Consider the following 53,399-nt stretch of genomic DNA (forward strand, 5'->3'; position numbering starts at 1 on the left):
CTGCAGATTGACGATTCGCACCATCAATCTTGGCGCCTCGGCGCCGGGGCCAGAAGGTGGGAAGTCCCTTCGTATTCCATCGAGAGGACGTCTTACGGCTGGCTTCGCCATCCGCAAGCCGCCTCTCATGTCAAACGTTATGGCTCAAGGATGAATCGCGTCGCAGCTGTCTTTGCTATTTCCATTTTTGTTGCGTCGTCAAGTAAGGCGCTTGAGATCGTCTGCCCCGAAAAGATTCTGACCACGCAGAGGCTGGATAAGCAGGAGGCAGGATGGCAGGATTTCGTGAGACCGGATGGCGACGGGCGGATCGCTACGTATTCGTATGCGTCTGGCATCTCCATCTATTCCGACGATCCAAAGAAGATCATTGAGTTGAAGCCTGACAGCGAATCGGCACGCGATCCAAGTTGGAGCTTTACAAAGGCGCCTCCCGGAACTCCGCCGCTATACATGGCGTGCCACTATTTCGAAACTCGATTCCAGTTCACCAGAGCGCTTCCAGCGAACGTCAAGAAATGCACCGCCAAGCGTGGCGGAATTCTTCAATGCGATGAATACAAGCCATAACCATTTGGTCAAGCGGACCTGCGCCAGCTACGCTGGCTGGTCCGCTTACCGCGAACGTTAGACAGCACTAAATGACCACCGAGTTGCAATCCCTTTTCTCCGAGATCGAACGTGTCCGGGCTGACGGGGCGCTTGTATTGCTCAAATGGGATAGCGAGCGCAATGTCAGGCGCTGCACTGTTGTCGTCACGCGTGGCGACACTGACTATGTGTGGCGCAAAGACTCTGATGACATCGCAGGCACTGCTGTCGAAGCACTCTCAGCGTATTGGGCAGCCCATGCGGCAAGTGCTGTCTAACCCGTCATTGCAGCCGACCCTGGCCGGCTGCGCCGTCCGGTCGGCTGAACTCCAACGTTGAACAGCAGCAATGCGGCTAGGCACAGTTGCCATCGGTACAGGAATTCTGGTTGCGCTCGGCGGCTGTGATGCCGGCTGCGGCAACGACGTCGCATCAACCATTGAATCGCCTCGCGGCGGTCACGTTGCCGTGATCTTCAATCGCAATTGCGGCGCGACGACTGGCTTTAACACGCAACTCTCGGTTCTGGCGAAAGGTGACGCAGTGCCCAAAGAAGCGGGGAACACTTTCATTGCCGACGGCTCGCTGGCGCTAAAAGTTCGATGGGTTTCTGAGTCCCAGCTTGTAGTCGCCGGCGTGCAAGGCGCAAAGATCTTCAAGCAAGAGAAACTCGCAAACGGGGTTGTGGTCTCGTATGAATGAAGCGCTGCTGTTCAACCCTACGCTGCAGCGGACGGCTTCGCCGTCCGCTGAGCTTGCACGTTAGACCTCAATGAACGTTACGCTGCGCCCGGCCACTGCTGCAGATGCACCACGGGTGGCGAGCCTGCTGATCGATACGCGCTCCGCCTTCATGCCCTATGCCCCGTCCGCCCATACGGACTCAGAAGTACGCGATTGGGTCGGAGCACACTTGGTCCCATCGGGTGGTGTCACAGTAGCTGAAATCGGGGGCAAGGTAGTGGCCGCAATGGCCGCCGAGAAAGCTGAAGCGCTGTCGTGGATCACGCAAATGGCAGTCGAACCAACACTTGTTGGTCAAGGCATCGGCTCCGTGCTCTTGGCGCATGCCATGTGCACATTGCCGCTTCCAATTCGTTTGTACACATTTCAGGCCAATAGCGGCGCACGCCGGTTCTACGAGCGGCACGGATTCAAGGTAGTCGAGCTCACCGATGGGAAAGCCAATGAGGAGCGTTGTCCGGATGTGCTGCTGGAGTTCAAAGGGCCAAACTTCACTTACCGAGGTCGGCATTGAGGACGAGCTCTGACAAGTCGGTTGAAACCGACACCCAACGGCAAGGTTCGGCGACGGGTGTGGTCAATCGTGGGCCCCAGGGTGCCTCGCCGTTGTACGCCCCTCACCTCCAATGTCAGCTTGCATGGGGGGCCAAGTGAGCGAATCGCTGCTGATCTGGGGCATCGTCTTTGGGTCGGTGGGCCTGGGCTACTTCGTCTACGGAAAGAAGCAACGTGCCGTGGTCCCGCTTCTCTGCGGCATGGCGCTCATGGTGGTGCCGTACTTCGTGTCGAGCTCATGGCTGCTGGTGGGCCTGGGCGTCGCCATTGCAGCGATTCCCTACTTTTTGAGAGCCTGAGCCCCCTGCATCGGTCTCCGAGGCGCGCCCGATGTCAAACGTCAATCGCCGCGAGGCCAGTCCAGCAGCCCGCCAACCCGGAGTCGATTCTTTGCCATGGGACTTCTGACCTTCAGCCTCAACCTCACCCTGGACGGCTGCGTCGATCACCAGGAAGGCATCGCCGACGACGAGACGCATGCCTTCTTCACCCGCCTCATGGACGAGAGCGGCGCGATGCTGTGGGGCCGCGTCACTTACGAGATGATGGAGAGCTACTGGCCGGCCGTCGCGCGCGGCGAGGTGGAGGCGCCACCGGCGATGCACGAGTGGGCGGCCAAGCTGGAGGCCAAGCCGAAATATGTGGTGTCCTCGACGCGCAAGGACTTCCCGTGGACGAACAGCCACTCCATCGCCGGCGACCTGCGCTCGGGCGTCCAGAGGCTCAAGGATGCGACCCCCGACGGCGTGCTCCTGGGCAGCGGCAGGCTGGCGACCGAACTGGACCGGTTGGATCTGATCGACGAGTACCGGTTCCTCGTCCACCCTCGTATCGCCGGTCACGGCCCGACGCTGTACGAGAGTGGCTTGCCCGTCACGCGGCGCCTTGAGTTGATTTCGGCGAAGTCGCTGGGCAACGGCGCGGTCGCCATGCACTACCGGCGCGCACGCTAGCATTCCACTGCCCCTCTGCCACGCCGCCGACATGCCCATGTCCAGGATGCCGCCGCTCGCCGTCGCGCGCTCAGAAATGCAGGCCGGCGGCGTCGGCCCCCATGGCATCGGCAATCAGCCGCATGTCGTGGTCGCCGATGGCAAACAGCCCGAAGCGGAAGGAATAACCCCAGCGAGCGCGGTCCTGGATGAACTCGAAGTGGTCGAGTAGCGGCACGATCGGGGCTTCGTGGGCGGGAAGGTAGTCCACGTCCTTGCGGAAGGGCACGAAGCCGTCGCCCATGTCGAAGGCGTAGGGATCGCCGGGCCTGACCAGGCCGATCGACACGAAGGACTGCAGCTTGTCGCTACCGCCCATGGTGAGGGTGGGCGAGTAGTAGGCAACGCGGTCGCCGGGCTTGACGCGGCGCAGCGGGGCGACCTTGCCGTGGCAGACCTGCATATAGCCGGCGTCGGCCTGCGCACAGCCGCGGCGCGCATGGGTGGCGCTGGCCACGGCAATCCAGTTGCCGCGCCGCGGCGCGGTCGTGATGGGGAGTGCCGGTTCTGCCCACAGGCTGGCCTGCGCCAGGGCGTTTGCTGCTGCCATGCTCATGCTCCTCGGGTGAGGTCGCCATGATGGCCGGGCGGACAGCAACGGTTTGTCAGCAGGACTGCGGGGTCTCGGCGCGGCGCATGCGCTTTGTGCCGGCGGCCAGACCCAGGCCTAGCAGCGTCAGCGTGACGCTTGCCGGCTCGGGCAGCGCCCCGATGCCAAACGTCAGAGTGCCGCTGACCCATTGCCCTTCGGCCACGCCGGCGGCGAAGTCCTTGAAGGCCTCGCTGAACTCGATGCGCAGCAGGCCATCGGCGCCGACGGCGACGCCATAGGCCGACAGGTCCAGGGAGCCGCTGTAGCTGCCGTCACCGCTGAAGAAGTCGGTGCCGCCGGGTGTGAAGGTCAGCAGATTGCTGCCGCTGGAGTCGCCGAAGCTGACCTGCATCTCGGCCAGCGCGCTGGGCGAGAAGGCATCCAGTTCCAGGGCCCAGTCCAGCGAAGTCAACAGCGCGTTGGCGCCGACGTCGATGAGCCAGACGACATTGCCCGCCTCGCCCTGCAGATTGATGCTCTGGGCGCCGCTGACGTCGACGGCGACCGGGTTGGCGATGGCCGTGAGGCTGGCGAAGGCGAGGGCGGCCGCTGCGGCCAGTTGGTGGAACTTCTTCATCTTCATGGCTGTTGCTTTCATTGGGCGGCGGCGGGGCGGGCGACGAAGACGACGGCGGTGCGGGCCGGCACATTGAAGCTGCCGGTCGTGCTGTCGAAGCTGGCCTGCCTGGCGCGCGAGTCGACAGCGCCGGCGGCCTGGTGCACCGGGTGCAGTTCCAGCGCGTGGCCGGCCAGGGTGGGCAGGGTCAGCTGCTTGGCGTTCTTGTCGACGTTGATCAGGTAGACGAGTTCATCGAAGTTGGCGCCCGGGTAGCCGACGCCGTTCAGGCGGCCGACCAGCACCGTGGCTTCCTGGTTGGAGCCGGTGTTCAGGAAGCTCAGGCGCGCCTTGATGTCCTCGGCCGTGCGCAGGCGCAGCAGGGTGCTGCTCTTGCGGATGCGCAGCAGGTCACGGAAGGCGTCGCGCGTCCAGGCGATGTCGTTGGGGTGGGGCTTGATCAGCGGGTTGGTCAACAGCGGGCGGGCGTAGTTCCAGTTGTCGCCGTTGTCGCGCGAGGGCGGCAGGCCGACGCCGAAGTTGTTGTCCTGGTAGCTCCAGTCCAGGCGGTTGAACCAGTCGCCGCTGTCGTAGCTGTTCTTGTCGAGCGATTTGCTGCGCAGCGTGTCCACGCCGGCGTGGAAGTAGGCCACGCCCTGGCTGAAGGCATTGATGGCGCTGGCCAGGATCTGCACGCGGGCGCGGTCTTCCTTGCTGGTGCCGGTGGGCAGGCGGAAGGCGTTGTTGTCGAACAGGGTCAGGTTGTCGTGGTTCTCCACGTAGTTGACGACCTCGCCCGGCTCCAGTACCCAGCCGGCCGGGATGCCGCCGACGTCGATCTGGTCCAGGCGCAGGTTGGCGTCCCAGCTGGTCTGCATCTGGAAGCTGCGGATGGAGCCCGCCAGCGAAGCCTTGATGCGGTCGGCCTGCCACATCAGCTCGCCGCGGCTCTGGCCGTTGGCGTTGGCATTGGGGTCGTAGAAGAAGCCGTTCACATAGCCCTGGTTGGCGACGACGGCATTCCCGGAATCGCAGCAGCCACCGCCGCGCACGGCGTCGCGGATGATGGGGTTGAAGCTGCCGATGCCGGAGCCGTTCAGCGACAGCATCTCGGCCTGCACGAAGCGCGCGCCATTGGCCACTTCGCCGAAGTTCCAGCCCTCGCCGAGGATCTGCACCTTGCGGCCGGCGGCGGCCTCGACGCGGGCCTTCAGCGCCTCGATGACCGAGCGCGGATGGTGGCCCATGATGTCGAAGCGCAGCGAGCTGATGCGGTAGTCGCGCGTCCAGGTGACGGCCGAGTCGATCATCAGCTTGCCCATCATCAGGTTCTCGGCCGCGGTGTTCTCGCAGCAGGTCGAGCGCTCGATGCCGCCGGTGGCGTTGAGGCGGTAGTAGTAGCCGGGCACGACCTTGTCGAGCACCGAGTTGGTGTTCTGTCCCGACGAGGTGGTGTGGTTGAACACCACGTCCATGCCGACGCGCAGGCCCGCCGCATTCAGCGACTGCACCATGCGGCGGAACTCGAGGACGCGGGCCAGCGGGTCGTTGGCATTGCTGGAGTAGCTGCCTTCGGGCGTGCTGAACTGCAGCGGGTCGTAGCCCCAGTTGAAGCAGTCGGTGCCGGCGGTGGCGGCCACCGTCGCTTGCTGGGAGTCGCTGTCCGGCGCGCCGCTGGGCGACGGCGTCGTGCAGCTCTTCTCGTTGACGCTGGCGATGTCGAAGACCGGCAGCAGATGCACGTCGGTCAGGCCGGCGGCGGCCAGGCCGGCGAGGTGCTTCATGCCGTTGGACTGGCGCTCGGTGAAGGCCAGGTATTTGCCACGCTCGGCGGCGGGCACCGTCATGTCGTTGATGGAGAAATCGCGGACGTGCAGCTCGTAGATGCTGAGGTCCGACGGTGCGTTCACCGTGGCGGGCGGCGCGCTCTGGTCCCAGCCATTGGGCTTGGTGGCCTGGGCCTGCAGGTCCATGACGACGCTCTGCTGGCTGCCCAGGGTGAGGCCCAGGGAATAGGGGTCGGTGACGAGGTTCTTGACCAGGCCCGTGCCCTTGACGAAGACCTGCACCTGGTAGCGGTAGCTGGCGCCCTGCAGATGGCCCTGCTTGCTCAGGCTCCAGACGCCGGTGGCGGCGTCGCGGGTCATCGCGTCGGTCGTCGTGCGGGTCAGGCCCGAGTTGCCCAGGGACTGGGTCAGCACCAGGGACACGGCCTGGGCGGTCGGCGCCCACAGCTTGAAGCTGGTGTTGCCGTTGCTGGCGACGGCGCCGAGGTCGGGCACGTTGGTGGCGGCGGCGTAGAGGTCGTCCAGCGCGCCGGCGATCTGGGCCGTCGTCGCGTTCTGCACCTTGCCGTTGGCGTCTTCCTGCACGAGCACGAGCTGCTGCTGGTGCAGGGTGGGCAGGCGGGCGATGTCGGCGGTGCGCACATTGAAGACGGTGCCGCTGGCCACGTACTTGAAGCGCAGCGCATCGGCGGGCGGCACATTGCCCGTGAAGGCGTCGAGCGTGATGTAGCCGTCGGCGCCCTGCACGGAGGCGTCCAGGCCGACGCTGATCTGGCCGGTGGCCGAGTAGTAGAGGCGCACCGGGCTGCTCGTCGCGATGCGCGGCCACTTGACCAGGCTCTTGTTCAGCCACACGGCGCGGGCGTCGGTGCTGGAGACCGAGCGCAGGTCGGGCGGCGCGTTGTAGACGGTGGCATCGCGCTCCACCAGCCAGATCTGGCCGACCTGGTTCTGGATGTTCAGCGCGGCGTATTCGACATGGATGTTGTCGTTGCGGCCGTCCTTGTCGTTCTCGTTGGGCGGCATGCCGTGGATGATGAATTCCAGGCTCTTGCGATTGACGTCGCCCTGCGGGTTCAGCACGGGGATGTCGAACACCACCTCGCCGTCACCGACCGTGTAGCCGGCCATGGCACTCAGCGGCACGGGCTGGCCCCAGTTCTCGATGTTCACGCCGGCGGGCAGGGCCGGGGCGTTCAGGCCGCTGCCGTTCCACAGGTGCAGGCCCCAGGCGCTGTAGCCGCCGTCGAAGCGCTTGTAGTGCACGCGCAGGGTCTTGATGTCCGGCGCCGGCAGCAGTGTGGGGTTGCTGGCGTAGTTGGTGCTGTCGCCCTGCAGGCGCCAGATCTCGTTGGCGCCGGACTGCAAGGCGTAGCTTTGGTCGGCGCCGCCGTTGTCCTTGTTGTCGCCGTTGTGGAACAGGAAGCCGACCGTGCCGGTGCCCGAGGCCAGCGGCACGTCGTAGTAGGCGCCGAAGTCATCGCTGCCGCCGCTGTTCCAGCCGCCGTTCCAGTTCGGGCTCTGGGCGGCATTCCAGGTGTGGATCTGCCAACCGGCGTAGTCGCCGGCCGAGCGGCGGTAGTGCACGCGCAGCGAGGTGGCCGGCGTCCCCGGAGTGGCCGCCGCGGCAATCTTGGCGCGCAGTGTCGGGGCCGCACCCGGCACGGCGGCCAGCAGTTCGGTGCCGCTGTCGTCCACCGCGGCGCTGCTGACGCTGCTCATGGCGGCGGGGGCTGCGGCGCTGCCGCCTCCGCAGCCGCCGAGCAGCGCCATCGCGCCGATTGCCAAGCCCGTGATCGCCCGACGCATCTGCCGCGTCCAGCCTGCCCATGCCTTCATGTCCGTGCACTCCTTTGAAGTGTGTGGATGCTATTGAAGTAAAACTACATCAGGAAGCTGGTGGAATCCCGAGGAGAAGTTCACGAATTGTCTCTCGCCGTTCGCGATCTCTCTGGGATATTTGGCTGCGGATTTGACTGGTTCGTAGTTTTATTTCATTCTTGATTTAGACACTGCCTGGATCGACGGGCGTTGTGACTGCTGCCAATTTCGTGAGGATGACTCACGACATCAGTGCAGCGCAGGACTAAGCTTCAGACAGGAGACCGCAACCAGAGCAGGAGACACTGCCATGAACAAGATCCGCGTCCTGTGCGCCGCCATGGCCGTGGCGGCCGGCCTGAGCGGCTGCGCCGTCGAGACCAAGGCGCCGCCGAGCACCGACGTCTTCGTCGACACGGCCTTCAAGCCGCCCAGCGTGAAGATCGATCCGCAGGAGGCCCTGGCCCTGAGCCCGGCGATGAAGCGATTCGCCGAGACCGAGATGGCCAGCGAGATCCGCAACAAGGGCCTGCGCGACGGCCTCATCGACGCCCTCTACACCAAGGGCCGGCTGCAGCTCGACTACGACGCCGAGGTGACGCGGACCGCTGCCGAGGCCTTCGAGGCCCGGCGCGGCAACTGCATGTCGCTGGTGCTGATGACGGCCGCCTTTGCCCGGCACCTGAACATGCCGGTGCGCTTCAACAGCGTCTTTCTCGAGGAAAGCTGGACCCGCTCCCACAACATCTTCTTCGTCGCCGGCCACGTCAACATCAGCCTGGCCCGACCGCTGGCCGTCGGGCGGGCCACCGTCTTCGGTGATCCCGAGTTGCTGACCATCGACTTCCTGCCGCCCGACGAGGTGCGCGGCCACCGCGGCCGCGTCATCGACGAGTCCACCATCCTCGCGATGTTCCTGAACAACCGCGCCGCCGAGGCGCTGACGGTGGGCCAGGTGGACGATGCCTACTGGTGGGCGCGCGCCGCCATCCAGACCGATGCGCGCTGGCTGTCGGCCTACAACACCCTGGCCGTGCTCTACCGCCGCAAGGGGCTGATGGACCGCGCCGAAGCCACGTTGCGCCTGGTGCTGGAGCGCGAGCCGCTCAATACCCAGGCCATGTCCAACCTGATCCTGGTGCTCAGCGACACCGGTCGCCGCCAGGAGGCCGAGGTCTACGCCAACCAGCTCGCCCAGATCCAGCCGGTGCCGCCGTACAAGTTCTTCGACGAGGGGCTGGCGGCCATGCGGGTGGGCGAGTACGCCGTCGCCAAGCAGCTCTTCCGCAAGGAGGTGGCGCGTGCGGCCTATGTGCCCGAGTTCCACTTCTGGCTGGGCCTGGCCAACTACGGCATGGGCGATGTGTCGGGGGCGCGCGGCGAGATCGCGAAGGCGCTGGAGAACAGCGCCACCGTCAGGGACCGCGAGATGTATGGCGCCAAGCTGGCCTGGCTCAACGAGATGCGCGAGCAGCAGCGCCAGCAGCGGATTCCGCTGCGCGGAGCAGCGGGGTCCTAGGCCCGGCCCCTGCCGGGTCAGATCGGCCCGGCCCGTGCCGGGTCAGATCGGCGGGAGCCCGTGCCGGGCTCGGGCCCGCGCGCAGGCCTCGTCGCCAATGCCCATGGGCGCGCGTTCGCCGAACTCGCGGCAGGGCGAGGGCCGCCATTCGTGGATGCCGCAGCTGGCCTTCACGCCCACCTGGCCGGTGAAGGCGGCGCAGCGCGGCTGGGCGTGGTCGGTGCCGCGCATGCGCACCAGGCGGCCGGTCAGTTCCACCGCCAGTCCGTCGGGCACGCGGCCGCCTTCACTGTCCAGCTCGCTGCGGTCGAAATCGACTCGGAAACTTGCACAGCAGGCGCCGCAGCTCAAACAGGGGTTGTCACTCATCCAGCCAGTGTAGGCAGCGGTGAGACACTGGGCCGATCCCGGCTCATCCCTGCCCACCATGCGCGCATTTCTAGGCACTCTCCTGATGCTGGCTGCGGCCGCGGCCCACGCTGGCGATCTGACCGTCACCGTGCTGGACCGCAACGGCAAGCCGCTGGCCGATGCCGTCGTGCTGGTCGACAGCGCCGTGCAGGGGCCGCGGCCCGCCATGGTCATGGAGGCGACGATCACGCAGGAGAAGCTGCGCTTCGTACCCACGGTCAGCGTCGTCGGCCTGGGCGCCAAGGTGAGCTTCAGCAATCTCGACACCTGGGACCATCACGTCATCCTCGGCCTGATGGGCGCGGGCGGTGTCTACGTCGATCCGGGCCAGAACACCCAGTTCCGCCTCGCCGGCCGTGTCGGCACCAAGCCGCCGGCCAGCGACAGCAAGGTGCTGAACCAGCCCGGCGCCTATCTGCTGGGCTGCCATATCCACGGCTCGATGCGTGGCCACATCTACGTGGCCGACACGCCCTGGGCCAAGCTCGGTGGCGAGGATGGCAAAACCGTCATGCAGGGCCTGCCGGAAGGTCCGGCCAAGGTGCGCATCTGGCACCCGGACCAGCTCGTCGACGGTGCGCCGACGGAGGTGAAGATCGCGGCCACCGGCAATGCCGTCACGATCACCACGCAGATCGCCCCGGCGCGCAAGAAGCGGCCGGCGGGTGATCCTTACTTTGGGGGCTAGTGGGCGAAGGGGTTCGCGGTCGCGAACCACAGCCCGACACCGGTGGCGATGATGAAGGCGCCGTCGGTGACGCCCACCGCCAGGAAGAACTTGGTCTGCAGCGCGGGCGCCAGCTCGGGCTGGCGCGCCATGCCTTCGAGCAGCTTCATGCTGGCCAGGCCGATGCCCAGGCAGGAGCCGAAAGCGGGAATGCCGATCAGCAGGGCGACGGCGAGGGGCAGGACGTCGAAGGCAGGCATCTTGAGTACTCCTTGTGTGTTGGCAACAGGGAGTCTGGCCGCGTCATGGCGGCGCGTCGATGACCTCGGACGTCATTGAGTTCAGCGACCGTTTCAGGTCAACTGGAGGCTTCTTTCCGCGCTAACTCGCAGCCGGTTCTCGCACCACGGTGACGGTGCAATCCGACTCGGCCACCACCTGGCCCGACACGCTGCCCAGATAGCGCCGCAGGGCCGATGCGCCCCGCGCGCCCATGACGATGTGGTCCACGCCGTTGCGGTGGGCGAAGTCGATGATGGCGCCGGCCGGATCGGGCGCCTCCAGCACGTGGAAGGTGAGCCGGCCGTCGTCCAGGTCCAGCGCCTTGCTGATGGGGCGCGCCCAGTGCTTGAGCGCGATGAGCTGCTTCACATGCAGGCTCTGGCCATGCTGGTCGGTCAGCTCGTCGATGCCGATGCGGTTCACGCGCATGACGGACACGCAGGCCAGGCGCGCGCCGGCCTCGGTCTGCACGATGCGGCGCACGGTCTCGCAGAGCTGAGCCAGCAGTTCCGGGGTCGCGTTGTCGACGTCGACGGCCGCCATGACGATGGGGCTGCGCGCCAGCTGCTGGCCGGCCGGCGCAGCGGGCGCGGGTTCGGCGCCGAGCGCAAAGAACCAGCGCTTGAGCCGCCGCATGCCGCCGCTGACCTGCAGCTTTTCGGCGCGCGCTGTCAGCGCCACGCCGCCCGGCTCGCGCAGGTCCAGGGCCAGCTGGGCAGCGCTCTGGTAGCGGCGTTCGGGCTTGACTTCCAGGCAGTGCAGGATGATTTCCTGCAGCCAGGCCGGCAGCTCCGGCCGGATGGCGCGTGGCGGCATGGGCTCGACGAAGAGGCGGCGGCGCAGGCCGCGCACCGAGTTCGGCTGACCGAAGGGGCGCTCGCCGGTGGCCAGGTGGTAGAGCATGACGCCCAGCGCGAACAGGTCGCTGCGCGGATCGTTGCGAACGAACTGCACCTGCTCCGGGCTCATGTAAGGGCCCGTGCCCATGGGCAGGGTGAACTCCTCTTCCAGCAGGTCGGGCAGCAGTTCGTGGCGGCTCAGGCCGAAGTCGACGAGCACGGCCGTGCCGTCGGGGCGGAACATGATGTTGCTGGGCTTGATGTCCAGGTGCACCACATGCTGGCGGTGCAAGGCCGCCAAGGCCGTGGCGACGCGGGCGCCGATGTCGGCCACCTGCTCGACCGCCAGCGGGGCTTCGTCCAGCAGCGGCCGCAGCGTGTCGCCGGGAATGCGCTCCATGACGATGAAGGCCTGGCGCGTCCAGTCACCACGGGCGATATAGCGCGGCACATGGGGGCCGCTCAGTTGCGGCATCAGCATCTGCTCGACCTCGAAGCCGACGATGGTCGCGGGGTCCTCGCCACCCTTGATGCGCGGCACCTTCATCAGCAGCTCGAAGCCGTCGTCACTGCCATCGGCCCGGCTGACCTGCCAGAGATTGGCCATGCCACCCTGGTGCAGCCGCGCTTCCAGCCGGAAGCCGTCCAGCACCTGGCCGGCCTCGAGGGGGGCGGGCGGAGCGGCGGGCGAGGGGGTCGTCATCACTCGCCGCGGGTGAGGCGCTTGGCCAGGCGCTCGGCGATCAGCGGCGGCAACTCGGTCGCGCGCAGCGCCGCGACGGCCGCGTCGACGTCATAGGCCACGCGCTGGAAGGTGATGCGGGAATCGTCCAGGTCGGACTTGCCCGGGTCCAGCAGCGCGTAGCAGGCCGCCGGGTTGCCATCGCGCGGCTGCCCGCAGGAGCCGGGGATGACCAGCCACTGGCGGTGGGCCGGCAGCGGCATGGGCACGCCGGCCACCGGCCGGAAGTCGCCCGCCTTGCCGGTGCCCGACAGGTGGAAGAGCATGGGCTCGTGCATATGGCCGCAGACCTGGACGCGCGCCGGGCTGGCATGCAGGCTCTTCACCGCTTCGGCGCGGCCCTGGACGTACTCCCAACCCTTGGGATCGAAGGCATTGGCATGCACGAACAGGCAATGTCCCGGCTCGCCATGGGCCTGCAGCGGCAGACGGGCCAGGAAGCGCAACTGGTCCTCGTTCAGCTGGGCGCGTGTCCAGTCGATGACGGCGCGGGCGTCGGGGTGCATGCCCGGGTTGCTGCCGTTGGCCACCGCCTCGTCGTGGTTGCCCTGCACGGCGATGGCGCCGTCGGCGGCCAGGGCCATGACCTGGTCGATCACCCAGGCCGGGTCGGGGCCGTAGCCGACGAAGTCGCCCAGCAGTGCGTAGCGCGTGGCGCCTTGGGCGCGGGCGTCCGCCAGGACGGCCTCGAAGGCCTGCCGGTTGGCGTGAATGTCGGTGATGAAAGCCCAGCGCATGGGGCGCAGCTTGCCACGAAGCGCTGACGCCGGGCCGACACGCGTTCAGAGGCTTGCCAGGTCGGGCCGGATGCGCGCAAGCGCGTCGAGCAGTTGGCGGGCCGCGGCCGGGTCGCGCTGTGCCAGGGCTTGCGCAATGCGGCGCAGGGGTTCCGCGGCGGGCTGGAAGTCGGGGCTCAGGCGCAGCACGGCCAGCAGCGGCGGGCCGACGCGGGCCAGCATGACGGCGGGGTCGGCGCTGGGCGTCGTGCGCCGGCCCAGGTCCAGATAGGCGTTGCGGGCGTGGGCGTAGGCGGTCAGGCGTGAGGCGACGGCAGCGTCGGGCTGGGCGAGCAGGGTGCTGGCGTCGACATTCAGCTGGCCCAGCAGATCCAGCAGCCGGTCGCGCGGCGCCGAGTCGGGCGCGTAGGTGATGCGCGGTGCGCGGTAGGCCACCCAGGGGCGGTCGTCGGTGTTGAGCGGCGCGTCGGCGGCGAAATGCCTGAGGGCGGTGGCGTCGGCGATGAAGCTGCCGAGCACGGAGAAGTCGTCCGCCAGGCCGAACTGCGCCGCCAGTCCGGGCAGGGTGTGGGGCTGGAAGCGTGTGGCGCCGGCACGGCCGACGAGACCGAGGGTCGGCGTGTCCAGGCTGTTGCTGGCAAGGATGGCGGTGCCATCGGGAAAGGCCTGCAGAAAGGCAGCGGTGATGCTGCGCAGCGTGTCGAGGTCGAGCTGGTGCAGCGGCAGCCACTGGCAGAACAGGCCGTCGGCCGCGAGGCGCTCGCGCACGGCGCGGAAATGCTCGACCGTGTAGAGGGCGCCCGAGCCGCTGCGCGCGGGATGGAAGTTGTCGGAGACGATGACGTCGTAGCGCTGCGAGGTCGTGCGTACATAGCGGCGTGCGTCCGCGGCCAGCAGATGGGGGCGTGGGCCCTCGCCGAGCGCGGAGCGGAACAGGGCCGAGGCCTCGATGACCTCGGGCAGCAGTTCGACGGCATGCACCGTCACGCCCGGCAGGCGCGCGGCCACGCCCGAAGTGATGCCGGAGCCGACGCCGAGGAAGAGAGCGCGCCGGGGCGCCGGGTGCAGCAGCAGCGGCAGCAGGGCCTGGCGGCCATCGACGAGAACCGTGGCGCTGCTGCCTTCCTGCTGGCGGTTGTTGATGCGCAGGCGCGCGACGCCGGCCTCGTCCTCGACGACGCTGACGGCGGCCATGGTGCCGTCGCGGTAGCTCAGCAGGCGGGCGCCCTCGGGCAGGTCGACGAAGGCCAGGGGCGGGGCGAACAGGGCGAGCGCGGCCGTTGTCCCCGCGGGCAGCCACCAGGTCGCGCGGCGCCAGGCCGGCATCAGCAACAGGTACCCGGCGGCGACGAGCAGCAGCGCCAGCTTGGGGCCGAGAGCCGAGGCCAGCATGACGCCGAAGACCGGCGCGGCTGCCATCGCGCCCAGGGTGTTGACGCCCAGGGCAAGGCTGAAGGGAAGGCCGGCTTCGGCCGCGTCGGCGCTGAGCTGACAGAAGAGGGCGCCCATCAGCAGCGTCGGCAGCGCGAAGACCGCGACCGCCAGCAAGGCTTCGGTGGCCAGGGCGGTGGTGAAGGTCTCGGGTTGCAGGGCTTGCTTGATGGCATCGGCGCCCCACAGCGCGGCCATGCCCAACAGGCAGCTGAAGGCCAGCGCCTGCAGCAGGCGCGGCGTGTTGCGCAGCCAGGCCCAGCGCGCAAAGGCCGTGGCGCCCAGGGCACTGCCGGCGAGGTAGACGGCCAGCAGCAGGGCGAAGGTGTAGACCGTGTCCTCGGCGACCTGGCTGAGCACGCGTACGGCCAGCACTTCATAGGCGATGCCGAGCAGGCCGGTGGCCGCGAGCATCCACAGCGGGCGATTCGACCGCCAGGGACCGAGAGCCGGCATGGCGCGGGCCTGCAGCGCGATGCCGGCCAGCAACGCACAGCCGAGGTTGAGCACGACGCAAAGACCGGCGCTCGCCGTCAGCCCCCAGGCCGGGATCAGCCAGAAGGCCGTGGCCAGCACACCGACGACGGCGCCCAGGGTGTTGGCGGCATAGAGCGGCGCGACGCTGGCCGTGCTCAGGCGCGCCATGGCCGGCAGCGTTGCACCCATGGCGACCGTGGCCGGCAGCAGCAGCAGGAAGCTCGCACTGAAGGCGATGTACCAATGCCAGAGCGGCGTGGCGTCGGGTCCGATCAACTGCAGGGCTGCGTTGCCGGCGATCGGCATCGCCAGCATGAGCACAGCGCCCCACAGGCCGATCAGCGTTTCACAGCCGGCGTACCAGCGCAGCGGCTTGGCGCTCGCCTCGATGCGCTTGCCAAGCAGCAGGGCGCCCAGCGACAACCCGCCGAAGAAGGCCGCGACGACGGCCAGCACGGCCGCGGATTCATGGCCGAGGACGAGGCCGAACTGTTGGGTCCAGACGATCTGATAGCCCAGACCGGCAAAGCCGGACGCGGCCATCAACAGCAGGGCAAGGGCTTTCAACCGGAGAAGCTCAGCGTGTAGCCCCAGCTTTCCAACTTCGTCGGAATGGCGTTGAAGGCCAGGCTGATGCGCCGCCCGCCGGCATTGGGCGGTACGGCGTGCATCAGGTAGCTGGGGAACAACACCATGTCGCCCGGCGCCGGCGACGGGCTGATCCATTTCTCGGCGTTGTAGGGGCCGGTGACGACGCCGGCGTGGTCGTTCTTCAGCGCGAAGTCATGGCCGCCCGGCGACTTCATGAAGACGGTGCGCGCGGAGTCGTGCGTCTCGGTCAGGTAGACCACGCCGGAGGCAAAGCTGTTGGCATGGTTGTGCATGGCCTGGCGGCCGCCGGTGTCCAGCACATTGACCCACATCTCCTTGATGGCCCAGCCCAGGTTCTCACCGAAGAGATGACGGCCGAACTCGGCGATCCTGGGCGTGATGAGGGCGGCGGCCTGCACCAGCAGTGGGCTGTCCGAAGGCTGCAGCATGCGCGTGTGGGACAGCGCGTCGGAGCTGTTGTTGGCCTCGAGGGCGCGGGTCAGGAAGTGGTCGATCAGGGCGCTGACCAAAGGTAGCGGCAGCACACCGGTCGAGCGCTGCACCGGTGTCGGGAACAGGCCGATGACTTCGTCTGTCATGCGATGAGCGCGGCCACGCGCAGCCAGGACCAGTAGGCCGCGACGGCGCCGATCATGTAGAGCAGCACGGCACGGGCGCGCTGCAGGGCCGGCCAGCGGCTGGTGAGCTGCCACAGGCACCAGCAGGCCGCCACCGTCATCAGCTGGCCGAGTTCGACGCCGACGTTGAAGGTCAGCAGGGCGACCAGCAGGTGGTTCTCGGGCAGGCCGATTTCCTTCAGCGCGCCGGCAAAGCCCAGGCCGTGCACCAGGCCGAACAGGAAGGCAACGAGAGCGGGCCAGCGGCGCGCCAGGGTTTCGCGCTTGTGCAGGGCCTCGCCGGCCACCAGCACGATGGACAGGGCGATGCTGGCCTCCACCGGCGCCGAGCGCAGCGTCAGCCAGCCCAGCGCGCTGCAGGCCAGCGTCAGGCTGTGGGCGGCCGTGAAGGCAGTGATGGTCCACACCAGGCGACGCTGGAAGCCGACCAGAAAGAGCAGGCTGATGACGAAGAGCAGGTGGTCGATGCCGCCGAGAATGTGCTCGACGCCCAGCAGCGTGTAGGCGCTGGCGATCTCGCCCATGCCGCGCGGGTCGTTGGCGGCGCCGTAGAGCTGCACCGTCGGCTGGGCCTTGGTGAGCGTGTAGACGCGGCTCTCGCCGTCCAGCCAGAAGACCTTGACCAGGGCCGCCGAATAGCGCTCGCCCACGCCCTGCACCGTCAGGCTGCCCGACAAGCCCTGGGCACCGCAACGCAGCACGGTGGCGTCGGCGATGCAGCCCTCGGGCCAGACGGGCGTCAGGTCCTGGGCGATGGGGCGCTTCTCGCCGGCCATCCACTGCCACAGGAATTCGCCGCGCCGGGTCTCGCGCAACTGCATCTCGGCCATGCTCATCTCGTGGGCCATGGCAGGCAAGCTTGCGGCCACCGCAAGCAGCCAGATCAGCAGGCGCTTCATTTCGAGGAAGCCTCGACCTTGATCGAGTACTTCTTGGCCAACGCCGCAACAGCGGCGCTGCGCTGCTCGGACAGGGTCGCGTCGGTCCAGTCCTGCTGCACGACATTGCGCAACGCTTCGAAGCCGGCGGGCTTGGCGCCATTGGCGGCATCCAGGCGCACGGCACGCCAACCCTCGCGGCTTTGCAGGGCCAGCCATTGGCCGGGTGTCGCGGCCTCCAGCGCCTTGGCGAAGCCTTCGCCATAGCTCTGCAGCAGATTGCCGTGCGGCCGACCCTTGAAGACGCGCAGGCCGGCCTTGGCATCGCCGGGGGCGCCGTTGTTCAGCGTGTCGACGAAGGCGCGCACGGTGGCCTCGCTGGCCTCTCCGGGCAGCACGGCTTCCTGGAAGTCGAAGCGGGCCGGCTCGTCGTATTTGGCGCGGTGGGCCTCGAACCAGTTGCGCAGGGTCTTCTCTTCGGCCGGCGGCAGTTGGGTGCCGCTGTCGACGACCGACAGGGCCTTGAAGATGACGCGTTCGCGGATGGCGGTGTCACCCTTGTCGAGCTGCAGGGCGAGGCCCTCGCGATAGAGCACCTCGTTGTCCAGCCAGACCTTGCGCAGGGCGGCCATTTCCTCGGCGTTGGGCTCGCGGTTGCGCGTGGCCTTGAAGAGCTGGCGGGCTTCCTCGTCGACTTCGGCGCCGACGACGATCTCGTTGGCATCGCCGGCGCGGCGGTTGATCAGATGGTCGACGCCGAAGAGCAGGGCGCCCATCAGCAGGAAGTGCAGCAGCGGCTCACGGGTCCAGGCCGGCAGAGGCTGGCGTGAGGTCGACTTGAGGGCTAGGGGGGGCAGGACGCTGGACATAGCCTGCCATGCTAGGCAGCGAACAAGACAGAACGACGACAGCGGCTCGGGCCGCGAGGCCCACGCCGCTGTCTTGGGGAGCGCTGCTGCGCTTACTTGACGCCGGCGACCAGGGTCGAGCCGGTCACTTCGACGTAGATCGGGTTGCTGTAGAACCAGAGGTCGGACCAGGCCGCGATGTCATAGGACACCGCCTTCTGGCCGGCGATCGGGTTCGTGGCGCCGGTGGCCGTGGCCAGGTGGGCCGGGCAGCCGTCGATGGTGCCGTTGGCCTGAGTCCAGTTGGCGCCGTTGGCGGGGACATTGCTGCCCACCGTCGTGCAGGGGATGCGCAGCATCGTCGTGTCGTTGGCGTTGGTGTAGACGTCCGACAGCGGGTTGCCGCTGGCATCGGTCTCGTAGGGCACCGAGGCCGGCAGGTTGCTGCCGCGCAGACGCACGTATTGCGAAGCCTGCACCGCGGGGATGCGGAAGCTCATCTTCAGGAAGGTCGTGTTGTCCACGCCCGACTGCACCGTCGTCCACGCCGTGCCGCCGTTGCCGCTGAAGGTCTTCAGGATGGCGGCCGAGGTGTTCTTGGCGGCGGCCGGCACCGAGGCCAGGCCCGTCGTCGTGCCGTCGGTCTTCAGCCAGTTGGTGTTGCGCGGCCATTCACCGGCGTAGTCGGCGGCGCCCGGCGTCTTGTAGCCCGTCACCATGCCGCGGATCACGTCGACATGGTCCAGCACCGGCTGGTTGATCGGCTGGTTGATGCCGACCTGGGCCAGTGACGGGTTGGGGAAGCTGTAGGGCGCGAAGTTGGTGCCGTCCGGGTCGCGCAGCACGACGGCGACGACGATCTCGGCGCCCGGGCGGACGACGAGCTTTTCGCCCATGGTGGCGCAGCCGGCGGTGTCGATGTCGGTGGCCTTGGTGGCGGCGGCCACGGCCAGGGCTTCGACGGCCGCGTTGGAGCGGGCGCCCGGGCCGGCGTAGGAGGCGCAGGCGACGAAGGCCAGGCGGTCGATCAACTGGCCGGTGGACGACCAGACGTTGCCCGTGCGCAGGCCGTCGACGATGGTCTGCGGGCGCAGCTTGTCGGCGCCGTTGCGCACCATCACATGGGTGCGCTGGTATTCGCCGGGGTAGAAGTCCTGGCTGGAGCGGCGGTCGTCCGGACCGAAGCTGCCGCGGTTGTGCCAGTCGGAACTGGCGAAGAACCACCAGTTGCGGCCTTCGCCGAGCAGGGCGTCCCAGACACCGCCGACCTGGCCGGCATAGACGCCGGTGCCGCCGAAGGTGGTGCCGCCGACGGAGTCCGTCAGCACGCCGGCGATGTTGTTGCGCTTGACCTGGTATTCGCCGCGGTTGTTGGCCGCGCCGTGGCCCGGCTGCGACTCGAAGCCGAAGGCGACGTTGGGCGCGGCGTTGTTGAAGTTGCGCAGATGCTCGATGTTGTAGCCGTTGTTGCCATCGGCATTGAAGGGGCCGGCGCGCTCCAGGTGGGCGGGCACGTAGTAGCTGCCGGTGGGATGGAACTTGGCCATCCACTTCAGCGCCTCGACGGTCTTCAGATGGCCCTTGGTGCCGGTGCCGGCGCCGCCGGGTTGCAGCAGTTTCTGGCCCGTGGCGTTCCAGCCCAGCGTGGCGGAGGTGGAGTCGGCGCTGTCGGGGTTGCTGCAATCCCAGTTGTTGCCGACGTTGGAGCCGGTCACGTTGCCGCGGCTCAGATCGGTGTCGCCGCGGTCGAAGCAGTAGGACCACTTGGCCAGTGCCGTGGCATTGCCGGTGGCGGTGTAGCCGGGCGTGTTGGGCAGCGTGATGGTGTCGATGGCCGTGGGCATCTGGCCGGTGATGACGGACATGGACGAGTGCTCGTGGCCGGCGACGACGGACTCCAGGCCGATGAAGAGCGGCAGGTTCTTCTGCACCGACAGGTATTCGAGCACCGGGTACTGGTACTCCTGGATGGACTGCCAGCGCCACATATTGCCGTTGCCGCCGACGCCACCGCCGTTGCCCTTCAGGTTGGCGGCGCCGATGCTGTTGGACCAGGTCGTCGTCGGGCCCTGGCCGGCCACATAGGGGTAGGCCGGCGTGGACAGCGTGGCGTCCTCGACCAGCGTGCAATTGCGGTTGCCGTTGCCGCCGTGGCCGGCCTGCACGAACCAGTCCAGACCCCAGGGCGTGTCGGTCTTGTCGGTGACCTTCTTCACCAGCTTCTGCATGGAGATCGAGCCGTCCGAGCAGGTGGTGTGGTTGTGGAAGTCGCCGGACACGTATTTGCCGGCGGCCTTGCCGGCGGCCGAGGCCACGGTCGGGGCGATGACGACGGCGCTGCCGAGGGCCGCGAGGGCGGCCAAGGCGATCTGGCTCTTGGTGAAGAAGTGGGTCATGGAAGCGGCTCCAGGAGGAAATGGGGGAGGGCTAAAACGGGGCGGATGCTAGGAAGTGGTCGTGACCCTGCCGTGACGGCATCGCGACGTTTTCCAGCCCTTCAGCGCAGGCCGGAGAAGTCGACGTTGAGCGTGGCGTTGACCGGCTCGGCGAACTCGAACAGCAGGCGCAGCGGGTAGCTGCGGCCGATCTGCAGGGGTTGCTGCAGGTCGAGCAGCTCCAGGTGCAGGCCGTCCTCTGTCAGCGTCAGCGTCTCGCCTTCGCGGATGGGCAGGGACAGGCCTTGCGCCGTCGCGGGCGCACCGGGGCCGGCCAGTCGAACGCCCGCGGCCACCGGGGTCTCGACGCCGATCAGCCGGTCAGCACGCTGCACCTCGTCGAAGCGCATGCACAGCTTCGCCGTGTCGGCATCGACCCGGGTGGAGCGGGTCCAGGGGTGCCAGATGCGCAGATGGCTGCTGAAGAACTCGCAGGCCCGGGCCGGGCGGGCGAGTCCGAAATAGGCGGCGCTGGCGGAGAGCAGCAGATGGCGGCGGGGCAGGGCGACGGCAGACATGGGCCGGGACCATCGCAGCGGTCGATGAAGCGGCCGTGAAACCCCCGCGAATGAAGGGTGTGTCTTCAGGCGGGCAAATCTTCACGCGGCTGTCGTGAACGACAACCACACTGCGCCCCGACGTTTTCAGCCAACCCCTGCTGCCTGGAGTGCCTTCATGAAACTTTCCGCCTTCGTCTCTGCCCTGGGCCTGTCCCTGTCGCTGTCGGCGCCCGCTTTTGCAGCGACGCAGTTCCTCGTCGACTTCGAGAAGACCTGGAGCTACGGCGAGGCCGTGGACAACGCCTACGCCGCCTCCGGCGTCGTGTTCAGCAACATGGTGGGTCTGTCCAACGACCCCAGCTTCAGCTACTACGGCAACGCGCCGTCGCCGCTGGGCGTGGGCTTTGCGCAGCTGGACGGTGTGGTCAACACCGCGGCCTACATGAACGTCGCTGCCGGCGTGGGCGGCGAGCTCGACTTCTTCTATGCCAGCCCGAGCGCCATCACCGGCGCCATCAAGGCCTACTCCGGCCTGAACGGCACCGGCACGCTGCTGGGCGTCTTCGACCTGGCCGCCAACACCGGCGACGCCTATGACAGCTGGACCGCCGCGAGCTTCCAGTTCAGCGGCCGTGCGCTGTCCTTCGACTTCACCGGTGCAGCCAACGTGGCGGCCTTCGACAACATCTCGGCCGTGCCGGAACCCGGCCAGCTGGCGCTGCTGCTGGCCGCCGGCGGCGGCATGCTGGTCGCGAGCCGCCGCAACCGTCGCGGCTGAGTTCCTTCAGCCAAAGGAAAAGCCGGCTGTGCGAACAGCCGGCTTTTTGCTTCCTGGCGAGCTTCAGCCGATGCGGCCGAGCAGCAGGTACTCCATGAGTGCCTTCTGCACGTGCATGCTGTTCTGGTGTGCACCCGCCGCTTTCGCGGCTTCACTTGGCTGCGCAAAGTGAGTGCCCCCCGAATCGCATGCCGGCCCTGGGAGGGCCGCCACCTCGGCTTTCAGCCGATGCGGCCGAGCAAAAGGTACTCCATGAGTGCCTTTTGCACGTGCATGCGATTCTCAGCCTCATCCCAGACGACTGACTGCGGCCCGTCGATCACCTCTGCCGCCACTTCCTCACCGCGATGCGCCGGCAGGCAGTGCATGAAGAGGGCATCCGGCTTGGCGCGGGCCATCATGCCGGCATCCACGCACCAGTCCGCGAACGCCGCCTTGCGGGCCTCGTTCTCGGCCTCGTAGCCCATGCTGGTCCAGACGTCGGTCGTCACCAGGTCGGCGCCTTCGCAGGCTTCGCGCGGGTCCTTGAAGACACGGTAGCAGCTGTCGTCCTTGATGCCGGCCACGGCGGGGTCGACGCCATAGCCGCTGGGCGTGCTGACATGCACCTTGAAGCCGAGGATCTCGGCCGCCTGCAGCCAGGTGTTGGCCATGTTGTTGCCGTCACCCACCCAGGCCACGACACGGCCCTTCAGGCAGTCCATGTCGATGGCGCCACGGCGGTCCATGCCGCGGTTCTCGATGAAGGTGAACAGGTCGGCCAGGATCTGGCAGGGGTGGTACTCGTTGGTCAGGCCGTTGATGACCGGCACGCGCGAGTGCGCCGCGAAACGCTCGATCTTGTCCTGCTCGAAGGTGCGGATCATGACGATGTCGACCATGCGGCTGATGACGCGCGCCGAGTCTTCCACCGGCTCGGCGCGGCCCAGCTGGCTGTCGCCCGTCGTCAGGTGCACGACCGAGCCGCCCATCTGGTACATGCCGGCCTCGAAGCTGACGCGGGTGCGGGTGGACGCCTTCTCGAAGATCATGGCCAGCGTGCGGTCCTGCAGCGGCTGGTATTTCTCGTAGTTCTTGAAGCGGCGCTTGATGATGGCGGCGCGGTCGAACAGGTGGGCGTATTCCTCGGCGCGGAAGTCCTTGAACTGCAGGTAATGGCGCATCAGTGCGTCCCCCGGCTTCATGGCTTGGGCTGCGCGAGCAGCGTCTTGATCAGTGGCACCAGGCGGGCGGCGATCTCGCGCGCCTCGTCGTGGGTCAGGATCAGCGGCGGCAGCAGGCGCACGACGCGGTCGGCCGTGACGCTGATGAGCAGGCCGGCGTCCAGGGCCTGGGTCAGCAGCGCGCCGGCCGGTCGGTCGAGTTCGATGCCCAGCATCAGGCCCTGGCCGCGGATCTCGACCAAGCCGGGCTCGCCGGCCAGGCCTTCGGCCAATGCGCCGCGCAGCGTGGTGCCGACCGCTTCGGCGTTGGCCAGCAGGCCGTCCTCTTCCATGATGGTCAGCGTCTCGACGCCGGCGCGCATGGCCAGCGGATTGCCGCCGAAGGTGGTGCCATGGTTGCCGGCCTTCAGCACGCCGGCGGCGCGCGGGCCGCAGACGACGGCGCCGATGGGCACGCCCGAACCCAGGCCCTTGGCCAGGGGCATCACGTCCGGCTTGATGCCGGCCCACTGATGGGCGAACCACTTGCCGGTGCGGCCGATGCCGCATTGCACCTCGTCCAGCATCAGCAGCAGGTCGTGCTGGTCGCAGATGCGGCGCAGGGCCTGCAGGAACTCGATGCGGGCCGGGTTGATGCCGCCTTCGCCCTGGATGGTCTCCAGGAAGATGGCCGTGATGTTGGGATTGGCGGCGATCGCGGCCTCGACGGCGGCGGTGTCGTTGAGCTTGACGCGCACGAAGCCCGGCACCAGCGGCGCGAAGCCGGCCTGGATCTTGGGATTGGCCGTGGCCGACAGGGTGGCGATCGAGCGACCATGGAAGGCACCTTCGAAGACCAGCACTTCGGGCGAGTCGTTGCCGCGGTCGTGGCCGAACTTGCGGGCGATCTTCAAAGCCGCCTCGTTGGCCTCCAGTCCGCTATTGCAGAAGAAGACATTGGCCAGACCCGAAAGCTCGCAGAGCTTGGCGGCGAGCTTTTCCTGCAGCGGCACCACGTAGTAGTTGCTGGTGTGGATCAGTTTGGCGACCTGATCCTGCAGGGCGGGCACGAGGCGGGGATGGTTGTGCCCCAGCGTGTTGACCGCGATGCCGCCCAATGCGTCCAGCAGTCGTCGGCCCTGCGTGTCCCAGACCCAGCAGCCCTGGCCGTGCGAAAGCGCAACGGGCAGGCGGCCGTAGGTCGGCATCACATGGGGCTCGGACGAGGCAGGGACAGCGTTCATCGGGTCTCCGATTGAGTTGAGAAAAAAGTGGACTTTTGATTCTAGAGTCGATGTTCCGGCTTTTGCTGCGCCGCAGCAGATGAGGCCGCGCCGAGGCACAATAGCGGTCTTTGGCAGCGGCCCCTCCGCTGTAGCCGCGAAGCCCCCGTTTCATGACCGTTGCCCCCCCGCCGCGCGAAGTCTTCATCCAAGGTGTCACTCTGGATGGACGCACCTTCCGCCCGAGCGATTGGGCCGAGCGGCTGGCCGGGGCGATGTCCTGTTTTCGCCCCGGCGGCGCGCGTGGTGGCATCGGCGCCTACATCGGCTATTCCCCCTTGTGCGTGCCCACCGTCATCAATGGCGTGAAATGCGTCATCGTCAACGAGGAGCTCAAGCGACTCGAGCCCATGGCCTGGGATTTCGTCATGAACTTCGCCCGCGACAACAACCTGCAAGTCGCCGATGCCTGCCTGCTGCCCGACGGGCCGGGCGGCAAACCGGGCACCTGAACGACTGTCTCCTAGCGAGACTCCCGAGGCGCGCGCCGGCGTGGCGCCGTTATCCTCGCTGGCAATGCCTGGACACCCGTCGATGAACCCCAGCGCCGTCGGCGCCGCCACCCAGCCCATGGGCATCGAACCCGTCGTGGCCGAGGCGACGGCGCCCGTCTGGGTGCTGCTGCGCGGGCTGTCTCGTGAAAGCGGGCATTGGGGCGTCTTTCCCGAGCACCTGCTGCGGGAACTGCGCGTGCTGCAACCGACCTCGAAGCTGGTGATGCTGGATCTGCCCGGTACGGGCGCGCTGCGCCGCCAGGCCAGTCCCACCCAGGTCCCTGTCATCGTCGATGCCTGCCGGGCGCAACTGGAGCGCCAGGGCGTGAGTGGGCCGGTATCCCTGGTCGGCATGTCGCTGGGCGCGGCCGTGCTGAGTGAATGGGCAAGCCGCTACCCCAAGGAGATCGAGGCCGGCGTGCTGATCAATCCCAGCCTGCGGCCTTTCAGCGAACTCTTCCGCAAGCCGCGGCCCCTGAACTATCTGGGCCTGCTGCTGCTGTCCCTGAGTCGATTCAGCGCCCGCATGCGCGAGGAAAGGGTGCTCAGCCTGACGACGCGCCTGACGCCGCCGCAGGCCGTCATCGACCGCTGGGTGGAACTGCAGCGCCAGCATCCGCTGGGTGTGCGCAACACGGCGCGCCAGTTGCTGGCCAGCATGCGCTACCGCGCCAGCCGGACCCGCCCCGGCGCGCCCATGCTGCTGCTGTGCAGCAAGGCCGACAACCTGGTCGACTGGCGCTGCTCACAAGCCATCAGCCGGGCGTGGGGCGCGCCGCTGCGCCTGCACACCAAGGCCGGCCATGACCTGCCGCTGGACGATCCGCAATGGGTCGCCCGTGCCGTGGCCGAGTGGCTGCGGGACCGCAGCATCCAGGGCGTCGTGGCGGGGGAGTGGCACTAGATTGTTGACCCCTCGCCTGGCCTCGCGTCGCTGAACGCGAGCGAGTTCAGTCGGTCCCCCCGCGGGGACGGCGATGCAAGCGGCGTTGAGCCGCTTGCACATCGCCCTGGCGGGCCGGCTAGGCGAACTGGAGTCGGACACAAGCAGTCCCTGCGGACTGCTTGTGCCTACGCAAGGCCATGGGCCTCTGGCCCAAGGCAGGCCCGGCGCTCGGCCCGCAATGCAAATGCAGGGGTGAGAACTGGAGCTATGGACGCTGAAATGCAGAAGGCCCGCTTTCGCGGGCCTTCTGCTTGCACCAGAGCTGGATTTGGTTATCAGGCGGCGAGCGCCTTGATCTTGGCGGACAGGCGGCTCTTGTGGCGAGCAGCCTTGTTCTTGTGGAAGATGCCCTTGTCGGCGACGGAGTCGATGACGGCCTGGGCGGCCTTGAACAGGTCGGCGGCCTTGGGCTTGTCGCCGGCCGTCACGGCCTTTTGCACGTTCTTGATGACAGTGCGGAATTTGGAGCGCAGCGCGGTGTTCGCGGCGTTGAGCTTGACGTCCTGGCGGGCGCGCTTGCGGCCCGATGCCAGGCGAACCGTCTTCTTCTTGGCTTTGGAGCTGGTTGCCATGCTGTATCTATACCCAGTTGGTGCAAAGACAGCGAGTATAGCCTGGAATCAGGGTTAAAGCCAAGTGCCTGGCCGCAGTATCGCAAAGGACGTCATGGGCGACACAGATAATCCGCCGCCATGAATCTGCTGCGCGCTGCGTCGACCATCTCCCTTCTGACCCTGACCTCGCGCATCACCGGCCTTGTTCGCGAGCAGATGACGGCTGGCCTGTTTGGCGCCTCGGCGATGACCGACGCCTTCCTGGTGGCCTTCCGGATCCCCAATCTGCTGCGCCGGCTGTTCGCCGAGGGCGCATTTTCCCAGGCCTTCGTGCCGCTGCTGGCCGCTTCCCGCGCCACGCAGGGGGACGAGGCCACGCACGACCTGATCGACGCCGTGGCAACGGTGCTGCTGTGGGCATTGGCAGCGACGTCATTGCTGGGCATCGTGGCCGCGCCCCTGCTCGTATGGCTGCTCGGCGGCGGGCTGGCGGCGCCGGCGTTTGACGCTTCGGTGGTCATGACGCGCTTCATGTTCCCCTACATCGGCTGCATGTCCCTGGTCGCACTGTCGGCCGGCATCCTGAACACCTGGCGGCGTTTCGTCGTGCCGGCGGCGTCGCCGGTGCTGCTGAACCTGAGCATGATCGCCTGCGGCTGGGCCCTGGTGGGGCCGCTGGAGCGTGCCGGCTATCCCGGCATCTATGGCATGGCGGCCGGCGTCATGCTGGGCGGGTTGCTGCAGCTGGCGGTGCAGTGGCCGGCGTTGAGCCGCATCGGCATGCGGCCGCGCATGCGGTGGAGCTGGCGCGGATTTCGCCAGTCGCAGGCCCATCCGGGCGTCAAGCGCATGTTGATCAACATGGGCCCGGCGCTGTTGGGCGTAGGCGTGTCCCAGTTGTCGCTGATGATCAATACGCAGATCTCCAGCCGGCTGGCCGAGGGCGCGACCTCCTGGTTGAACTATGCCGACCGCCTGATGGAATTCCCCATCGGCCTGCTCGGCGTGGCCCTCAGCGCCGTGCTGACTCCCCAGCTCTCGGCCGCTCAGGCTTCGGGCGAAACCGAGCGCTACAGCCGCCTGCTCGACTGGGGCCTGCGCATGGTGATGCTGTTCGCCTTGCCCTGTGCCGTCGCGCTGCTGGTGTTTGCGCAGCCGCTGACGGCCGTGCTCTACCACCGTGGCGCCTTCACGGCGACCGATGTGGCCCACACGGCCCAGTCGGTGATGGGCTGGGGCATCGGCCTGATGGGCCTGATTGCCGTCAAGGTGCTGGCGCCGGGCTTCTATGCCCGCCAGGACACCGGTACGCCGGCCAAGATCGCCGTCGGCGTGCTGGTTCTGACCCAGTGCTTCAACCTCGTCTTCGTGCCCTGGGTCGGCGTCGCCGGCCTGGCCCTGTCCATCGGCCTGGGCGCCCTCGTCAACGCGAGCTGGCTGCTGTGGGGGTTGAAGAAGCTGGGCAGCTACCGCCCCGAACCGGGCTGGATGGGCTTCTCGCTGCGCGTGGCGACAGGCTGTGCCGCCATGGGACTGCTGCAGTGGGGCTTGTCGTCGCGGCTGGACTGGATTGCGCTGGGCGCCCATGAGCTCCATCGTGCCTTGGCCATGGCCGCCAGTCTGGCGGGCAGTGCGGTCGTCTATTTCGTGGTGCTGCTGCTGGTCGGCATGCGGCCCAAGGCCCTGGGCCGTCCGAGCTGACGATGAAATACGCGGCGCCGACCCCGCTGGACTACTTCGCCGCGCTGGTGGCGGAGGACCAGGGGCTGAACCTGCTCGAAGCCGCCGTCAGCCTGGCCCAGGACGAGCATCCCAGGCTCGACGTCCAGGCCGTCCTGGCCGACGTGGACGGCCTGGCGCGCCGCCTGCGCGAGCGCATCCCCCGTGACGCCGCACCCGCCCAGCGCCTGCGCCAGCTGACCCACTTCTTCCATCGCGATCTGGGTTTTGCCGGCAATCTGAACAACTACTACGCCGCGGACAACAGCTACGTCCATCGCGTGCTGGACACCCGCCGCGGCCTGCCCATCACGCTCGCCGTGCTGCTGCTGGAGCTGGCCGAGCAGGCCGGCTTGCGTGCATCCGGCGTCGCCTTTCCCGGCCACTTCCTCGTCAAGTGCAAGATCGGCCTGGGCGAGGCCATCATCGACCCCTTCACCGGCGAATCCCTGTCGCCCTCGCGCCTGGACGAGCGCCTGGCCCTCTACCGCCAGGGCAGCGGGCTGCCGGACGACCTGGAACTGCCGCTCGAATTCTTCCTGCGTGCTGCGGCGCCGCGCCAGATCCTGGCCCGCATGCTGCGCAACCTGAAGGAAGTGCACCGCGCCGCCGAAGACTGGCCGCGTCTGCTGGCCGTGCAGCAGCGCCTCGTCATCCTGCTGCCCGGCGACCCGTCGGAGCGCCGCGATCGTGGCCTGGTGCTGGCATCGCTGGGCGCCTTTGCCGCTGCGGCCGAGGACCTGAGCTTCTATCTTGCCGAGAGGGCCGATGCGCCCGATGCCCCCGATCTGCGTGCCCGCCTGGCCGTGCTGCTCGATCAGGCCCGGCCGCCGCTTCAGTGACAATCCGCGCCCGCCCGCTCAACCCCATGATGAAGCTCAGCAAGTACCAACGCACCGCCCTGGTCTGGGGTGGAGTCGCGCTCGCCCTCATCCTGCTGCTGTGGCTGCTGTCGCCCGTGCTGGCCCCCTTCATCGCTGCCCTGGTGCTGGCCTATGCGCTGGCACCGGCGGTGCAGGCCCTGGTGAACAAGCGCATGCCGCGTTCGCTCGCGGTGCTGATGGTCGAGATGCTGTTCGCCATGGCATTGCTGGCTCTGCTGCTGCTGGTGCTGCCCATCCTCAGCAAGGAGATCCCGGCGCTGCGCGAGCAGATCCCGGCCCTGGCCAAGGTCGCCAACGAGAAGGTGGCGCCCTGGCTGGCCCAGTATGGCTTCCAGCTGCAGCTCGACCCGGCCAGCATCAAGGCGTTCGTGCTGAAGTATCTGGACGCCAATTTCGAGGAGTGGCTGGCCACGGCGCTGAGCTCGGCCCGCATCGGTGGCAGCTTCCTGCTCGCCTTCATCGGCAATGCGGTGCTGCTGCCCGTCGTGCTGTTCTATCTGCTGGACGACTGGCCAGGCCTGGTCGAGCGCGTCCGCGCCCTGGTGCCGCCGGCGGCGCGCGATTCGGTCGGCAGCTTCCTGGACGAATGCGACGAGACCCTGGGCCAGTACCTGCGCGGGCAGTTGCTCGTCATGGGCGCCCTGGCCATCTTCTACAGCGTCGGGCTGGCGGTGGCGCGCTTCGACCTGGCCCTGCCCATCGGCGTCTTCACCGGCTTGGCGGTCTTCATTCCCTATCTGGGCTTCGGCCTGGGCCTGGTGCTGGCGCTGCTGGCCGGCCTGCTGCAGTTCGCCAGCTTCTACGGCGTCGTCTCCGTCGCCATCGTCTTCGGCGTCGGCCAGCTGTTGGAAAGCTTCGTGCTGACGCCGCGCTTCGTCGGCGAGCGCATCGGCATGAGCCCGCTGATGGTCATCTTCGCACTGCTGGCTTTCGGCCATCTGCTGGGTTTTGTCGGCGTGCTGATCGCGCTGCCGCTGTCCGCCGTGGCCGCCGTGGCGGTCAAGCGCCTGCACAAGGCCTATCTCGCGAGTTCCTTGTTCCGCTGATCAAAGAATGCCCCCACGCTCACTCCGTTCACTGCCCCCCGAGGGGGCGTGTCAGTGCCTTCGGGCGGCCGCGCGGCACTGACGATGAGGCAGATTCCCCTTGCGCTGCTGGCACCGCCCGCGCACAGCTTCGACAACTTCCTGCCCGGCGCCAATGCCGAGGCCCTGGCCTATCTTGCCGGCCTGATGCCGGGCGACCCGCCCGTGCTGCTCTGGGGCCCAACCGGCGCCGGCAAGACCCACCTGCTGCAGGCCCTGGCCGAGCGCTGGCAGGCGGCCGGCCAGCGCGTCGCCTGGTATGACGCCGACACCACCTTGCCCTGGGAACTGCCGGCTCACGAGAGCCTGCTGCTGCTGGACGACTGCCAACGCTTCGACGCCGGCCAGCAACATGCGGCCTTCGCCCTCTTCGTCGAATCGGCAGGGCAGGGCTACACCGTCGTCGCCACGGCCGATGCGCCCGCCGTCGACCTGGCCGTGCGCGAGGATCTGCGCACACGCCTGGGCTGGGGCCCGAGCTTTGCGCTCGAGCCCCTGCGCGAGGCCGAGATGCGCGCCGTGCTGCGCCGCGAGGCCGACCGCCGCGGCCTGCTGCTCGGCGACGATGTGCTGAGCTATCTGCTGACACGCTTCGAGCGCAATCTCAAGGGCCTGATGGCCTTGCTCGAGCGCCTGGACGAATTCGCCATGGCCAGCAAACGCGCGCTGACGCTGCCGCTGCTGAAGGCCATGTTGGCCGATCAAGAGAAAATTGACTCCGACCCCAATTTATGAATCTGACGCTGTTTGACCTCGACGGGACGCTGATCCCGGTGGATTCCGATCATTCCTTCGGCGCCTTCATGGTCGAGGTGGGTTGGGTCGATGGCGCGGCCTGGGGAGCCAGGAACGACGAGTTCTTCGCGCAGTACAACGCCGGCACGCTGGATCTGCCGGCCTATGTGGACTTCGCCACGTCGGCTTTTCGCAGCCGGCCCCTGCAAGAGGCGCTGGCGATCCGCGAGCGCTTCATGGCCCAGATCGGCAAGCCGGCGCTGCGGCCCGAGGCCATGGCCCTGGTCGAGAAACACCGTGCGGCGGGCGACCTGATGGCCCTGGTGACGGCCACCAATGAATTCGTCACCAGGCCGTTTGCCGAAGCCTTCGGCATCGAGCACCTGATCGCCGTCCAGCTGGAGCGCGACGCCGAGCAGCGCTACACCGGCGCCATTCGCGGCATTCCGAGCTTCCGGGAAGGCAAGATCGCGCGTGTTGAAGGCTGGTTGCAGGGGCTGGGGGCACAATGGCGCGATTTCGAGCGCGTGACCTTCTACAGCGACTCGACCAACGACCTCCCGCTGCTCGAACGCGTCAGCCACCCGGTGGCGACCAATCCCAGCCCGACGCTCGCCGCCATCGCCGCCGAGCGGGGCTGGCCCCAGTTGCACCTCTTCGCATGATCAAAAAGTTCATCGACAAGCTGCTCGGCAAGCCTGCCGCGGCGCCCAAGAAGACCAGCCCGCTGGGCAAGCGGGTCGAGGTTCCCGCCGACGTCCACGGCATCAACCCGGACCTGCTCGACGAGCGCGCCGTCAAGGTCGTCAAGACGCTGACCGACGCCGGCTTCGAGGCCTATATCGTCGGCGGCGCCGTGCGCGATCTGCTGCTGGGCATGCGCCCCAAGGACTTCGACGTCGCCACCAACGCCACGCCGGAGCAGGTCAAGGGCCTGTTCCGCCGCGCCTTCATCATTGGCCGGCGCTTCCGCATCGTCCACGTCGTCTACGGCCGCGGCCGCGAGCATGAGGTCATCGAGGTCTCGACCTTCCGCGCCCTGCCGACCGAATCTGAAGCCGTGGCTGGCAACGAGAAGACGGCCAAGGCCGAGCTCGACGGCAAGCACCACGCTGTCGACGCCAGCGGCCGCGTGCTGCGCGACAACGTCTGGGGCCCGCAGATCGAGGATGCCGCCCGCCGCGACTTCACGGTCAACGCGATGTATTACGACCCGCAGCGCCGCCTCGTCGTCGACTACCACGGCGGCCTGGCTGACGCCAAGGCCAAGCTGCTGCGCATGATCGGCGATCCCGAGACCCGCTACCGCGAGGACCCGGTCCGCATCATCCGCGCCGTGCGCTTCGCGGCCAAGCTGGGCTTCGAGCTGGAGAAGAAGACGCTGGCCCCGGTCAAGGCCTCGTCGGCCCTGCTGGCCAATGTGCCGGCTTCGCGCCTCTTCGACGAGATGATCAAGCTGCTGCAGACCGGCCATTCCCTGGCCAGCATCGCGCAGCTGAAGAAGCTGGGCCTCGGGCGCGGCGTGTTCGCCGTGCTGGACGCCATGCTGACCGAGACCGGTGACCTGCATGAAGGCATCCGCGGCAACTTCGTGCGCCAGGCCTTCGAGGATACCGACCGTCGGGTCAACGAAGGCCGCGGCGTCAGCCCGAGTTTCATGCTGGCTTGCATGCTCTGGCACGAGGTGCTGGACCGCTGGACCAGGACCCGCGACGGCGGCGAGCCGCCCGTGCCGGCCCTGGCCCAGGCCATCGACGCCGTCTTCGATGCCCGCATCGGCGACATCTCCGGTCGCGGCAAGCTGGCCGCCGACATGCGCGAGATCTGGATGATGCAGACGCGCTTCGAGCGCCGCAGCGGTTCCGGCGTCTTCAGCCTCATCGAGCAGCCGCGCTACCGTGCCGGCTTCGACTTCCTGCGCCTGCGCGCCGACGTCGGCGAAATCGATCCGGCGCTGGCCGACTGGTGGGAGGACTTCGCCCTGGGCAGCGACGATGACCGCCAGGCCCTGCTGGCTGACGCTCGCACCACCCAGCAAAAGCAGCCGCGCGTCATCCGCGCGCCTCGGCCCGAAGCACCGGCGGGCGAGAGCGGCGAGCCGGCCGCCTTTGACGCTCCTGCCAAGAAGCGCCGCCGTCGTCGCCGCAAGCCCGGGGGCGGGGAGGGCGCCGCGGCGCCCGCATCTGCTGCCGAGTGAGCTCGCGTGCCTATGTCGGCCTCGGCGCCAACCTGGGCGCCGACCTGCTGGACAGCTTGACCCGGGCCGCCCGCGCGCTGGCGACGCTTCCCGACACTCGTCTCGTTGCACTGTCCAGCGCCTGGCGCAGCGCGCCGGTGGACGCCGGGGGGCCGGACTTCCTGAATGCCGTTGCGGCGCTGGACACCGAACTGCCGCCCCTCGAGCTGCTGGACGCCCTGCAGGCCATCGAGCTGGCCCATGGGCGCGAGCGGCCCTACCGCAATGCGCCGCGCACCCTTGACCTGGATCTGCTGCTGCATGGCGATCAGGTCCTCGACACGCCGCGACTGACGCTGCCCCACCCCCGCCTGGGTGAGCGCGCCTTCGTGCTGCGCCCCTTGCTGGAGATCGCCCCCGAGCTGTCAGGCCTTGCCGCCGGTGACGCCTGGCAATCCCAGCGCATCGAGCGTTTTTCGCCGTTGTCGCCTTGAAACCGAGATCCAGCCGATGAACCCGCTTGTCAGGGTGTTGCAGGGCCTGCGCAAGGACCGGTTCTTCCTTGTTCTGCTGGCCGGGTTGCTGCTGCTCAGCCTCTACGCACCCGGGCGCATCACGGCGTATGGCTCGCTGGTCGACTGGCCGACCCTCGCCGCGCTGGCCGGGCTGCTGGCCCTCACCAAGGGACTGGAGCTCAGCGGTGCGCTGAATCGTCTGGGCCATGCACTGGTTGACGCCATGGCCACCGAGCGTGCCGCGGCCCTCGCGCTGGTGTCGGCGGCCGCGCTGCTGTCCACGGTGCTGACCAACGACGTGGCCTTGTTCGTCGTCGTGCCGCTGACCCTGGACGTGTGCCGCCTCACGCGGATGCCGGCGACCCAGCTCATCGTGTTCGAGGCCCTGGCCGTCAATGTTGGTTCAGCGCTGACGCCCATCGGCAACCCGCAGAATCTTTTCCTCTGGCAGCTGGCGAAGGTGTCCTTCGGCGCGTTTGTCTGGCATCTGCTGCCGCTGGTCGCGGCGCTGATGGTGGCCCTGCTCGCGTTGACGGCCTTCACCTTCAGCGGCAGGGCCATCCACGCCCACGACGAGGTCGGCCCCGCGCCATTGGATCGGCGGCTTCTCGCCGTGTCGCTGGCCTTGTACCTGCCCTTCCTGGTCGCGACGGACATGCATCACGCCGGCTGGGCGGTCGCGGCGGTGCTCGCTGTGTTCCTGCTCACCCGTCCGGCCGTGCTCGCGCAGCTCGACTGGGGCTTGTTGCTGGTCTTCGTGTTGATGTTCATCGACCTGCGCCTGCTGGCCGGGCTGCTGGTGGTGCACGAGGCGATGCTGGGCCTCCAGCTGGATCGGGCGACGAACTTGTATGCGGTTTCCATCGGCGCGAGCCAGCTCATCAGCAACGTGCCGGCGGCCATCGCGCTGGCTGAGTTTTCGCAGGACTGGCGTGTGCTGGCCTACGGCGTGAACGTCGGCGGCTTCGGGTGGATGGTCGGGTCGCTCGCCAACCTGATCGCGCTGAGGCTGTCGGGCGACCGCAGGGCCTGGCTGAGCTTTCACGCCTATGCGGTCCCGGCGCTGCTGGCTGCGGCGGCCCTGGGCTACGGCTTGCTCTTCTTGGGCGGGCTGCGCTGACGCGGGCGTTGGACCCGCTCGAAAGCGCGGCTGCCGCAGCCTCGTGTCATTCCGATGACGATTCCGTGACGGCGCCCGGTAAACTCCGCGCCTTCCAGAAATCCAAGGATGGCCATGTTGTTTGGCAAGCTGCTGCCCCGCGAGGGCAATTTTTTTGAGCTGTTCAACGAGCATGGCGGCTTCATCCTGGAAGGTGCGCGCGCTTTCCAGAAAATGATCGAGAACTATGCCGACCCGGCGCTGCGCCAGCAGTACGCGGACGAGGTCGACAAAGCCGAGCATGCCGCCGACCGCGTCACGGCCGAAGTGAACCGGCTGCTGCACCGCACCTTCATCACGCCCATCGACCGTGAGCAGATCCACGGCCTGATCAATGCGATGGATGACATCCTCGACCTGCTGCAGGACTCGTCCGAGACGCTGTCGCTGTACGACGTGCGTGCTGTGCCCGAGCAGGTGCTGCAGTTGTGCACGCTGTCGGTGCGCTGTTGCGAGCGCGTGCAGCATGCCGTGACGCTGCTGCCCCACCTCAGCAAGCCGGCCACGACCGAGGCCGCGCTGAAGACCTGCGAAGAGATCGACCGCCTGGAGTCCGATGCCGACCGCGTCATGCGCGCCGCCATGTCGCGCCTGTTCCGTGAGCAGGAGGATGTGCGCGAGCTGATCAAGCTCAAAGCCATCTACGAACAGCTCGAATCCATTTCCGACCGCTGCGAGGATGTGGCCAATCTGATCGAGGGCATCGTCCTCGAGAACTCCTGATCGGCGCCATGATTCAACCCCCACGCTCACTTCGTTCGCTGCCCCCCGCGGGGGCGCGTCAGCGCCTTCGGGCGGCCGGGCGGCACTGACATGGCATCCGCTGAGATCGCCTTCTGGGTGGTGGCCCTGCTGGTCGTGCTGGCCCTGCTGTTCGATTTCATGAACGGCTTTCACGACGCGGCCAACTCCATCGCCACCGTCGTTTCCACCGGCGTGCTGAAGCCCCAGCAGGCCGTGCTGTTCGCCGCCTTCTTCAACGTCGTCGCCATTGCCATCTTCCAGCTCAAGGTGGCCGCCACTGTCGGCAAGGGCATCGTCGAGCCCGGCGTGGTGGACCATCACGTCGTCTTCGGTGCGCTGATCGGCGCCATCGCCTGGAACTTCGTCACCTGGTGGTGGGGCATTCCGTCGAGCTCATCGCATGCGCTGATCGGTGGCATTGCGGGCGCTGTCGTTGCCAAGGCCGGTCCGTCGGCCCTGGTCGCCGGCGGCATCTGGAAGACGGTGGCCTTCATCATCGTGTCGCCGCTGCTGGGCTATCTGCTGGGCTCGCTGATGATGGTTCTGGTCGCCTGGATCTGCCGGCACAAATCACCCATCCGCATCGACCGTTGGTTCCGGCGGCTGCAGCTGGTCTCGGCCGGCCTGTACAGCCTGGGCCACGGCGGCAACGATGCGCAGAAGACCATCGGCCTGATCTGGATGCTGCTGATCGCGGCCGGCATGGTCAGCGTCGGCGACAAGGCACCGCCGACCTGGGTCATCGTGGCTTGCTACATCGCCATCGGCCTGGGCACGATGTTCGGTGGCTGGCGCATCGTGCAGACCATGGGTCAGCGCATCACCAAGCTCAAGCCGGTGGGCGGCTTCTGCGCCGAAACCGGCGGCGCCATCACGCTGTTCCTGGCCACGGCCCTGGGCGTGCCGGTGTCGACCACGCACACCATCACCGGCGCCATCGTCGGCGTGGGCTCGGTGCAGCGTCCGTCGGCCGTGCGCTGGGGGGTGGCCGGCAGCATCGTCTGGGCGTGGATCTTCACGATCCCGGCCGCGGCGCTGATGGCCGGCGTCTGCTACTGGATCAGCTTCGCACTCTACTGATTCACCTGGGATTCGAAATAGCGCTGGGCGCTGAAGGCGATGGTCGCCATCAGCGTGGTGCCGCCGATGAGGAGGCAGAGCACCACGCCGATGACGGCAGCCCAGCCGCCCGTGGCGGCCGCTTGGCCCCGGTTGAACCGCTCGTTCCAGCGCTCGTCGGGCATCAGGCCGTAGATGATGCCGCCCAACAGCGCGGCGACCAGGCTGACGCCCAGGAAGGGAATCAGCAGCCAGGCCAGGCGGTCGTCCTGGCCCAGATGATCCATGCGCTGCAGGCCCATCAGGCCCACCAGGGTCGGCAACGGGAAAGCCCAGGCCCAGCGGTCCTTGAAGCCGTGCAGATAGAAGCGATGCAGGCCGAACACGCCGACGGTCAGGGCCAGCCAGGTCGCCACGGCCTTGTGCTTGGTGCCGTTCATTCGGCGGCCACGCTGTCGCCCAGGCCCAGTGGGCGCTGCATCAGCACCACGTCCAGCCAGCGGCCGAACTTCCAGCCGGCGCTCTTCAGCACACCGGTGTGCTGGAAGCCCAATGCGGTGTGCACGCCAACCGAGCCGGCGTTGTTCGCATCGCCGATGACGGCCAGCATCTGGCGCGCACCGGCAGCCTCGCAGCGGGCCATCAGCTCGGCCAGCAGCAGCCGGCCGACGCCCTGGCCCTGGGCCGCGGGAGACAGATAGATGGAGTCCTCGACGCAGAAGCGGTAGGCGAGGCGAGGGCGGAAATAGTTGGCATAGGCGTAGCCCAGCACTTCGCCAGCGCGCTCGGCCACCAGCCAGGGCAGGTGGCGGCCCAGCACCTCGGCGCGGCGTCGGCCCATCTCCTCGACGCCAGGCACTTCGGTCTCGAAGGTGCCGGTGCCCTCGAGTACGGCCTGGGCGTAGATGGCCTGGATGGCGGGCAGATCGGCGTCGGTGCTGGGGCGCAGGGTCAGGGGCGAATTGGCGGCGGCTGGCTGTGACATCTGTCGGATTCGAGAACTACTCAACACGGGTGCAGTCGAGTTTATAATGCTCGGTTTTCGGCGCTGGTCGCTGTCCTGTCTGTACCGTTCAGAAGGGCTGCGGCGTATCTACAGTGGCTGGCCCTGCAGGGGGTTCCTGCTTTTCGACTTGCTCGCCCTGAGTGTCTCCTCGTGCGGTAGTCACCCAAATTTTAGGAAACATCATGGTTGTGATTCGTCTGGCTCGCGGCGGCTCCAAGAAGCGCCCCTTCTACAACATCGTCGTGGCCAACAGCCGCCAGCGTCGTGACGGCCGCTTCATCGAGCGCGTCGGCTTCTACAACCCCGTCGCTTCCGGCGCTGCCGAGAAGCTGCGCGTCGAGCAGGACCGCGTGAGCTACTGGCTCGGCGTCGGCGCCCAGCTGTCGCCCACCGTGGCCCGCCTGGTTGGCGAAGCCAAGACGGCTGCTGTCGCCGCCGCCTAAAGCGCGTGGCAGGCAACAAGCCTCAGCAAGACGGCGCCTCGGCGCCGTCTTTTGCTTCCTGGCCCGACGATCTCGTGCCGGTGGGCCGCATCCTCGATGCCTGGGGCATCAAGGGCGGCCTCAAGGTGCAGGCCTATTCGGCTGATGCGGACGCGTTGTTCAGTGCCAAGTGCTGGTACCTGAAGTCCACCGGCCCCAAGCCCGGTCAGCTGGTGCTGGCGGTGCGTTCGGTGCGCGAGCAGGGCGAGGGCATCGTTGCCACGGCCGAAGGCGTGGACGACCGCAATGCGGCCGAGGCCCTGCGCGGCCACGAGATCCACATCCCCCGCAGCGCCTTCCCGCGCACGCCGGACGGTGAGTACTACTGGATCGACCTGATCGGCCTGGACGTCGTCAACCGCGAGTCGCAGGCCCTGGGGCGCGTCATCGGCCTCATCGACACCGGCCCGCATGCCGTGCTGCGCATCCTGCCGCCCGGCGTGGAAGAGCCCGCCAAGCCCGACCAGGAGCGCCTGATCCCCTTCGTCGGCAACTTCATCGACGACGTGAATCTCGAAGCGAAGCGGATCACGGTCGACTGGGGCCTCGACTTCTGAGCTGAAGCCATGCGCTTCGACGTCCTGACGATCTTCCCGGAGCTGTTCGCGCCGCATCTGACGCATGGCGTCACGCGGCGCGCCTTCGAGAGCCGCCAGGTCGACGTGCGCCTCTGGCCGCTGCGGGATTTCGCCGAGGACAACTACCGCCGCGTCGACGACCGCACCTATGGCGGTGGTCCCGGCATGGTCATGCTGGCCGAACCGCTGGAAAAGGCCCTGGCAGCCGTCAAAGCCGATCGCGGCGAGGCGGCTCCGGCTGTCATCCACTTCACGCCGACCGGTGCCCGCATCGATCAGGCCCGCGTGCAAGAACTGGCCGCCGGCCCCGGCGCCGTCCTGCTCTGCGGTCGCTACGAGGGCATAGACCAGCGCGTGCTGGACCGCCATGTGACGCTGGAGCTCAGCCTGGGCGACTTCGTGCTGTCGGGTGGCGAACTGCCGGCCATCACGCTGCTGGACGCCGTCGCGCGCCTGCAGGACGGCGTGCTGGGCGATGCGAAATCCCACCAGCAGGACAGCTTCTCGGACGGCCTGCTGGACTGCCCGCACTACAGCCGTCCCGAAGTGTTGCCCGATGGCCGCGAGGTTCCGCCCGTGCTGCTGTCCGGCCATCATGCCGACATCCGCCGCTGGCGCCGCCAGCAATCCCTGGCGCTGACGGCGGCGCGTCGCCCCGACCTGATCGCCGCCGCCCGCGCCGCCGGCCGCCTGAGCAAGGCCGACGAGGTCTTCCTGGCCAAGCTCTAGGCAAAACCCGCATCTACGGGCTATACTTGCGGGCTGTCCGATCCTCTGGCGGGTCGAGTGGTTCTGATTTCAGAGCTGCAAACATCCCGATAAATAGCGAGCCGCCAAGATCCCTAGGAGTACAGATGGACCTGATCCAAACCCTCGAGCAAGAAGAAATTGCTCGCCTGAACAAGACCATCCCGGCCTTCGCCCCCGGCGACACCGTGATCGTCAGCGTCAACGTCGTTGAAGGCACCCGCAAGCGCGTGCAGGCTTACGAAGGCGTCGTCATTGCCAAGCGCAATCGCGGCCTGAACAGCAGCTTCATCGTCCGCAAGATCTCCAGCGGCGAAGGCGTCGAGCGTACTTTCCAGCTCTACAGCCCGCTGATCGCGACCATCGAAGTCAAGCGCCGCGGCGACGTCCGCCGTGCCAAGCTGTACTACCTCCGCCAGCGTTCGGGCAAGTCGGCTCGAATCAAGGAGAAGCTGGCTTAATCAGCCGGTTCCCCACCGCCAAAGCCGCCAGAGCTACGCTCTCGGCGGCTTTTGTCTTTTCTGCGCATGAAACGTCCTGCCATCACCCAGCCCCAGCTCGTGCCGGTCACGAGCGTCGACGATCATCTTCCCGCGGTGCCCGACCTGGCGCTGACGGCCTCGGCCATCCGCGCCCGCCTGGCTGCGGTGGCGGCCTGGACGCCCGAGTTCGCCGGTGACGGCGGCCTGTTCGCCGACCGCGAGCCGGCCGGTGCGGCCGTGCTGGTGCCCCTGGTGCAGCGGGAAACGGGTTTGAACCTGCTGTTGACGCGCCGCACCGACCATCTGCGCGACCACGCGGGTCAGATCAGCTTCCCCGGTGGCCGCGTCGAGCCCGAGGATGACGGCCCCGTCGCCACGGCACTGCGCGAGACCGAGGAAGAAATCGGCCTGTCCCGCCAGCACATCGAAATCATCGGCCAGCTGCCCGTCTATTCGACGGTGACGGCCTTCCAGGTGACGCCCGTCGTCGGCCTGGTCGAGGCGGAGTTCACGCTCCAGCTCGACGACTTCGAGGTCGCCGAGGCTTTCGAGGTGCCGCTGGCCTTCCTGATGAATCCGGCCCACCACCGCCACCACCGTTTCGAGTTCGCCGGATCTGAGCGACGCTTCCTCTCCATGCCCTGGCAGGGCGGGGAACGCGAGTACTTCATCTGGGGGGCAACCGCGGCGATGTTGCGCAACCTCTACCGACTGCTCAGCGGCGCCTGAGCGCGCCACTATCATCCCGGCCCATGAATTTCTTCGCGGTGCTGTTGGCCCTGCTCTGTGAGCAACTCAAGCCCTTGAGGCACGGCAACCGCGTGCACCAGTCCGTCATCGGCTGGGTGCGCTGGACGGGCCGCAATTTCGACGCCGGTGACGAGCACCACGCCGCCATCGTCTGGGCCATCACGGTCCTCGTCCCGGGCCTGGCCGTCGCCGTCATCTACTGGGCGCTGCGCCATTTCAGCGTGCTGCTGGCGCTGGCGCTGAACGTCCTCATCCTCTATCTGACGCTGGGCTTCCGGCAGTTCAGCCACTACTACACCGACATCCGCGATGCCTTGGAGCGCGGCGACGACGCCACGGCGCGCCAGCTGCTGGCCGAATGGCGCCACCTGGACGCCAGCGAGCTGCCGCGCACCGAGCTGATCCGTCACGTCATCGAGCACTCCCTGCTCGCGGCGCATCGCCATGTCTTCGGCGTGTTCTTCTGGTTCATCGTCTGCTCGACCATCGGCCTGGGCCCGGCCGGCGCCGTGCTCTACCGCATGGCCGAATTCGCCGGCCGCTACTGGGCCTTCAAGAGCCGCACGCTGGACGCACCGACCAACCCGCGCCTGCTGGCCCTGTCGCGCCAGGCCTTCGTCCTCATCGACCACGTGCCGGCCCGGCTGACGGCGACAGGCTTCGCCATCGTCGGCAATTTCGAGGAAGCCGTGAACGGCTGGCGTCGTGATGCCAGTCTCTGGCTGCATCCCAACGAGGGCATCATCCTCGCGTCGGCGGCGGGAGCCGTCGGCCTGCAACTGGGCGGCGCCGCTGCGCCGGGCGTCACACCCGACCGCAGCAAGACCTTCGATGCCGGCTCCGAGCCCGAGTCCACCGGTGCTGCCGGCTCCACGGCCGGTGAACCGCCCCAGCTCGGCCATCTGCAAAGCGTCGTCGGCCTCGTCTGGCGCTCGGTCGTACTGTGGATGCTTCTTCTCGCGCTGTTGACCCTGGCGAACCTCGTCGGCTGACCCCATGAACTTCTCCGAACTGCCGGCGCTTGCCGAGCCCAGCTTGGCCGCGCGCGTCCAGCACGCCCTCGACCACAAGACCAAGCCTCTCGGCGCCCTCGGCCGTATCGAGGCCCTGGCCCTGCAACTTGCGTTGATCCAGGGCGTCGAGAAGCCTGCATTGAGCCGGCCCCAACTTGTCGTCTACGCGGCCGACCATGGCCTGTCGCGGCGCGGCGTGTCGGCCTATCCGCGCGAAGTCACGCCGCAGATGGTGGCGAACATGCTGGCCGGCGGTGCGGCGGTGTCCGTGCTGGCGCGCCAGCAGGGCCTGGCCTTGACCATCGCCGATTGCGGCGTCGATGCACCGCTCGCCGATGGCGCCGTCGACCTGCGCCTTGGCGCCGGCACGGCCGACGCCAGTGTGGGTCCGGCCATGACGATGGAGCAGGCCGAGCGCGCGCTGTGCAACGGCATGGCCTTGGTCGAGCGCCTGCCGGGCAACGCGCTGCTGCTGGGTGAAATGGGCATAGGCAACACCTCGTCGGCCAGCCTGCTGATGCAGCGTCTGACGGTCCTGCCGCTGGCCGATTGCGTCGGCCGTGGTACCGGGCTGGATGACGCGGGTGTGGCCCGCAAGCTGAGCGTCCTGGGCGAGGCCCTGGCCGCCAATGCCGGCGCGCAGACGCCACTGCAGCTTGCGGCGGCCCTCGGTGGCTTCGAGATCGTCACCATGGCCGGCAGCGTCATTGCCGCCGCGGCCCAGCGCCGCGTTGTCGTTGTCGACGGCTTCATCACGACGGCCGCTGTCGCTCTGGCGGAGGCGCTGCACCCCGGCGTGCTGGCCGCCTGCGTGTTCGCGCACCGCTCGGCCGAAGGCCCGCACGCGCGCTGGCTGCAGCATCTGGGCGTGCGCCCGCTGCTCGACCTTGACCTGCGCCTGGGCGAGGGCAGTGGTGCCGCCCTGGCCTGGCCGCTGCTGACGGCGGCCTGCGCGCTGCTGGCCGACATGGCGAGCTTCGAGAGCGCCGGGGTCAGCAACAAGGACTAGCCATGCGGCTCTTCCTCGTCGCCCTGCAATTCCTGACCCGGCTGCCGGTGCGGCTGAGCCGCTTCGAGCCGGCCTGGCTGAACGATTGCGTGCGGCACTTCCCGCTGGTGGGCGCGCTGATCGGCGCGGTGGGTGCGGCCGTGCTGGTCGGCGCGGCGCAGGTCTGGCCGGCCTGGATTGCGGCCTTGCTGGCCTTGGCCGCGACGGTGGCCCTGACCGGTGGCTTCCACGAGGACGGCCTGGCCGACAGCTTCGACGCGCTGGGCGGTGTCGTCAGTCGCGACAAGGCGTTGACCATCATGAAGGACTCGCGCATCGGCAGCTACGGCGCGCTGGCCCTGGGCCTGTCGCTGCTGCTGCGCGCGGCCTTGCTGGCGGTGCTCGCCCAGCGACCGCTGCTGGGCGCCGTCGCGGCGCTGCTGGCCAGCCACAGCCTGGCGCGTGCCGCGGCCGTGGGCGTCATGGTCAGCCTGCCCTACGGCGGCGATATCGAGCATGCCAAGGCCAAGCCACTGGCCCTGGCGGTCGCGCCACGCAATTTCGCCGTCGCCCTCGGCTGGTGCTTGCTGCTGGGCCTCGCGCTGGCGGCCGCGGGCATTGCCGCGCTGCGGCTGCTTGCTGCGCTTGTGGCGGCCATCGCCGTGGCGCTGCTGATGCGCGACTGGCTGCGCCGCCGCCTCGGTGGCTACACGGGGGACGGCCTCGGCGCCACGGAGCAACTGGCCGAGATTGCCGTGTTGCTGGCCTTCACTGCGTCGGTTTGATGCCTGGGTTCACGGTCTGGCGCCACCCCAAGCCGCTTGGCGCCGAGGGACGCTGTATCGGCGGGCGCACCGATCTGCCGGTCGACCCCCGCAAGGCCAAGCGCCTGGCGCATCGCATCCGCGCCCACGCGCGCCGCCATGGGTTGCCGCGCGAAGTCGTCACGTCGCCGCTGGCCCGAGCGGCAGACGTGGGCCGTTGGCTGCAGCGTTGGGGCTTTCGCTGGCGAGTCGATGCGGCGCTGTTGGAGGCGGACTTCGGCCGCTGGGATGGCAAGCCCTGGAGCGAGATTCCGCAAACCGAGTTCGAGCGCTGGATGGCCGACTTCTGCGGCTTCGATTTCGACGGCGGCGAGTCGCTGAACGCGCTGCTGGCGCGTGCCGCTGCCTGGCAGCCAGCCTGCGCGCTGGTGGTGGGGCACGGCGGTTGGATCAATGCCCGCCGTTGGCGCGGCGACCCGCCGACGCCGGCCAGTTGGCCTCAACCCCTGGCCTACGCCGGCTGCCTTTTCGTCGATCGCTGAAGCCGGCGGCGCAGGGCGGCGGTCAGCGCGGGGGTGGCCTGCATGGCGGGGGCCTCGATGCAGCGGAAACTGACGTGGCTGACGACCACGAGGCAGGGGGCCAGCGCCAGCACCCAGGCCCAGTGGGCACCGGCGTCCAGGGCTGCGCCGGGCCGGTCGGCGCCCAGCACGAAATGGAAGAGGCTGAACAGCAGCAAGCCATGCAGCAGATAGATGCTGTAAGCCATCTCGCCCAGCAGCCGTGAGGCGGGATGCAGCAGCAGCCCGAACAGCGTGTTGCCGCAGGCGACCAGGACGAAGGCGCAAGCCAGCAGGGCCAGCACGCCGTAGTCGGTGGCCAGGGGGAACAGGCCCACCGCCGCGGCGCCACAGGCGAGGACGAGCAGGCTGGCAAGGCGGCCGCGGGCAAAGCCGCACAGGGCGGGCCAGCGCACCGCCCAGGCGGCCACGATGCCACCGGCAAACGCCCACAGGTGTACGGGCAGGGCATGCCAGTCCAGCAGTGCCAGCAGCGAGATGACCCCCAGCAGCAGATAGGGCCAACGAGGCCTCAGGCCGACGGCCAGCGCCAACAGCGGCAGCACGCCGTAGAAGAACCATTCATAGGGCAGGGACCAGGTCACGCCCGCGACGACGATCTTGGTCGCCTCCACCTGGTTGATGGGCGGGTTGCCATACATCGTGAAGCCCAGCCAGCGCAGGGCCTGCTTGGTGACGGTGCGGACCGGTTCGTGCAGTTCGCCACCGGACAGCACGGCAACCGCGGTGAACAGCAACGCCATGACGACGAGGTAGAGCGGCACCAGCCGCAGCAGCCGCGACACGAACAACTTCAGCCAGTCCAGCGGACGCTGCCGCGCGCCGATCAGCTTCGAGAAGAACAGCAAGCCGGTGATCATGAAGAACACCGCCACGCTGCTGTGGCCCAGATGGGTGTAGAGCTGTGAGGGCGGCAGCTTCCACTCGCCGGTGTGCTGATAGAAGTACCAGATGCTGGCGTGGTGCAGGAAGACGCCGAAGGCCAGGTAGCCGCGCAGGCCGTCGATGCCGGCGTAGCGGCCGGCAGGCGGCGGCGCGCCGTGGCGGCGCAGCAGCACCGCCGTGGCGAACGCGAGCAGCAGGCCCGCGAGCGCGAACAGCGGGCTGACCGGGTCGAGCAGGTCCAAGCGCGGCCTACTTCAGCACCGTCTGCTGCATGAACAGCACGGTGGCGTAGAACTGGTAGTCCTGGTTGTCCTTCTTCTGGAAGCCATGGCCTTCGTTCTCGGCGCGCAGATACCAGACCGGCGTGCCGCCCTGGCGCACCGTCGCGACGATCTGCTCGGCCTCGGTGTAGGGCACGCGCGGGTCGTTCTTGCCCTGGATGACGAAGAGGCGCTTCTTGATCCTGGCCGCATTGGTCAGCGGCGAGATCTTCTCCAGGTGGGCGCGCATGCTGGGATCGCGTTCGTCGCCGTACTCGACGCGGCGCAGGTCGCGGCGGTAGCTCTCGGTGTTGTTCAGAAAGGTCACGAAGTGCGAGATGCCGACGACGTCGATGGAGCCGGCGATGCGGTCGGCGTAGTGGGTCGACACGGCCAGCGTCATGTAGCCGCCATAGCTGCCGCCGGTGACGAGGACGCGCGACGCGTCCAGGTCGGGCTGGGTGGCGATCCAGTCGAGCAGGGCGCCGATGTCCTTGACCGAGTCCTCGCGCTTGAAACCGTTGTCCATCGCCAGGAAGCTCTTGCCGTAGCCGCTGGAGCCGCGCACATTGGGCTGGATCAGGGCCATGCCCAGTTCCTGCACGTAGTAGGCGTTGCGGCCCAGGAAGCCGAAGCTGGCCTGCGACTCCGGCCCGCCGTGGATGGAGATCAGCACCGGGCGCTTGCCGGCGAACTTCCTGGGCGGCTGGGTCAGCAGGCCCGAGATGGTCGTGCCGTCAAAGCTCTTCCAGCGCACGATCTTCTGCTCGCTGAAGCCCGAGGTATCGACGGCGCCCGAGGCGCGCGTCCACTGTTGCACCTTGCCGTCAGCGCCCAGCGAGTAGATCTGGCTGGGACCCTGGGCGTTGCTGATCGAGAAGGCCAGGTCGCCGCTGCCGTGGTGATAGGACGCCGTGCCGATGTTGCCGTTGGGCAATGCGGTGGGGGCGGGCACTTCCTTGGCGGTCTCGGCGTCGAAGAAATGCAGCTCGTCGCGGCCGTCGACATTGAACTGGGCGGCCAGCCGGCTGCGGTCCTCGGTCAGCGTGACGCCGCTGACGTCCCAGGGGATGTGGCCGCTGACGCGGGCGATGCGGCCCGCGGCCAGGTCCAGCTTCATCAGTTCGCGGAACTCGCCGGCGCGGTCGCTGGCGATCCACAGCGAGCGGCCGTCGGGCGACCAGCCGGCCGGCAAATAAGTCGCCTTGGCTTCCTGGCTGCCGACGGCGGGGGCGACCTGCTTGGCCACGCCGCTGTCCAGGTCCAGCATCCAGATCTGCGATTCATTGGCCGACAGATAGTGCGTCAGGGAGATCAGCTTCTCGTCGGGCGAGGGGCGGCTGGCGGCCCAGCCGCCACCGTCGAGCTCAGCCAGCTTGCGGCGGCCTTCGGGCTTCTCGGGATCCATCAGCCACAGCGTCGTCGTGATCTTGCTGCGCTTGCCGCCCTCGGCCGTGCGGTCGATGGGCACGGAGGAATAGACAAGGCGGCCGCTCTTGCGCAGCCAGGTGTTGATGGCGTGGCGCTCATCGGGGTTGGTCAGCAGCACGGGCTGGGCGGCGGGCTGGTTCAGCGCCAGGCGATAGAGCTGGGCGACCTCGTTGCCGCCGGTGGCGCGCTCGAAGACGATGTACTGGCCGGTGCGCGGCTCGTAGGTGGCGCGGGTGACGGGATCGATGCCGTCGGTGAGCTGCTGGCCTTCGGTCAGCGGTGTCGTCACGCGGAAGATCTGCGCGGTGTTGGCGCCGGCCTTGCGGTGGCTGACCAGCATCTCGCGCTGGGTCGGATGCCAGTCGGCGAAGGCGTGGCCGCGGAAGTCGTTGTAGCGGCCGATGGCGTCGGCCAGGCTCTGCGGCACGGGCGGAATGCCCTGGGCCAGCAGATTGGCGTTGGGCGCCACGACAGCCGTCGTCGGGGCCGGTGAAGAGGCGCAGGCCGCCAGCAGTGCCGGCACCAGCGCGCAAAGGGAAAGACGCAGACGAATCATGGGGGGGCTCAAAGGGAAATGGGCGCTCGAAGCGCCCATTCTCGGTCCGGTCGGACTCGGGTCTAACCCGCTATGACGACGGTCATGCGGTCTGCTGGATGCCGGCGATCAGCCAGCCTTCACCGGCCTTCACCAGGTGCCAGATCTCGTCGAAATCCTCGCCAGCCTGCTCACTCTTCTCGCGCACCAGGCCCGAGAAGCGCACCGAGACGATCTGCTGGCCGGCCTCGAGCGCGACGTCGACGACGCGGGCATCGAGCCGCAGCACTTCGGTGCGTTGCGGCTGGCTGCCGCGCTCCAGCAGTTCCTGCTGGATGCTGGCGTACATCTGCGGCGTCGTGAAGCGGCGCAGGTCGTCCTGGTCGCCGGCATCGTTGGCGGCCTGCAGGCGGATGAAGACCTGCTTGGCGAGCTTCTCGAAGCCTTCGGTGTCGAAGTCGGCGGGCGCCACGCTGGCCGCGTTGGCCGTCGCCATGGGAGTGGGGTTCCACGCCGGTTCGGCGTCGCGAAAGCTGGCGCCGTTTGCACCGGCCAGTTGCGGCTTGGGGGCCGCGAAGCGGCGCACCAGGAATCGGATCACGACGACGGCCACGATGCCGAGCAGCGCCAGGGTCATCAGGCTGGCAAGTTCACCGCCGAAGCCGAAGTGGCTGGCCAAGGCCGCCAGGCCCAGGCCTGCGGCGAGGCCGGCAATGGGGCCGAGCCAGGAGCGCTTGGGCGCGGCGGCGGCAGCGGGTGTCGCGGTGGCCTGCTTGTTGGGCGCGGCCTGCTGGGGCGCCGGCTGCTGGGCCGGCGGCGTCTGCGGCGCGGTCTGGGTGGGCACGCTGCGCTTGATGCCCCCGCCGCCCAGGCGCTTGGCTTCAGCGTCATGGGTAGGCAGTGCAAGGGCCAGCAGAGCGGCCAGGGTCACGGCGAGGATGCGGTTCAAGCGGATCTCCTGAAGAACGAGCCTGAAACTGCAGGCTCGGCTCAGGATTTTCAAGCGTCACGGATGTCGGCAACGACGGTTTTTCCGAAGTCTGGCCGCATGAAAAAGCTGACGATGGAGGCGGCCGTGGCCGCTGCCGTCTGCAACTGGCCGCCGTCCTTCAGGCCCTGGAAGCGCGTCTGCTCGGGGAAGCGCGCCGGGTCGGCGCCGCGCAGCTGGATCTGCATGTCGGTGTCGATGACGCCAGGCGCCAGGGACACGATGGCGACTTCGGGCTCCTCCAGCGCGAGGGCGCGGCTCAAATGATCCAGCCCGGCCTTGACGGCGCAATAGGACGCGCTGCCGGCCATGGCGCGACGGCCCAGGCCCGAGGAGATGTTGAGGATGCGGCGCTGGGCCACTCCCGACGTTTCAGCAAGGAAGACGCGGCTCAGCAGCGCCGGCGCTTCCAAGCCGACGCGCAGGGCGGCGGACAGCTGTGCGAGATCGCTGTCCGCCAGCGGGCCGGGTTCGCTCAGCAGCGCCGCGTTGTTGATCAAGGTCGCGCTATTCCAGCCGGTGTTGGCACGCAGCCAGGCCTGCAGGCGTTCCGCGGCGGGCAGCGGGTCGGCGAGATCCAGCGTCCATTGCTCCGCCTTCAGGGCGGGGTTGCGCTTGCGGGCCACGCCGATGACGGTGTTGCCCGGCTGGGCCAGCTGCTGCACGAGAGCGGCGCCCAGGCCGCGGGAGCTGCCGGTGACGATGTAGAGATGCATGGTTCAGAACTCCGGAGGGCAGATGAAGTGATGGCCGGCGATGCGCAGCTCGCTGGCGTGCAGCAGCAGGCGTGGGCTCGCCGCGGCAATGTCGGGCGTGGCGTAGACCGCGTCGCCCAGGATGGCATGGCCAAGGTGGGCGAGGTGCACGCGCAGCTGATGGCTGCGTCCCGTCAGTGGCTCGAGAGCGACGCGGGTATGGGCGCCTTCATGGCCCAGCACATGCCAGCGCGTCTGGGAGGGCTTGCCACCTTTCAGGTCGACCTGCTGGCGCGGCCGGTTGGGCCAGTCGGCACCCAGCGGCAGGTCGATGAGACCTTCGCCCTCGAGATGGCCTGCGGCGACGGCGACATAGAGCTTGCCGACGCGGCGCGCGGCGAAATCGGCACTGAGTTCGCGCTGGGCCTCGATGCCGCGTGCGAACAGCAGCAGCCCGGACGTCGCCTGGTCGAGGCGATGCACGATGAGAGCGTCCGGGTAGAGGGCCTGCACGCGCGCGCTGGCGCAGTCCGGCTCCGTGCGGCCCGGCACGCTGAGCAGGCCGGCCGGCTTGGCTATGACGACCAGGCGGTCGTCGGCGTGCAGCACTCGCATCAACGCGACGACACGAGGATGCCCGCGGCGATCAGCACAAAGGCCAGGCCGTGATACCAGGCGGGCGCGACACCGAGCAGGGCCGCCGAGATGAGGGCCGCGAAGACCGGTGTCAGGTTGACGAAGAAGCCCGCCAGGGCCGGCCCCGCCTCGGCCACGCCCAGGCCCCAGCAGCGGTAGGCGATCAGCGAGGGGCAGATGGCGACATAGGCCAGCACGGCGATCAGGGTCGGGCTCCAGTGGATGTCGGCTGGTGCGACGACCTGCTCCACACCGGCCGCCACGCCCGAGAAGACCACGCCGAACATCAGCTGGGCCATCAGCCATTCAGCCCAGTTCCAGCCCGGCCGCTCGCCGGGTCGCAGGCCTTGCGCTGGCCGCGCCAGCATCCAGGAGTAGATGGCCCAGGTGAAGAGGGCCACCAGCATCAGCAGGTCGCCCGGCACGAAGCGCACGGCCAGCAGGGCCGCGGGGTCGCCACGCGCGATGACGACGGCGACGCCGAGCAGCGACAGAAGCGCGCCGGCCAGTTGGCGCGGCGTCGGCTTCACGCCGTAGAAGAGGGCGCCGACCCCCAGCATCCAGACCGGCATGCTGGCCGTGATCAGCGTGACGTTCAGCGGCGACGAGGTGTGCAGGGCCAGGTATTGCAGCGAGTTGTAGCAACCCATGCCGAGGAAGCCCAGCCAGGCCAGGCCGCGCCAGCGCTTCAATGCCTCGCGCGGGTCGGCGAGCAGGCGACGGGCCAGCGGAGCCAGCAGGGCGAAGGCGATCAGCCAGCGCAGCGCGTTCAGCGCCATCGGCGGGATGTCGTGGCGCACCATGCGGCCGATGACGGCATTGCCGGCCCAGAGCAGGGGCGGCACGCTCAGCAGCACAGCAAGGCGTGGGGTCAGCTTCATCACCGGCAGCGTGGACAGCAAAGGGCTGGCACGATACCGGACTCGCAACTGGAGACTTCGCATGAGTGAAAAAGCCATCGTCATCGAGGCCCCGGGTGGCCCGGAGCAAATGAAGCTGGTGGACGTGGAGGTCGGCGCGCCCGGGCCGGGCGAGATCCGCATCCGCCACCAGGCCTGCGGGCTGAACTACATCGACGTCTACCACCGCAACGGCACCTATCCGCTGTCTCTGCCGGCTCGCCTGGGCATGGAGGGCGCGGGTGTTGTGGAGGCGGTCGGCGAGGGGGTCACGCATCTGCGCGCGGGTGACCGCGCCGCCTACGCCAGCAACCCGCCGGGTGCCTATGCAACGGCGCGGGTGATGCCGGCCAAGTGTGTGCTGAAGCTGCCCGACGCCATCAGCTTCGAGACCGGCGCGGCCATGATGCTCAAGGGCCTGACGGTGCAATACCTGTTGCGCAGGACCCTGCCGCAGGGCGGCTTGCAGGCGGGGGACTTTGTGCTCTTCCACGCCGCGGCCGGCGGCGTCGGGCTGATCGCCTGCCAGTGGGCGCGAGCCCTGGGCCTGCAACTGATCGCCACGGCGGGCAGCGACGAGAAGTGCCAGCTGGCCCTCGATCACGGCGCGACGCACGCCATCAACTACCGCCGCGACACCGATTTCGCGGCCAAGGTGCGCGAGATCACCGGGGGGCGCGGCGTGAAGGTGGTCTACGACTCGGTCGGTGCCGACACCTGGGAAGGCTCGTTGAACAGCCTCGCGCCCTTCGGCCTGCTGGCCAGCTTTGGCGGGGCCTCGGGCCCGGTGCCGGCCTTCAGCGTGGGCACGCTGGCGGCCAGGGGCTCCCTCTATGTGACGCGGCCGACGCTGTTCACCCACATCGCCACGCGCGAGGCCACCCAGGCCATGGGCGACGAGCTGTTCGACATGGTGGCCAGCGGCCAGGTCAAGATCCGCGTCGACAAGCGCTATGCCCTCGCCGAAGCGACCCAGGCCCATGTCGACCTGGAAGCCCGCAAGCTGCTCGGCAGCGCGGTGCTGCTGCCCTGAGAGAAGGCGTCAGGTCGTCACGCGGCCCAGCAGCAGTTCGAAGCTGAAGCTGGAGCCGACGCCAGGCTCGCTTTCGACGCTGATCTCGCCGTCCATCAGCCCGACCAGGCGTTGCACGATGGTCAGGCCCAGGCCGGTGCCGCCATAGCGGCGCGTGATGCTGCCATCGGCCTGGGTGAAGGGGTCGAAGATCTGGCCGATCTGGTCGCGCGTCATGCCGATGCCGGTGTCCGTCACGGCCACGCGCAGGCGCAGCCGACCGGGGCCATCGCCCTCGTGGGCGTCGGCCAGGGCGATCTCGATGCGCACCTCGCCGTGCTCGGTGAACTTCAGCGCATTGCCGATCAGGTTGATCAGCACCTGGCGCAGCCGCAGCGCGTCGCCGATCAGCCAGGACGGTACGCCGGGCTGCACGCGGGCATGCAGCTGGATGCCCTTGTCGTGGGCCTGCAGCAGCAGGGGTTGAAGCGACTCGCCCAGGCAGTCGTGCAGGCTGAAGGGCTGCTCGTCGATGACGATGCGGCCGGCCTCGATCTTGGCCACGTCCAGCAGGTCGTTGATGATGGTCATCAAGCCCTTGGCGGACTGGTGGGCCATGCCGATGAAGCGGCGCTGGCGCTCGTTGAGCTCGCTGGTCTGCAGTACGAGTTCGGTCAGGCCGAGCACGCCGTTCATGGGCGTGCGGATCTCGTGGCTCATATTGGCCAGGAAGCTGCTCTTGGCCTGGCTGGCCTGCTCGGCGGCCTCGCGCGCGGCGACGAGGGCCGCCTGGCTGGCCTTGAGGTCGGCGATGTCGCGGGCGTTGAAGAGCATGACGGTGTCGCCGGTGACGGGGTCGCGCATGGGGCGCGCATCCAGGGCATGCCAGCACGGGCCGGACAGGGTCTGCAGCTCGACGTCCTGGCGGCAGGTCTCGCCACGCTGCACGCGGCCGAGGATGCTGGCGGCGTCGCCGGTGTGGGCGAACAGGCGGGTGAACTCGCTCTGGCCGGGGCCGGGCGGCGTGTCGCCGAAGGTCAGGGCCGCGGCAGGGTTGCGCATCAGCAGCTCCCCATCAGCGATGCCGAAGACCGCGATGCGCACCGAGGTGTGCTGCAGGGCCTCGACGCCGCGCAGCATGGAAAGGTCGGCGCCACCGCCCAGCGAGTCGGCCGCGAACAGCATGACCTGGCGGCGTTCCGGTGTGCGCATGCCGCGCGAGACCAGCATGACCGTCGTCGGTTCGCCCTTGGGGTAGAGGGTCCATTGCTCGCGGACGATCTTGCCCTGGGCATGGTCGGCCGCCGTGACGGCCAGGCGCTCGCGCACGGCGTCGCCATGTTCAGAGAAGTCGCGCGACAGGAATTCCTCGGCGCTGTCGGCATGCCAGAAGCGCAGGGCCGCGGCATTGGCCCAGAGGTTGCGCTGTTGGTCGGGGTCGAAGACCCACAGGGGGACGTCGAGCCAGTCGTAATGGCTCAAGCTGGCGAAGTCGAGGAGCATCGGCGGCGGCGTGAAGGCGCGCGATTGTCACCTTAGCCAGGGACGCGCCCGGAGCCGCCGCGGCGGTCCAGGTGTGCCATATGACGGGTTTTGTCGTGCCCGTTCGATGGTTTCGTCGGCTGGCGCTCGCCGGGCGCCAGGGCCTGGGCTAGCGTTGCCATGCATTCACATCCCACCATGTCCGCTTCCACCTGGCATCACCGCCATTTCAGCGACCTGCGCCTGGCCCTGCTGCTGGCCAGCTTCACGACGCTGTACTACCTGCACCGGCGCGTTTCGCTTGATCACAGCGAGACCCTGGGCGCCGACCTGCTGCACACCTTCAGCTGGGACCTGCTGTTCTGGAGCGTGCTGGTGCTGGGCGTGGCGCTTTTGCATCCCCGCCTGCCGACGGCGGGTCCGCATCGCTGGGGCGGCCTGCTGGTCCTGGGCCTGGCCACCGGCGGCCTGGGCCTGCTGGCCTTCTGCCAGGCCTCCGCCTGGCGCATGAACGGCTGGCAGGTGCCGGCGGTCTATCTGCCGCAGATGGCCGTCTACTGCCTGACCTGGGGCCTGCTGCTGACGGGGCTGTACGAGTTCAGCTGGCAGCGGCGGCGGGCCGACGAATCCCTGCATGGTGCGACCGTGCAGCAGGCCGCACTGCGGGGCGAGCTCGACGCCGCCCGCACGCAGCTGCTGCAGGCCCAGATCGAGCCGCATTTCCTGTTCAACACCCTGGCCAATGTGCGCGAGCTGCTGGCCGACGACCCGGCGAGCGCCTGCAGCCTGCTGGACGACCTGGGCCGCTATCTGCAGGCGGCGCTGCCGCGGCTGCGCGAAGGGGCCGCCAGCCTGGGCCAGGAGGTCGAGCTGGTGCAGGCCTTGCTCGCCATCCACCAGGTGCGCATGGGCGCGAGGCGGTTGCAATGGCGGGTGGATGTGGCCGACGACAAGCTGCTCGACGCCGAGCTGCCACCCATGCTGCTGCTGACGCTGGTGGAGAACGCCCTCAAGCACGGCCTGGCGCCGCTGCCCGAGGGGGGCTGCATCACCCTTCGCGCCGAGCAGGCCGGCGATGGCCGCTTGAAGCTGGCCGTGGCCGACAACGGCCACGGCATGGGCAGCGGCAGCGGCAGCGGCATGGGGCTGGCCAATATCCGTGCGCGACTCAAGGCGGCCTATGGTGAGGCCGGCCGGCTGGAGCTGCGCCTGAACCAGCCGCGCGGCGTCGTCGCGGAACTGCTGCTGCCGCTGCGGCCGGCCGCGCCTGCGGCGCCCG

Annotated in this window: 57 protein-coding genes (1 of these 57 running past the window's edge); 32 read left to right on the forward strand and 25 right to left on the reverse strand. The window is 68.3% G+C overall.

The window, feature by feature from the left end; translation table 11 throughout:
* From AC3WOE_RS18580 to AC3WOE_RS18605, 6 genes are all read left to right on the forward strand, one after another.
* Positions 1 to 570 (forward strand): STY0301 family protein (locus AC3WOE_RS18580; protein WP_492692522.1); only part of this gene is annotated, 570 nt, incomplete at its 5' end.
* Between the two features lie 71 nt (positions 571 to 641).
* Positions 642 to 869 carry a hypothetical protein gene (locus tag AC3WOE_RS18585; RefSeq protein ID WP_492692524.1) on the forward strand — a complete coding sequence of 76 codons (228 nt, stop codon included), beginning with the start codon at positions 642 to 644 and terminating at the stop codon, positions 867 to 869.
* Positions 870 to 939: 70 nt separating this feature from the next.
* Positions 940 to 1,293: a hypothetical protein gene (locus tag AC3WOE_RS18590; protein ID WP_492692526.1), complete on the forward strand. Its 354-nt coding sequence runs from the start codon at positions 940 to 942 to the stop codon at positions 1,291 to 1,293.
* Positions 1,294 to 1,363: 70 nt separating this feature from the next.
* Complete coding sequence (locus AC3WOE_RS18595) at positions 1,364 to 1,849, forward strand: GNAT family N-acetyltransferase (RefSeq protein WP_492692527.1); 486 nt, start codon at positions 1,364 to 1,366, stop codon at positions 1,847 to 1,849.
* 136 nt (positions 1,850 to 1,985) lie between these two features.
* A complete protein-coding gene (locus tag AC3WOE_RS18600) occupies positions 1,986 to 2,189 on the forward strand; it encodes a hypothetical protein (RefSeq protein ID WP_492692528.1) in 204 nt (67 codons plus the stop codon).
* Positions 2,190 to 2,285: 96 nt separating this feature from the next.
* Entirely contained in the window at positions 2,286 to 2,843 is a 558-nt protein-coding gene (locus tag AC3WOE_RS18605; protein WP_492692529.1) for a dihydrofolate reductase family protein, read from the forward strand.
* Between the two features lie 70 nt (positions 2,844 to 2,913).
* Here the strand turns inward: AC3WOE_RS18605 and AC3WOE_RS18610 are convergent, their stop codons facing one another.
* From AC3WOE_RS18610 to pulA, 3 genes are read right to left on the reverse strand one after another with little or no spacing between them, the layout of a single operon-like run.
* Positions 2,914 to 3,432, reverse strand: a complete 519-nt coding sequence (locus tag AC3WOE_RS18610) for an EVE domain-containing protein (protein ID WP_492692531.1) — start codon at positions 3,430 to 3,432, stop codon at positions 2,914 to 2,916.
* 55 nt (positions 3,433 to 3,487) lie between these two features.
* Positions 3,488 to 4,057, reverse strand: a complete 570-nt coding sequence (locus AC3WOE_RS18615) for a PEP-CTERM sorting domain-containing protein (RefSeq protein ID WP_492692532.1) — start codon at positions 4,055 to 4,057, stop codon at positions 3,488 to 3,490.
* 11 nt (positions 4,058 to 4,068) lie between these two features.
* Entirely contained in the window at positions 4,069 to 7,656 is a 3,588-nt protein-coding gene (gene pulA / locus AC3WOE_RS18620; RefSeq protein WP_492692533.1) for a pullulanase-type alpha-1,6-glucosidase, read from the reverse strand.
* Positions 7,657 to 7,948: 292 nt separating this feature from the next.
* Between pulA and AC3WOE_RS18625 the strand changes: the two genes are divergently transcribed.
* Entirely contained in the window at positions 7,949 to 9,157 is a 1,209-nt protein-coding gene (locus AC3WOE_RS18625) for a tetratricopeptide repeat protein (protein WP_492692534.1), read from the forward strand.
* Between the two features lie 42 nt (positions 9,158 to 9,199).
* Here AC3WOE_RS18625 and AC3WOE_RS18630 read toward each other — a convergent pair whose 3' ends face one another.
* A complete protein-coding gene (locus tag AC3WOE_RS18630; RefSeq protein WP_492692536.1) occupies positions 9,200 to 9,526 on the reverse strand; it encodes a YkgJ family cysteine cluster protein in 327 nt (108 codons plus the stop codon).
* A gap of 85 nt (positions 9,527 to 9,611) precedes the next feature.
* Here AC3WOE_RS18630 and AC3WOE_RS18635 point away from each other — a divergent pair, with 85 nt between their 5' ends.
* Positions 9,612 to 10,256 (forward strand): cupredoxin domain-containing protein, encoded by a 645-nt coding sequence (locus tag AC3WOE_RS18635; RefSeq protein WP_492692537.1) that lies wholly within the window; start codon positions 9,612 to 9,614, stop codon positions 10,254 to 10,256.
* Here AC3WOE_RS18635 and atpE read toward each other — a convergent pair.
* From atpE to AC3WOE_RS18680, 9 genes are all read right to left on the reverse strand, one after another.
* Complete coding sequence (gene atpE / locus AC3WOE_RS18640) at positions 10,253 to 10,495, reverse strand: F0F1 ATP synthase subunit C (protein WP_439462861.1); 243 nt, start codon at positions 10,493 to 10,495, stop codon at positions 10,253 to 10,255. The two genes, AC3WOE_RS18635 and atpE, sit on opposite strands and share 4 nt — an antisense overlap.
* Positions 10,496 to 10,616: 121 nt before the next feature.
* On the reverse strand, positions 10,617 to 12,059 hold the full coding sequence (locus AC3WOE_RS18645; RefSeq protein WP_492692538.1) for a protein kinase domain-containing protein: 1,443 nt from the start codon (positions 12,057 to 12,059) through the stop codon (positions 10,617 to 10,619).
* On the reverse strand, positions 12,059 to 12,835 hold the full coding sequence (locus AC3WOE_RS18650; RefSeq protein ID WP_492692540.1) for a metallophosphoesterase family protein: 777 nt from the start codon (positions 12,833 to 12,835) through the stop codon (positions 12,059 to 12,061). The genes AC3WOE_RS18645 and AC3WOE_RS18650 overlap by 1 nt, the downstream gene beginning before the upstream one ends.
* A 45-nt stretch (positions 12,836 to 12,880) precedes the next feature.
* Positions 12,881 to 15,310, reverse strand: coding sequence for a spermine/spermidine synthase domain-containing protein (locus AC3WOE_RS18655; protein WP_492692541.1), 2,430 nt, complete (start codon positions 15,308 to 15,310; stop codon positions 12,881 to 12,883).
* The gene (locus AC3WOE_RS18660; protein ID WP_492692543.1) at positions 15,307 to 15,933 is read right to left on the reverse strand and encodes a TIGR02466 family protein; all 627 of its coding nucleotides are present in this window, start codon (positions 15,931 to 15,933) and stop codon (positions 15,307 to 15,309) included. The genes AC3WOE_RS18655 and AC3WOE_RS18660 overlap by 4 nt, the downstream gene beginning before the upstream one ends.
* On the reverse strand, positions 15,930 to 16,871 hold the full coding sequence (locus AC3WOE_RS18665; RefSeq protein WP_492692545.1) for a HupE/UreJ family protein: 942 nt from the start codon (positions 16,869 to 16,871) through the stop codon (positions 15,930 to 15,932). The genes AC3WOE_RS18660 and AC3WOE_RS18665 overlap by 4 nt, the downstream gene beginning before the upstream one ends.
* Positions 16,868 to 17,719: a peptidyl-prolyl cis-trans isomerase gene (locus AC3WOE_RS18670; RefSeq protein WP_492692547.1), complete on the reverse strand. Its 852-nt coding sequence runs from the start codon at positions 17,717 to 17,719 to the stop codon at positions 16,868 to 16,870. Before AC3WOE_RS18670 ends, AC3WOE_RS18665 begins: the two co-directional genes overlap by 4 nt.
* Before the next feature lie 92 nt (positions 17,720 to 17,811).
* Entirely contained in the window at positions 17,812 to 20,094 is a 2,283-nt protein-coding gene (locus tag AC3WOE_RS18675; protein ID WP_492692549.1) for a hypothetical protein, read from the reverse strand.
* 101 nt (positions 20,095 to 20,195) lie between these two features.
* Entirely contained in the window at positions 20,196 to 20,651 is a 456-nt protein-coding gene (locus AC3WOE_RS18680; RefSeq protein ID WP_492692550.1) for a copper chaperone PCu(A)C, read from the reverse strand.
* A gap of 157 nt (positions 20,652 to 20,808) precedes the next feature.
* On the opposite strand from AC3WOE_RS18680, the gene AC3WOE_RS18685 reads away from it, so the two are divergent.
* Positions 20,809 to 21,411, forward strand: a complete 603-nt coding sequence (locus tag AC3WOE_RS18685; protein WP_492692551.1) for a PEP-CTERM sorting domain-containing protein — start codon at positions 20,809 to 20,811, stop codon at positions 21,409 to 21,411.
* Between the two features lie 221 nt (positions 21,412 to 21,632).
* Here the strand turns inward: AC3WOE_RS18685 and argF are convergent, their stop codons facing one another.
* Both argF and AC3WOE_RS18695 read right to left on the reverse strand, forming a co-directional pair.
* A complete protein-coding gene (gene argF, locus AC3WOE_RS18690; RefSeq protein ID WP_492692552.1) occupies positions 21,633 to 22,595 on the reverse strand; it encodes an ornithine carbamoyltransferase in 963 nt (320 codons plus the stop codon).
* Complete coding sequence (locus AC3WOE_RS18695; protein ID WP_492692553.1) at positions 22,592 to 23,797, reverse strand: aspartate aminotransferase family protein; 1,206 nt, start codon at positions 23,795 to 23,797, stop codon at positions 22,592 to 22,594. Before AC3WOE_RS18695 ends, argF begins: the two co-directional genes overlap by 4 nt.
* Positions 23,798 to 23,949: 152 nt before the next feature.
* On the opposite strand from AC3WOE_RS18695, the gene AC3WOE_RS18700 reads away from it, so the two are divergent.
* Both AC3WOE_RS18700 and AC3WOE_RS18705 read left to right on the forward strand, forming a co-directional pair.
* On the forward strand, positions 23,950 to 24,288 hold the full coding sequence (locus AC3WOE_RS18700) for a DUF3579 domain-containing protein (RefSeq protein ID WP_492692554.1): 339 nt from the start codon (positions 23,950 to 23,952) through the stop codon (positions 24,286 to 24,288).
* Between the two features lie 82 nt (positions 24,289 to 24,370).
* Positions 24,371 to 25,234, forward strand: coding sequence for an alpha/beta fold hydrolase (locus tag AC3WOE_RS18705; protein WP_492692555.1), 864 nt, complete (start codon positions 24,371 to 24,373; stop codon positions 25,232 to 25,234).
* 317 nt (positions 25,235 to 25,551) lie between these two features.
* Here the strand turns inward: AC3WOE_RS18705 and rpsT are convergent, their stop codons facing one another.
* Positions 25,552 to 25,848, reverse strand: coding sequence for a 30S ribosomal protein S20 (gene rpsT, locus AC3WOE_RS18710; RefSeq protein WP_492692556.1), 297 nt, complete (start codon positions 25,846 to 25,848; stop codon positions 25,552 to 25,554).
* A 120-nt stretch (positions 25,849 to 25,968) separates the two neighbouring features.
* On the opposite strand from rpsT, the gene murJ reads away from it, so the two are divergent.
* The 10 genes from murJ (at position 25,969) to AC3WOE_RS18760 (ending at position 35,927) form a co-directional block, all read left to right on the forward strand.
* Positions 25,969 to 27,531, forward strand: coding sequence for a murein biosynthesis integral membrane protein MurJ (gene murJ, locus AC3WOE_RS18715; RefSeq protein WP_492692558.1), 1,563 nt, complete (start codon positions 25,969 to 25,971; stop codon positions 27,529 to 27,531).
* Positions 27,532 to 27,533: 2 nt separating this feature from the next.
* Positions 27,534 to 28,391, forward strand: a complete 858-nt coding sequence (locus tag AC3WOE_RS18720; RefSeq protein WP_492692559.1) for a SirB1 family protein — start codon at positions 27,534 to 27,536, stop codon at positions 28,389 to 28,391.
* A gap of 26 nt (positions 28,392 to 28,417) precedes the next feature.
* Positions 28,418 to 29,479, forward strand: a complete 1,062-nt coding sequence (locus AC3WOE_RS18725; protein ID WP_492692560.1) for an AI-2E family transporter — start codon at positions 28,418 to 28,420, stop codon at positions 29,477 to 29,479.
* An 84-nt stretch (positions 29,480 to 29,563) separates the two neighbouring features.
* On the forward strand, positions 29,564 to 30,253 hold the full coding sequence (locus AC3WOE_RS18730) for an HdaA/DnaA family protein (RefSeq protein ID WP_492692561.1): 690 nt from the start codon (positions 29,564 to 29,566) through the stop codon (positions 30,251 to 30,253).
* Positions 30,250 to 30,918 (forward strand): HAD family hydrolase, encoded by a 669-nt coding sequence (locus AC3WOE_RS18735; RefSeq protein ID WP_492692562.1) that lies wholly within the window; start codon positions 30,250 to 30,252, stop codon positions 30,916 to 30,918. Before AC3WOE_RS18730 ends, AC3WOE_RS18735 begins: the two co-directional genes overlap by 4 nt.
* Positions 30,915 to 32,450 carry a polynucleotide adenylyltransferase PcnB gene (gene pcnB, locus AC3WOE_RS18740; RefSeq protein WP_492692564.1) on the forward strand — a complete coding sequence of 512 codons (1,536 nt, stop codon included), beginning with the start codon at positions 30,915 to 30,917 and terminating at the stop codon, positions 32,448 to 32,450. Before AC3WOE_RS18735 ends, pcnB begins: the two co-directional genes overlap by 4 nt.
* On the forward strand, positions 32,447 to 32,923 hold the full coding sequence (gene folK, locus AC3WOE_RS18745) for a 2-amino-4-hydroxy-6-hydroxymethyldihydropteridine diphosphokinase (protein WP_492692565.1): 477 nt from the start codon (positions 32,447 to 32,449) through the stop codon (positions 32,921 to 32,923). Before pcnB ends, folK begins: the two co-directional genes overlap by 4 nt.
* Entirely contained in the window at positions 32,871 to 34,064 is a 1,194-nt protein-coding gene (locus AC3WOE_RS18750) for an SLC13 family permease (RefSeq protein WP_492692853.1), read from the forward strand. Before folK ends, AC3WOE_RS18750 begins: the two co-directional genes overlap by 53 nt.
* A 114-nt stretch (positions 34,065 to 34,178) precedes the next feature.
* Complete coding sequence (locus AC3WOE_RS18755) at positions 34,179 to 34,826, forward strand: DUF47 domain-containing protein (protein WP_492692854.1); 648 nt, start codon at positions 34,179 to 34,181, stop codon at positions 34,824 to 34,826.
* Between the two features lie 90 nt (positions 34,827 to 34,916).
* Positions 34,917 to 35,927 (forward strand): inorganic phosphate transporter, encoded by a 1,011-nt coding sequence (locus tag AC3WOE_RS18760; RefSeq protein ID WP_492692567.1) that lies wholly within the window; start codon positions 34,917 to 34,919, stop codon positions 35,925 to 35,927.
* Here AC3WOE_RS18760 and AC3WOE_RS18765 read toward each other — a convergent pair.
* Positions 35,921 to 36,346: an NINE protein gene (locus tag AC3WOE_RS18765; RefSeq protein ID WP_492692568.1), complete on the reverse strand. Its 426-nt coding sequence runs from the start codon at positions 36,344 to 36,346 to the stop codon at positions 35,921 to 35,923. The genes AC3WOE_RS18760 and AC3WOE_RS18765 overlap by 7 nt on opposite strands.
* Positions 36,343 to 36,891 (reverse strand): GNAT family N-acetyltransferase, encoded by a 549-nt coding sequence (locus tag AC3WOE_RS18770; protein ID WP_492692569.1) that lies wholly within the window; start codon positions 36,889 to 36,891, stop codon positions 36,343 to 36,345. Before AC3WOE_RS18770 ends, AC3WOE_RS18765 begins: the two co-directional genes overlap by 4 nt.
* Positions 36,892 to 37,094: 203 nt before the next feature.
* Between AC3WOE_RS18770 and rpsP the strand changes: the two genes are divergently transcribed.
* The 9 genes from rpsP to AC3WOE_RS18815 all read left to right on the forward strand — a co-directional run bounded on the left by rpsP (position 37,095) and on the right by AC3WOE_RS18815 (position 43,258).
* Positions 37,095 to 37,355, forward strand: a complete 261-nt coding sequence (rpsP, locus tag AC3WOE_RS18775; protein ID WP_492692571.1) for a 30S ribosomal protein S16 — start codon at positions 37,095 to 37,097, stop codon at positions 37,353 to 37,355.
* A 5-nt stretch (positions 37,356 to 37,360) separates the two neighbouring features.
* The gene (gene rimM, locus AC3WOE_RS18780; protein ID WP_492692572.1) at positions 37,361 to 37,951 is read left to right on the forward strand and encodes a ribosome maturation factor RimM; all 591 of its coding nucleotides are present in this window, start codon (positions 37,361 to 37,363) and stop codon (positions 37,949 to 37,951) included.
* A 9-nt stretch (positions 37,952 to 37,960) separates the two neighbouring features.
* Complete coding sequence (gene trmD, locus AC3WOE_RS18785; RefSeq protein WP_492692574.1) at positions 37,961 to 38,701, forward strand: tRNA (guanosine(37)-N1)-methyltransferase TrmD; 741 nt, start codon at positions 37,961 to 37,963, stop codon at positions 38,699 to 38,701.
* 125 nt (positions 38,702 to 38,826) lie between these two features.
* Positions 38,827 to 39,180 (forward strand): 50S ribosomal protein L19, encoded by a 354-nt coding sequence (rplS, locus tag AC3WOE_RS18790; RefSeq protein WP_492692576.1) that lies wholly within the window; start codon positions 38,827 to 38,829, stop codon positions 39,178 to 39,180.
* 66 nt (positions 39,181 to 39,246) lie between these two features.
* Positions 39,247 to 39,930 (forward strand): CoA pyrophosphatase, encoded by a 684-nt coding sequence (locus tag AC3WOE_RS18795; protein WP_492692578.1) that lies wholly within the window; start codon positions 39,247 to 39,249, stop codon positions 39,928 to 39,930.
* Between the two features lie 23 nt (positions 39,931 to 39,953).
* The gene (locus AC3WOE_RS18800; protein WP_492692580.1) at positions 39,954 to 40,943 is read left to right on the forward strand and encodes a CobD/CbiB family protein; all 990 of its coding nucleotides are present in this window, start codon (positions 39,954 to 39,956) and stop codon (positions 40,941 to 40,943) included.
* A gap of 4 nt (positions 40,944 to 40,947) precedes the next feature.
* Positions 40,948 to 41,973 carry a nicotinate-nucleotide--dimethylbenzimidazole phosphoribosyltransferase gene (cobT, locus tag AC3WOE_RS18805; RefSeq protein WP_492692581.1) on the forward strand — a complete coding sequence of 342 codons (1,026 nt, stop codon included), beginning with the start codon at positions 40,948 to 40,950 and terminating at the stop codon, positions 41,971 to 41,973.
* A 2-nt stretch (positions 41,974 to 41,975) separates the two neighbouring features.
* Entirely contained in the window at positions 41,976 to 42,737 is a 762-nt protein-coding gene (cobS, locus tag AC3WOE_RS18810; protein WP_492692583.1) for an adenosylcobinamide-GDP ribazoletransferase, read from the forward strand.
* Complete coding sequence (locus AC3WOE_RS18815; RefSeq protein WP_492692585.1) at positions 42,737 to 43,258, forward strand: histidine phosphatase family protein; 522 nt, start codon at positions 42,737 to 42,739, stop codon at positions 43,256 to 43,258. Before cobS ends, AC3WOE_RS18815 begins: the two co-directional genes overlap by 1 nt.
* Here AC3WOE_RS18815 and AC3WOE_RS18820 read toward each other — a convergent pair.
* From AC3WOE_RS18820 to AC3WOE_RS18845, 6 genes are all read right to left on the reverse strand, one after another.
* Entirely contained in the window at positions 43,228 to 44,424 is a 1,197-nt protein-coding gene (locus AC3WOE_RS18820) for an acyltransferase family protein (protein ID WP_492692586.1), read from the reverse strand. The genes AC3WOE_RS18815 and AC3WOE_RS18820 overlap by 31 nt on opposite strands.
* 7 nt (positions 44,425 to 44,431) lie before the next feature.
* On the reverse strand, positions 44,432 to 46,429 hold the full coding sequence (locus AC3WOE_RS18825; protein WP_492692587.1) for a S9 family peptidase: 1,998 nt from the start codon (positions 46,427 to 46,429) through the stop codon (positions 44,432 to 44,434).
* Between the two features lie 82 nt (positions 46,430 to 46,511).
* Positions 46,512 to 47,357 (reverse strand): Tim44 domain-containing protein, encoded by an 846-nt coding sequence (locus AC3WOE_RS18830; protein ID WP_492692588.1) that lies wholly within the window; start codon positions 47,355 to 47,357, stop codon positions 46,512 to 46,514.
* Positions 47,358 to 47,407: 50 nt separating this feature from the next.
* A complete protein-coding gene (locus AC3WOE_RS18835) occupies positions 47,408 to 48,112 on the reverse strand; it encodes an SDR family NAD(P)-dependent oxidoreductase (RefSeq protein ID WP_492692589.1) in 705 nt (234 codons plus the stop codon).
* Positions 48,113 to 48,115: 3 nt separating this feature from the next.
* Positions 48,116 to 48,706: a pseudouridine synthase gene (locus AC3WOE_RS18840; RefSeq protein ID WP_492692590.1), complete on the reverse strand. Its 591-nt coding sequence runs from the start codon at positions 48,704 to 48,706 to the stop codon at positions 48,116 to 48,118.
* Positions 48,706 to 49,608: a DMT family transporter gene (locus AC3WOE_RS18845; RefSeq protein WP_492692592.1), complete on the reverse strand. Its 903-nt coding sequence runs from the start codon at positions 49,606 to 49,608 to the stop codon at positions 48,706 to 48,708. The genes AC3WOE_RS18840 and AC3WOE_RS18845 overlap by 1 nt, the downstream gene beginning before the upstream one ends.
* 61 nt (positions 49,609 to 49,669) lie before the next feature.
* Between AC3WOE_RS18845 and AC3WOE_RS18850 the strand changes: the two genes are divergently transcribed.
* On the forward strand, positions 49,670 to 50,659 hold the full coding sequence (locus AC3WOE_RS18850; protein WP_492692594.1) for a quinone oxidoreductase family protein: 990 nt from the start codon (positions 49,670 to 49,672) through the stop codon (positions 50,657 to 50,659).
* Positions 50,660 to 50,668: 9 nt separating this feature from the next.
* Here AC3WOE_RS18850 and AC3WOE_RS18855 read toward each other — a convergent pair whose 3' ends face one another.
* Positions 50,669 to 52,141, reverse strand: coding sequence for an ATP-binding protein (locus AC3WOE_RS18855; protein ID WP_492692596.1), 1,473 nt, complete (start codon positions 52,139 to 52,141; stop codon positions 50,669 to 50,671).
* A 177-nt stretch (positions 52,142 to 52,318) separates the two neighbouring features.
* Between AC3WOE_RS18855 and AC3WOE_RS18860 the strand changes: the two genes are divergently transcribed.
* Positions 52,319 to 53,399, forward strand: partial view of a sensor histidine kinase gene (locus AC3WOE_RS18860; RefSeq protein WP_492692598.1) — the 5' portion only. 14 nt of this gene lie beyond the right edge of the window; the window shows 1,081 of its 1,095 coding nt (coding positions 1-1,081); it begins with the start codon at positions 52,319 to 52,321; the stop codon falls past the right edge of the window.

The sequence above is a fragment of the Roseateles sp. FW305-36 genome (assembly GCF_058787015.1).

What these genes read in the sequence shown, in the direction of transcription:
- AC3WOE_RS18625 (WP_492692534.1), top strand. Translation starts at nt 7,949, where the DNA reads ATGAACAAGATCCGCGTCCTGTGCGCCGCCATGGCCGTGGCGGCCGGC.
- AC3WOE_RS18755 (WP_492692854.1), top strand. Translation starts at nt 34,179, where the DNA reads ATGTTGTTTGGCAAGCTGCTGCCCCGCGAGGGCAATTTTTTTGAGCTG.
- AC3WOE_RS18705 (WP_492692555.1), top strand. Translation starts at nt 24,371, where the DNA reads ATGAACCCCAGCGCCGTCGGCGCCGCCACCCAGCCCATGGGCATCGAA.
- AC3WOE_RS18645 (WP_492692538.1), bottom strand. Translation starts at nt 12,059, where the DNA reads ATGACGACCCCCTCGCCCGCCGCTCCGCCCGCCCCCCTCGAGGCCGGC.
- AC3WOE_RS18660 (WP_492692543.1), bottom strand. Translation starts at nt 15,933, where the DNA reads ATGACAGACGAAGTCATCGGCCTGTTCCCGACACCGGTGCAGCGCTCG.
- AC3WOE_RS18650 (WP_492692540.1), bottom strand. Translation starts at nt 12,835, where the DNA reads ATGCGCTGGGCTTTCATCACCGACATTCACGCCAACCGGCAGGCCTTC.
- AC3WOE_RS18845 (WP_492692592.1), bottom strand. Translation starts at nt 49,608, where the DNA reads ATGAAGCTGACCCCACGCCTTGCTGTGCTGCTGAGCGTGCCGCCCCTG.
- AC3WOE_RS18680 (WP_492692550.1), bottom strand. Translation starts at nt 20,651, where the DNA reads ATGTCTGCCGTCGCCCTGCCCCGCCGCCATCTGCTGCTCTCCGCCAGC.
- AC3WOE_RS18635 (WP_492692537.1), top strand. Translation starts at nt 9,612, where the DNA reads ATGCTGGCTGCGGCCGCGGCCCACGCTGGCGATCTGACCGTCACCGTG.
- argF (WP_492692552.1), bottom strand. Translation starts at nt 22,595, where the DNA reads ATGAAGCCGGGGGACGCACTGATGCGCCATTACCTGCAGTTCAAGGAC.
- AC3WOE_RS18590 (WP_492692526.1), top strand. Translation starts at nt 940, where the DNA reads ATGCGGCTAGGCACAGTTGCCATCGGTACAGGAATTCTGGTTGCGCTC.
- AC3WOE_RS18815 (WP_492692585.1), top strand. Translation starts at nt 42,737, where the DNA reads ATGCCTGGGTTCACGGTCTGGCGCCACCCCAAGCCGCTTGGCGCCGAG.
- AC3WOE_RS18630 (WP_492692536.1), bottom strand. Translation starts at nt 9,526, where the DNA reads ATGAGTGACAACCCCTGTTTGAGCTGCGGCGCCTGCTGTGCAAGTTTC.
- AC3WOE_RS18615 (WP_492692532.1), bottom strand. Translation starts at nt 4,057, where the DNA reads ATGAAGATGAAGAAGTTCCACCAACTGGCCGCAGCGGCCGCCCTCGCC.
- AC3WOE_RS18695 (WP_492692553.1), bottom strand. Translation starts at nt 23,797, where the DNA reads ATGAACGCTGTCCCTGCCTCGTCCGAGCCCCATGTGATGCCGACCTAC.
- AC3WOE_RS18700 (WP_492692554.1), top strand. Translation starts at nt 23,950, where the DNA reads ATGACCGTTGCCCCCCCGCCGCGCGAAGTCTTCATCCAAGGTGTCACT.
- pcnB (WP_492692564.1), top strand. Translation starts at nt 30,915, where the DNA reads ATGATCAAAAAGTTCATCGACAAGCTGCTCGGCAAGCCTGCCGCGGCG.
- AC3WOE_RS18840 (WP_492692590.1), bottom strand. Translation starts at nt 48,706, where the DNA reads ATGCGAGTGCTGCACGCCGACGACCGCCTGGTCGTCATAGCCAAGCCG.
- AC3WOE_RS18605 (WP_492692529.1), top strand. Translation starts at nt 2,286, where the DNA reads ATGGGACTTCTGACCTTCAGCCTCAACCTCACCCTGGACGGCTGCGTC.
- AC3WOE_RS18850 (WP_492692594.1), top strand. Translation starts at nt 49,670, where the DNA reads ATGAGTGAAAAAGCCATCGTCATCGAGGCCCCGGGTGGCCCGGAGCAA.
- AC3WOE_RS18855 (WP_492692596.1), bottom strand. Translation starts at nt 52,141, where the DNA reads ATGCTCCTCGACTTCGCCAGCTTGAGCCATTACGACTGGCTCGACGTC.
- AC3WOE_RS18725 (WP_492692560.1), top strand. Translation starts at nt 28,418, where the DNA reads ATGATGAAGCTCAGCAAGTACCAACGCACCGCCCTGGTCTGGGGTGGA.
- cobS (WP_492692583.1), top strand. Translation starts at nt 41,976, where the DNA reads ATGCGGCTCTTCCTCGTCGCCCTGCAATTCCTGACCCGGCTGCCGGTG.
- AC3WOE_RS18825 (WP_492692587.1), bottom strand. Translation starts at nt 46,429, where the DNA reads ATGATTCGTCTGCGTCTTTCCCTTTGCGCGCTGGTGCCGGCACTGCTG.
- rpsP (WP_492692571.1), top strand. Translation starts at nt 37,095, where the DNA reads ATGGTTGTGATTCGTCTGGCTCGCGGCGGCTCCAAGAAGCGCCCCTTC.
- AC3WOE_RS18685 (WP_492692551.1), top strand. Translation starts at nt 20,809, where the DNA reads ATGAAACTTTCCGCCTTCGTCTCTGCCCTGGGCCTGTCCCTGTCGCTG.
- trmD (WP_492692574.1), top strand. Translation starts at nt 37,961, where the DNA reads ATGCGCTTCGACGTCCTGACGATCTTCCCGGAGCTGTTCGCGCCGCAT.
- AC3WOE_RS18720 (WP_492692559.1), top strand. Translation starts at nt 27,534, where the DNA reads ATGAAATACGCGGCGCCGACCCCGCTGGACTACTTCGCCGCGCTGGTG.
- AC3WOE_RS18765 (WP_492692568.1), bottom strand. Translation starts at nt 36,346, where the DNA reads ATGAACGGCACCAAGCACAAGGCCGTGGCGACCTGGCTGGCCCTGACC.
- AC3WOE_RS18835 (WP_492692589.1), bottom strand. Translation starts at nt 48,112, where the DNA reads ATGCATCTCTACATCGTCACCGGCAGCTCCCGCGGCCTGGGCGCCGCT.
- AC3WOE_RS18670 (WP_492692547.1), bottom strand. Translation starts at nt 17,719, where the DNA reads ATGTCCAGCGTCCTGCCCCCCCTAGCCCTCAAGTCGACCTCACGCCAG.
- AC3WOE_RS18730 (WP_492692561.1), top strand. Translation starts at nt 29,564, where the DNA reads ATGAGGCAGATTCCCCTTGCGCTGCTGGCACCGCCCGCGCACAGCTTC.
- murJ (WP_492692558.1), top strand. Translation starts at nt 25,969, where the DNA reads ATGAATCTGCTGCGCGCTGCGTCGACCATCTCCCTTCTGACCCTGACC.
- pulA (WP_492692533.1), bottom strand. Translation starts at nt 7,656, where the DNA reads ATGAAGGCATGGGCAGGCTGGACGCGGCAGATGCGTCGGGCGATCACG.
- AC3WOE_RS18735 (WP_492692562.1), top strand. Translation starts at nt 30,250, where the DNA reads ATGAATCTGACGCTGTTTGACCTCGACGGGACGCTGATCCCGGTGGAT.
- rpsT (WP_492692556.1), bottom strand. Translation starts at nt 25,848, where the DNA reads ATGGCAACCAGCTCCAAAGCCAAGAAGAAGACGGTTCGCCTGGCATCG.
- AC3WOE_RS18665 (WP_492692545.1), bottom strand. Translation starts at nt 16,871, where the DNA reads ATGAAGCGCCTGCTGATCTGGCTGCTTGCGGTGGCCGCAAGCTTGCCT.
- AC3WOE_RS18760 (WP_492692567.1), top strand. Translation starts at nt 34,917, where the DNA reads ATGGCATCCGCTGAGATCGCCTTCTGGGTGGTGGCCCTGCTGGTCGTG.
- AC3WOE_RS18675 (WP_492692549.1), bottom strand. Translation starts at nt 20,094, where the DNA reads ATGACCCACTTCTTCACCAAGAGCCAGATCGCCTTGGCCGCCCTCGCG.
- AC3WOE_RS18610 (WP_492692531.1), bottom strand. Translation starts at nt 3,432, where the DNA reads ATGGCAGCAGCAAACGCCCTGGCGCAGGCCAGCCTGTGGGCAGAACCG.
- AC3WOE_RS18595 (WP_492692527.1), top strand. Translation starts at nt 1,364, where the DNA reads ATGAACGTTACGCTGCGCCCGGCCACTGCTGCAGATGCACCACGGGTG.
- AC3WOE_RS18585 (WP_492692524.1), top strand. Translation starts at nt 642, where the DNA reads ATGACCACCGAGTTGCAATCCCTTTTCTCCGAGATCGAACGTGTCCGG.
- AC3WOE_RS18795 (WP_492692578.1), top strand. Translation starts at nt 39,247, where the DNA reads ATGAAACGTCCTGCCATCACCCAGCCCCAGCTCGTGCCGGTCACGAGC.
- AC3WOE_RS18770 (WP_492692569.1), bottom strand. Translation starts at nt 36,891, where the DNA reads ATGTCACAGCCAGCCGCCGCCAATTCGCCCCTGACCCTGCGCCCCAGC.
- cobT (WP_492692581.1), top strand. Translation starts at nt 40,948, where the DNA reads ATGAACTTCTCCGAACTGCCGGCGCTTGCCGAGCCCAGCTTGGCCGCG.
- AC3WOE_RS18800 (WP_492692580.1), top strand. Translation starts at nt 39,954, where the DNA reads ATGAATTTCTTCGCGGTGCTGTTGGCCCTGCTCTGTGAGCAACTCAAG.
- atpE (WP_439462861.1), bottom strand. Translation starts at nt 10,495, where the DNA reads ATGCCTGCCTTCGACGTCCTGCCCCTCGCCGTCGCCCTGCTGATCGGC.
- rplS (WP_492692576.1), top strand. Translation starts at nt 38,827, where the DNA reads ATGGACCTGATCCAAACCCTCGAGCAAGAAGAAATTGCTCGCCTGAAC.